The sequence below is a fragment of the Frigoribacterium salinisoli genome (assembly GCF_054781095.1).
Genome location: NZ_BAAGVB010000001.1, coordinates 280,085 through 336,724, shown reverse-complemented (window position 1 = coordinate 336,724; position 56,640 = coordinate 280,085). Strand labels below are relative to the sequence as shown.

Below are 56,640 nucleotides of genomic sequence, written 5' to 3'. Positions count from 1 at the left end.
CCCGCGGCGCCAGCACCGCTCCCCCGTGGCCGGCACCGACGGGGCGCACGGCGCTCGAGGAGCGCGCCCGGGGCGCCGGCCTCGAGGACGTCTGGGGGCAGGACCTCGCGATGCACGACCACGCGCACGTCACGGTCACGGTCGACGGCGAGCCCGTGACGGTCCCCGGCGACATCGGCCACGACGAGGCGGCCCGGTTCGCCGCCGAGATCCACACGCACGACACCTCGGGCATCGTCCACGTCGAGTCGCCCACGGCCGAGGAGTTCACGCTCGGCCAGTTCTTCAGCGAGTGGGGCGTCGCCCTCGACGAGGAGCACGTGGGCTCCCTGGGCGGTGCGCCGGAGCAGCGGCTCACCGTCTGGGTCGGCGGCAAGGTGCACCGCGGCGACCCCGCCCAGATCGTGCTCGAGGACCTCGTCGACGTCGACCTCGTGCTCACCCCCGAGGGCGGCCTCGCGACGCCGCCCGAGCCGTTCGACTGGCCGGCGAACTACCGCTGAGCCCCGGTGCCGTGACGGCGCCGGCAGCGTCGAGGGCGGCACCGGCGCCGGCCGGGGCGGACGGCGTCAGCCGACGATCGTGAGCCGCTGGGTGGGCCGCGTCTCGGCGACGTAGAGCGACGCGGCACCGCGCGCGGTGCTGCTCCTGATGCGCCCCGGCGCGACGACCACCACGGCGTCGAACTCGAGCCCCTTCGAGGTCGCGGGACTGAGCACGGCGACCGGCGTGGTCAACGAGGTCGACCCCGCGGCCACGAGGGAGCCGAACCGAGCGGTCAGCCCCTCGACCAGGGCGCCGACGAGCTCCTCGGGCGCGATCACCGCGAGGGTCCCCGTCGCGTCGATCGCCCGGTCGTCGGCGACGGCCCCGACCGTGGCGGCCACGAGCGCCCGGTCGGAGCCCTCCGCGGCGACCTCGCGCACGGGCCACTCGCTCGACCGCACCGAACGGCTCGGCGTCACCTGCAGGCCGGCGGCCCGCGCCTCGGCCTCGGCGTGCTCGACGATCTGCGTCGGCGTGCGGTAGTTGACGGTGAGCTCCTCGAGGCGCCACGCGCGGTCCGGGGCGGGGGCGGGCGCGCCTCCTGCCCGTGACGCGGCCGACGGACGGCCCGGGCGGCGACGCGGGCGACGGCGGTCCGCGAACAACGCGCGGAGGGCGTCGTCCCAGGACGAGGCCGAGGCGGGCGAGGAGGCCTGGGCGATGTCGCCCACGACCGTGAACGAGCGCAGCGGGCAGCGCCGGGCGAGCAGGCGCCACTGCATGGGCGAGAGCTCTTGCGCCTCGTCGACGACGACGTGGCCGTAGGCCCAGGTGCGGTCGTCGGCGGCACGCTCGGCGGTGGTCATGCCGGCGGCGCGCTCGGCGAAGCCGCCGGCGATCTGCTCGGCCGAGACCATGCCCTCGACGCCCATGTTCTCGATGGCGCGCTCGGCGTTCTCGACGTCGCGGGCCGCCTGCGCCTCGCGCGCCATGCGCTCCGGGTCGACGCCTGCCTGGAACTCGCCGAGCAGCTCGGCCGCCTCGTCGAGCAGCGGGACGTCGCTGACGGTGCGCGCCGACCCCCGGGGACGGCGCAGCAGGGCACGCTGCTCCGGGGACCAGTCGGGCGTGAGGCTCGCGAGCCAGTTCGGCCGCGCGTAGAGGTCGTCGACGAGCTTCTCGGCGCTCAGCGGCATCCACGCCGTGTTGAGCAGCACGCGCACGTCGTACGACTGGCGGATGTCCTCTCGCAGCACCTGCTCGTCGTTCTCGTCGACGGTCGTGCCGCGCTCGCGCAGCTGGGCCACGAGCAGCTTCGTAAGCGCCGCGAGGGCCGCCTTGTTGAAGGTCACGCGACCCTCGTTGTGCGGCTTGCCCCGCTCCTGCGCGCGGCGCAGCGCGTCGGTCACGAGCGAGGCGGGCACGACCAGGCGCTCCCCGTCGACGTCGACGGTGCTCGGCCCGGTCGGCTCGATCTGGCGCGAGCGGACCGCCCGGCGCAACAGGGCCGCCATCTCGGCCCGGCCCTTGAGGGCGGCGACCTCGGGAGCGTCGTCGACCTGGGCGTCGACGCCCGGGTAGAGCCCGCCGAGGCTCGACAGCACGACGCCGCTCTCGCCGAGCGACGGCAGCACCTGCTCGATGTACCGCAGGAACGAGGGCGACGGGCCCACCACGAGCACGCCCGAGCCGCGCAGGCGCTCGCGGTGCGAGTACAGGAGGTACGCGGCCCGGTGCAGCGCCACGGCGGTCTTGCCGGTGCCCGGCCCGCCCTGCACGACGAGCACGCCGTCGAGGCCCGAGCGGATGATGCGGTCCTGCTCGCCCTGGATCGTCGCGACAATGTCGGTCATGCGACCGGTGCGCTGGGCCGTGAGGGCGGCCATGAGCGCGCCCTCGCCCTGCAGCTGGACCTCGTCGCCGTCGAGGAGGTCGGGGTCGAAGACCTCGTCCTCGAGGCGCACCACCTCGCGGCCCTGCAGGGTGAGGTGCCGACGGGCACGGATGCCCATCGGGGTCGCCGCGGTGGCCTGGTAGAAGGCGCTCGCCCCGGGGACGCGCCAGTCGAGCAGCACGGGGTGGTGCTGCTCGTCGCGCAGGCCCACCCGTCCGATGTAGCGGTGCCGGGACGACCCGCCGCCGTCGCTCTCGTCGGGGCTCTCGAGCTCGAGGCGACCGAAGGCGAGGCGCTCGTCGACCGCGCCGAGCTGCACGATGGTGTCCTCGTAGAGCCGGGCGAACGCGTCGCGCTCGGAGCGGCTCTGGTGGTTGCCGCCCACCGACTCGCCGCGCACGCGCTCGAGGCGGACGCGGGCGTCGGCCTTGAGCTCGTCGAGGCGTCGGTAGAGCGACGCGACGTAGGCGCGTTCGCGCTCCATCTCGGACTGCACGGTGGTCACAGCTGCACGCCCCCTCGGGAAAAGTCGGCACGCCAGTCTAGCCGGTCGCCCCTGCACGCCACGACGCGCACCCCACCGGGAGGCGGGGTGCGCGTCGGTCCGACCGGGAGGTCGGCGGGGGTCAGAACTCCTCGTGCGTCTCGGGGTCGCCGTCCCAGAGCCGGCCGCGCTCGAGGCCGCTCAGGGCGGCGACCTCGTCGGGCGTCAGCTCGAAGTCGAAGACGCCGAGGTTCTCGCGCTGGCGACCGGCGTCGGCCGACTTCGGCACGGGCACCGCGCCGAGCTCGACGTGCCAGCGCAGGACGACCTGCGTCGGGGTCCGGTCGTGCGCCCGGGCGATGTCGACGACGACCTGCTCGGTGAGCAGCTCGCTCTGCTTCGCCAACGGGCTCCAGCTCTCCGTGACGACGCCCATCCGCTCGTGCACGGCACGGAGCGCCGCCTGCGGGAAGTACGGGTGCAGCTCGACCTGGTTCACCGCGGGCACGACGCCCGTGGCGTCGGCCACGCGCTCCAGGTGCTCCTCGGTGAAGTTCGAGACGCCGATCGAGCCGACGAGCCCGTCCTCCTGCAGCTTCACGAACGCGCGCCACGAGTCGACGAACTTGTCGACGCGGGGCAGGGGCCAGTGGACGAGGTAGAGGTCGATGCGGTCGAGGCCCAGGTTGCGCCGCGACTCCTCGAAGCTCGCGAGGGTCTCGTCGTAGCCGTGGTGGCGGCCGGGCAGCTTCGACGTGACGACGAGCTCGTCGCGGGGCACGTCGACGCGGCGCACGGCCTCGCCGACCGCTCCCTCGTTGCCGTAGTTCAGCGCCGTGTCGAGCAGGCGGTAGCCCGACTCGATCGCCGTCGCCACCTGAGCGGCACCCTCGTCGCCGTCCATCGAGTACGTGCCGAGTCCGAGCGACGGGATCGTCCGCCCGTCGTTCAGGCCGATCGAGGGGACGGAGGTCATCAGCTGACGCCCAGCAGGTCGATCACGAAGATGAGGGTCTTGCCCGACAGCGGGTGCCCGCCACCGGCGGGGCCGTACGCGAGGTGCGGGGGCACGACGAGCTGGCGGCGACCGCCGACCTTCATGCCGGGGATCCCCTCCTGCCAGCCGCGCACGAGCGCCGCGAGCGGGAAGTTCACGGGCTCGCCGCGGCTCCACGAGGAGTCGAACTCCTCGCCGCTGTCGTACTCGACGCCGAGGTAGTGCACGTTCACGGTCGAGCCGGGCTGGGCCTCCGCGCCGTCGCCGACGGTGACGTCGGTGCTCTCGAGCTCGGCGGGGGCAGGACCGACGGGGGCGTCGATCTCGGGCTTGGTCTGCGGGTCGTGGGTCATGCTCCCAGTCTGCACCGCGAGCGCGGGTGCGGGTCCGCCCCGCCGCCAGGAGGCGCGCGGAGCGTGCGCACCGTGCAGGCGCGCCCCGGGGAGGCGGCAGGATGGACCGCACACCATGACCGATCCCCGCCCGGCCCCCGCGCCTCCTGCCCGCCGCCCCGTGTTCGTCGACCTCGCTCCGCTGCGCGTCAGCCCCGCCTTCGCCCGCCTCTTCGCCGGCAGCGCCGTCTCGGGCATCGGCACGCAGCTCACGCTCGTCGCCGTCGGCCTCGAGGTCTTCACCATCACCGGGTCGACCTTCGCCGTCGCGCTCGTCGGCGTCGTCTCGCTCGTGCCGATGGTCCTCGCCGGCCTCTACGGCGGCATGCTGGCCGACGCGTTCGACCGCCGCACGGTGGCGCTCGCCTCGGCCGTCGCCGCCTGGCTGTCGACCGCGGCCATCGCCCTGCACGCTTGGCTGGGCCTCGAGGAGGTCGTGCTGCTCTACGTGCTCACCACGCTCAACGCCGTGGCCGGCACGCTCATCGCGACCTCGCGCGCCGCCATCGTGCCGCGCCTCCTGCCCCGGGAGCTGCTGCCCGCGGCCTCCGCGCTCGGCGGGATCAGCACCGGCGTCATGCTCACGGTCGGCCCCGCCTTGGCGGGCGTGCTCGTGGCCGGCGTGGGGTTCCCGCTGACCTACACGGTCGACGTGGTGCTCTTCTCGGCGGCGTTCCTCGGCATCGCGACGCTGCCGCCGATCCGGCCCGAGGGCGCCGTCCAGCGGCCGGGGCTGGCCTCGCTCGTCGAGGGCGCGCGCTTCTTGCGGCACTCGCCGAACGTGCGCACGACGTTCGTCGTGGACATCGTCGCGATGACCTTCGGCCAGCCGCGCGTGCTCTACCCCGTGGTCGGCGCCGTCGTGATCGGCGGCGGAGCCGTCACCGTCGGGGTGCTCACCGCCTCGTTCGCCGTCGGGGCCCTGCTCTGCGGCGTCTTCTCGGGACGGCTCGGCCACGTCCGGGCGCAGGGTCGTGCCGTCACCACGTCGATCGCCGTCTACGGGGCGTGCGTCGCCGCGTTCGGCGTCGTGCTGGTGCTCACGCCCGCCCGCGGGGTCGGCAGCCTCACCGAGGGGCTCGGCGAGGCCGACCTCGTCGCGCTCGGCGCCGCCGCGGTCGCCCTGGCCGGCGCGGGAGCCGCCGACGCCGTCAGCTCGATCTTCCGCTCGACGATCCTGCAGGCCGCCTCCCCCGACGCGATGCGCGGACGGCTGCAAGGCATCTTCGTCGTCGTCGTGACCGGCGGTCCGCGCCTGGGCGACCTCTGGACCGGGCTCGTCGTCGCGGCCGGCATCGCCTGGCCTCCCCTGCTCGGCGGCGCGCTCGTCGTCGTGCTCGTGCTCGTCGTCGCGCGGCTCACGCCGTCGTTCCGGAGCTACGACGCGGAGGCGCCGACGCCCTGAGGCGGCCACGACCTCCACGCGGGGGCACCTCCGGGCTCAGAACCGGTGCTGGCCCCAGCCCTCCCGCGGCAGGCCCGGGTGCTGCGCGTACCCGGGGAACGCCGTCGCGGGAGCCTGCAGCGCGGCCCTCACCTGCGTGAGCTCGGCGAGCAGCTCGGACTCGTCACGGCGGGCCTCCTGCCGGACGCCCACGACCCTCCTGCCCTTGAGCAGGCGCTGACGCGTGAAGGCGAGGCGCGTCGCGATCGAGACGAAGCGCTTCATCTCGGCGCGCTTGTGCTGCGCCCCCGCCCACGCCTTCACGCGGCGGCGGCCGGCGGAGGTCGACAGGAGCGCCACCTCGTCGCGGCTGAACCAGCCCGCGGCCGCGTACTCGGCGAGGCGGTCGTGCGTGACGTGCCGCTCGTTGCGGCGCAGGAACACCACGAGCAGCACCATCGCGACGAAGATCGGCACCTGCACGAGCAGGTACCAGAGGAAGAACCCGTCGCCGACGACGTAGAGCGAGCCGTTCCACAGCGCGTGCAGCAGGACCGCCGGCACGAGGCCGAGCAGGAACCACCAGATCGCGCCGAGCCGGCCGGTGCGCCGGGCCGCCCAGCCGAGCGCGATGCCCGTGCAGGCCGTGTACATGACGTGCGCGAACGGCGACATGAGGGCCCGCACGACGAACACGTAGAGCACGCCCGCACCGCCGCTGGCGAGGTCGTCCGTGACCTGCACCGCGAAGTACTGGATGTTCTCGACGAAGGCGAAGCCCGCCGCGACCGTGGCGGCGTAGACGATGCCGTCGACGGGGCCGTCGAAGGAGCGGCGGAAGATCCAGAGCACGAACAGCACGCCCGCGCCCTTGGCGACCTCCTCGACGACCGGGGCCTGCACCACGGCGCCGAGGACGTCGGCCGTGTCGGAGTAGCCCCCGGTCACGACCTGCGTCGCGGCGCTCACGACGAGGTCGACGATCAGGGCCGTCGCCACGGCGACGCCCGCGCCCCACGCGAAGGCGAAGAGCAGGGCCGCGCGAGGCTCGGGCTCCCACCGGTCGACGAGCCAGATGCCGGTGAGCACGATGGCGAGCGGCACGAACGCGAGCACGCTCGCGGCGAGGATCACCCCCGGCTGCAGGAACAGCAGGAAGTAGAGCCCGACGGCCAGGAGGGCGACGCCGAGCACCGTGAAGCCCACGGCGAGGGCCACGCCGCTCGCGACCGGACGACGGCGGACGGGCTGCACGAAGACCGGCTGCACGGGGTACCACACCGGCTCCGTCGCGCGGGCGACGGGAGCGGCGGTGCGCGCCACGGGCTGGCGCCCCCGTGCGTCGACGAGGGGGCGGCCCCACGCGTCGACCACCGGTCGGCCGGTGGCGTCGAGCTGGGGAGGCAGGCCGGTCATGGCACGAGCGTAGTGGTCGGCCGGTGCCGCGCCCCGGCGTTACCCTACGAGGATGCCCGCGACGAAGTCCCTGCCCGAGGACCCGTCGCTGCTCACCTACGTGCTGTTGCGCGTGTGGCACGGGATCCTGCGGCACCGCACCATCGACGCGGCCGCCTCCCTCACCTTCTGGTCGACGCTCGCGGTCTTCCCGGTGGCGCTCGCCGTCGTGTCGGGCGTCGCCGTGTTCCAGGGAGGCGACGAGGCCGTCGAGGAGATCCTCGCGGTGGCGCGGCCCGTGGTGCGCCCGACGACGGTCGAGACCCTGCGCGGACCGCTCGAGCAGCTGCTCAGCATCTCGAACCCCGGCGTGGCCTTCGGCATCGGCCTGGCGCTCACCCTCTGGTCGTTGTCCGCCTACGCGACCGCGTTCGGCCGGGCGATGAACACCGTCTACGACGTCGAGGAGGGCCGACGCATCTGGACGTTCCGCGGCACGATGATGCTCGTCACGCTCGTGCTCATGGTCGCCTTCGCGATCATGGCCGTGATCCTGCTCGTCACGCCCACCCTCGCCGCGAGCATCGCCGACGGCTTCGGGTTCGGGGCGCCCTGGACCACGCTCTGGAACGTCCTCAAGTGGCCCCTGCTCGCGGCCCTGGCCGTGCTCGTCGTCGCGCTGCTCTACTACTTCACCCCCAACGTCCGGCCGCCCCGCCTGCGCTGGGCGTCGTACGGTGCCGGCCTCGCCCTGGTCGTCTGGGCGCTCTGCACCCTCCTCTTCGCGATCTACGTGGCGACGTTCTCCAACTACGACCGCTTCTACGGCTGGCTCGGCGGTGCCCTGGCCGTGCTGCTCTACTCGTACATCAGCAACTTCGTGCTCGTCGTCGGCGGCGAGCTCGACAGCGAGGTCCTGCGGGCCCGGCAGCTGCGCCGCGGCGTCGAGGCCGAGGAGGTCATCCCCCTGCCGGTGCGCAGCCTCGAGCGCGACCACATCCTGGCCCGCAACTCGGCCTGGGACGTCCGCACCGGTCGGCGCCTCCGCGAGCGGGCCGTGCGCGAGCGGGGCGGCCGGGAGGCCCCGGACGAGCTCGAGCGCCTGCACCTCGTGCGCGAGCACCTGGCGCACCGGTCGCGCGTCGCGCGCCCGACGGTGCCGCGCCGACGCTGACGGCCCGGCGCTGACGGCCCGGCAGGAGGCCCGCCCTCAGCCCGCGGTCTCGTCGCCCGGGTCGCGGGCGCCGTCCGGCGTCGAGGCCCCTGCCACGACCGACGACGGGTCGTCGGGCGTGATGACCGGGATCGCGCTCGTGACGACCTCGAGACCGGACAGCCGTGCGGGCGAGAGGACCTTGCGGACCTGCTCCTCGCTCATGAGGCCCGCCGCGACGACGAGCGCGGAGATGGACGCGTTCGTCGTGAGCGCGGTGTGCGCGATGGCCGCCGCCGCCGAGTAGCCGATGTACGGCGTGAGGGCCGTGACGCTGCCGACGTTCGTCTCGACCTGCGCCGTGAGCCGCACGTGGTTGGCCGCGATGCCGTCGACGCAGTTCTCGCGGAGGGTCTGGCAGGCGTGGGCCATCCACTGCAGGCTCTGCAGCACCGAGTGCGCGATGACCGGCTCGAAGGCGTTGAGCTGCAGCTGGCCGGCCTCGGCCGCCATCGTCACCGTGACGTCGGCGCCCGCCACCGAGAAGGCGACCTGGTTGACGACCTCGGGGATCACCGGGTTGACCTTGCCCGGCATGATCGAGGAGCCGGCCTGCCGTGGGGGCAGCGTGATCTCGCCGAGGCCCGCCTGCGGGCCGCTCGAGAGCAGGCGCAGGTCGTTGCAGATCTTGGACAGCTTGATGGCGCTGCGCTTGAGCGCACCGCTGAGGGTCATGAACACGCCCGCGTCGCTCGTCGCCTCGACGAGGTCGGGCGCGGTGACGAGCTGGAGCCCGGTGAGCTCGGACAGGTGCCGACGGACGGCACCCGCGTAGGCGGGGTCGGCGGTGATGCCGGTGCCGATGGCCGTCGCGCCGAGGTTGATCTCGCCGAGCAGCGGGACGACGTCGCGCAGGCGCTGCGCGTCCTCCTGCAGGGTGTGCGAGAAGCCCGTGAACTCCTGGCCCAGGGTCATGGGCACGGCGTCCTGCAACTGGGTGCGCCCCACCTTGAGGACGTCGCGGAACTCGTCGCCCTTCGCCGCGAACGACGCGTGCAGCAGGTCGAGCTGCTCGAGCAGCCCCTGCAGCGTGAGGACCATGGCGATCTTGATCGCGGTCGGGTAGGTGTCGTTGGTGGACTGGCTGCGGTTGACGTCGTCGATCGGGTGCAGGTGCTGGTACTCGCCCTTCGCGTGCCCGAGCAGCTCCAGCGCCCGGTTCGCGATGACCTCGTTGGCGTTCATGTTCGTCGAGGTGCCCGCGCCGCCCTGGATCACGCCGACCCGGAACTCGTCGTGCAGCGCCCCGTCGAGGATCTCCGTGCAGGCCCGCTCGATGACGTCGGCCTTGGCACGGTCGAGCACGCCGAGCTCGGCGTTGGCGCGCGCGGCGGCCTGCTTGACGACGACGAGGGCCCGCACGAGGTCCGGGTAGACCGAGATCGGCCGGTTCGCGATCGGGAAGTTCTCGAGCGCCCTGGCCGTGTGGACGCCCCAGTACGCGTCGGCCGGGACCTCCTTCGGCCCCAGGGAGTCGGTCTCGGTGCGGGTGGCCTGCTCGTCGTGGGTCACGGGTGGTGCGCCTCCGTCGTGGTCGTGGCACCCGGCGCCGCTGCCGGGCGCGTGCTCCCCCGAGACTACGGCAGGGGTGCCCCGCGACGGACGAGCAGGGTGAGCACCTCGAGGTGCGCCGTCTGCGGGAACATGTCGAACACGCGCACCCGTCGGACCTCGTAGGCCGGCATCGCCGCGAGGTCGGCCGCGAGCGAGACGGGGTCGCAGCTGGAGTAGAGCACCACCGCCGGGCCGGAGGCGTCGAGCCAGCCCGCCAGGACCGTGCCGACCCCGCGCCGGGGCGGGTTGACCACGACCAGGTCGGGTGCGGCCTCCTGCGCGGTCGCCCACGCCGTGGCGTCGCCGACCTCGAACGAGACGCCGTCGTGACCGGCCTCGGCGGCGCTGGTCCGCGCGCTCGCGATCGCCTCGGCGCTGAGCTCGACGCCCACGACCCGTCGCCCCGGCCCGGCCAGGTGCAGGGCGAAGCCGCCGACGCCGCAGTAGAGGTCCCAGGCGCTCGCGGGGGCGAGCTCGTCGACCCAGGCGCGCGCCTCGGCGTAGAGCGCCGTCGCGATGGCCGTGTTCGTCTGGAAGAAGCTCTGCGGCCGCAGGTGCAGGGCGACGTCGCCCAGGTCCATCGTCAGGGTCGACCGCTCGGTGAGGGCGACCTCGGTGCTGCCCTCGAGCACGGCGCGGCGCTCGGGCAGGAGGTTCGCGGTCGCCACCGCGAGCGCCGGCAGCTCCGCCCGCAGGCCGGGCAGGGCCTTGCGCAGCCGCGGCACGGCCTCGGTGCTGCGCAGCACGAAGCGGACCATGAGCGCACCGGACGGCGACTCCGTGACCAGCACGTGCTTGAGCTCGCCGCGGTCGGTCGCGAGGTCCCACGGCGGCACCCGCGCGGCCGTGACGAACGCCGCGAGGACCGGCAGCGCGGCCCGGATGCCCGGCGTGTGCAGGCCGCAGGCGCGGAGGTCGGTGACGCCGCCGCTCCCGTCGACGATGCCGAGCAGCGGGGCCTCCACGGTGCCGCCGACGACCATCTTCGCCTTGTTGCGGAACCCCGCCTCGGGGCTCGTCACGGTCGGCCGCCACGCTCCCTCGGGGGCCTGCGGCAGCAGGGCGCGCACGCGCTGCTCCTTCGCCGACACCTGGCGCAGGTAGGGCTGGTCGAGCAGGGTGCACGAACGGCACTCCCCCGCGTCGAAGTAGTCGCACTGCACCGGACGATCGTACGCGGCGGGCGGCGGTGCCCGGGGCGGGCAGGGCCGACCCGGGGTCAGCCGTGCAGTGCGGGGACGATGAGCCAGATGCCGGCGAGCACGCCGACGGCGCAGAGGCCGAAGCAGGCCCGGGCGCCCACCGTGGCGAGCGTCGTCCGGGGCTCGGCGGCCAGGAGGCGCAGGCCCAGCGAGTAGACGCTCACGAGGGCGCACGCGGCGACGAGCGCCACGACCGCGACGAGCAGGAAGGCGGACCAGTCGATCATCGCGAGGGCTCCTCGTCGTCGGTGGAGGGCGAGGGCACGGTCGCCGCCGGGCGGTCGTCCAGGTGCAGGAGGGGGGCCTCGACGCCGCCGGGCGGCGTCTCGAGGCGGCCCCGACGCTCCAGCCGACGCACGCGGCGGCGCGACAGCACGCTCGTCGCGGCCAGGTCGACCTCCATGGCGGACTGCTGCTCGGAGGGACGGCGGCGCGACAGCACGAAGATGCCGCCCACGACCGCGAAGCCGACGACCGCGTCGACGACGAGGCCGACGGTGCCCAGCGACGCGACCAGGGCCGCCGCCGCGCCCACGGCCGCCGACGCGGGCAGGGTCACGAACCAGGCGACGACGATCTTGCCGGCCGTGCCCCACTGGATCTTGGCGCCCCGCCGCCCGAGGCCGGCACCGATGATCGAGCCGCTCGACACCTGCGTGGTCGAGAGCGCGAAGCCCAGGTGGCTCGACGCCAGGATCGTCGCCGTCGTCGACGCCTCCGCCGAGAAGCCCTGGGTGGGCTTCACCTCGGTGAGACCGCCGCCGAGGGTCTTGATGATCCGCCAACCGCCCGTGTACGTGCCGAGCGCGATGGCCAGGGCGCAGACCGTGATGACCCAGAAGGGCGGTTCGGCCCCCGCCGTGAGGAAGCCCCCGGCGATGAGCGTGAGCGTGATGACGCCCATGGTCTTCTGCGCGTCGTTGGTGCCGTGCGCGAGCGAGACCAGCGACGACGTGAAGACCTGGCCGTACCGGAAGCCACCGCGCTCGCTGCGCTCGCCGGACCTCCTGGTGATCGCGTACGCCAGCCGCGTCGCCGTGTACGCGACCACCGCGGCCGTGAGCGGGGCCAGCAGCGCCGGCAGCACGACCTTCGACAGCACGACCCCGAAGTCGACGCTCGCGAGGCCGGCACCGACGACGGCCGCGCCGATGAGACCGCCGAAGAGGGCGTGCGACGAGCTCGAGGGCAGGCCGCGGAGCCAGGTGACCATGTTCCAGACGACCGCGCCGATGAGGCCCGCGAAGATCATCGCGGGGCTGATCTGCACGCCCCCGTCGCCCTCGCGGATGATCCCGCCCGAGACCGTCTTGGCGACCTCGGTGCTGAGGAACGCGCCGACGAGGTTGAGGACGGCGGCGACCGTGACGGCGACGCGGGGCGTCATGGCCCCCGTGGCGATCGGGGTGGCCATCGCGTTGGCGGTGTCGTGGAACCCGTTCGTGAAGTCGAAGAAGAGGGCCACCACGATGACCAGGACGACGAGCAGCGCGATCTCCACCGGCGGGAGTCTTGCACCGGGGTGAACGGCGGTCAACTCGGGGGCGTCCGGCAGGTGTCCGCGCGGTGGACGGCAGGTGCTCCGCCGGGGGCCGACGTCAGACGTGGGGCACGAAGTCCTGCCACACCCTCCGGCGAGCGCCGCGCGGGTCGTCCTCGACCCGGTCGTGCCGGTCCAGGACCAGCGTGCGGCGGGTCTCCTGGTCGTAGAGCGGCCAGTCGGCGACGGCGTGCGTGCGCACGAACTCGAGCCAGCGGTCCTGCATGCGGCGCGCGGTGCGCACGAAGGCGCGACGCCCGCCGAGCAGGCCGAGCGCCAGGCCGAAGGGCGTGCGCACCCGGTCGTAGAGCGCCGTCAGCTCGAGCCCGTGGAAGGCGCCGTAGCCGACGAGGCGCAGGATGCGCGTGGTCGCGTCGAACCGGTAGAAGCGCGTCGGCTGGTGCCGGGCGTGCCGCTCGGCGACCTTCACGGTGGGGAACCAGAAGGCGTAGTCGCCCCCGAAGTCGAGCGCCGCCGGACGGGACGGCAGGCCCGGGTACTGCTCCGCGATCGCGCGGCGGGCGGTCTTGTCGGTCGCCGCGAAGATGGCGCGGATGCGCGGCGCCGTCGTCGCGAGGATGTCGCGACGCCCCGTAAAGACGCTGCCCTCGCGGTCGTTGGTGCCGATGATCAGCGGGACCGGGTGCGCCCTGCCCGCCTTGAAGGCGTCGAGCGGCCGCTCGGGCAGGAACTCGCCGTCGATCACGGGGCAGAGGCTGATCGTGCCCGGGAACTCGTCAGGGGTCCGCAGCTGCAGCGCCGCCGTGGCGCGCACCACGGCGGCCGTCGGCGCCGAGGCCAGCAGGGCGCCCGCGTCCTCGAGCGAGGTCGACTCGAGGTCGTCGCCGTCGACCTGCTCGCTGAGCAGCTCGAGGAACTCCCCCGCCCACCGGGCCGTGACCGCCGGCGGGTACACGGCGTTCGTCGGCGAGCTCTGCGCGATGGCCGCCGAGAACAGCCCACGGGCGGCGGGCACCGTCATCAGGGTCGTCACCGCGTTGCCGCCCGAACTCTCGCCCGACAGCGTCACGCGCTCCGGGTCGCCGCCGAACGCGGCCACGTTGTCGCGCACCCACTCGAGCGCCGCGACCTGGTCGCGCAGGCCCAGGTTCGACTCGAACGGGCGCTCGGGCGTGGACCACCCGCTGAGGTCGAGCCAGCCGAAGCCGCCGAGCCGGTAGTTGAGGCTGACGTAGACGATGCCGCCCCGACGCACGAGGGCCTCGCCCTGCCGGGGGTGCTCGCGCGAGGAGCCCACGCTGTAGGCGCCGCCGTGCACGTAGACGAGCACCGGCAGGCCGTCGCCGGGGCTGCTGCCGGCGGGCGCCACCACGTTGAGGGTGAGGCAGTCCTCCGACTGGGGCGTCGTCGCGTCGACGCCGACGAACTGGCCGCGGTCCTGCGGCGCGGCGGCCCCGAACTGCGCCGCGTCGCGCACGCCCTCCCAGGGCTCGGGCGGGAGCGGCGCCCGGAAGCGCAGGTCGCCGACCGGAGGCGCCGCGAACGGGATCCCCCGCCAGGCGCGGACGCCCCGCTCGGCCACGCCGCGCACGGCACCCGCGGTGGTCGTCCGCACGAGGGGGGCGGGGGCGGCGTCTCGCATCCGCCCACCCTACGAGCGGCTCGTGCACGGGCCCCGCCCGTTCACCGGGAGTTCGGCGGCCCGCCCTCCGGAGCATGATGGGGAGTCCTGCCACGAGGGGAACGAGGCCGCACGTCCATGGAGCTCGCCGAACTGCTCATCATCCTCCTGGGATCGCTCGCCGTCACCGCCTTCGCGCGCTGGCGGGGACTGCCCGCACCCCTGCTCGTCGTCGGCGTCGCCCTCGCGGTGTCGTTCGTGCCCGGGCTGCCCGAGATCGAGATCGACGGCGAGCTCATCCTCACCGTCGTGCTCCCTCCCCTCCTCTACTCGGCCTCGCTCGACGTGTCCCTGCAGAGCTTCCGGGCCAGCCGCGGGTCCATCGTGCGGCTCGGCATCGGCGCCGTGCTGGTCACGGCCTTCGTCGTCGGCGGCGTCGCCTACCTGCTGGTGCCTGACCTGTCGCTGCCCGCCGCGATCCTCCTCGGTGCCGTCGTCGCGCCTCCTGACGCCGTCTCCGCCGCCGCCATCGGTCGGCGCCTCGGCCTGCCGCGCAAGGTGATGACCGTGCTCTCGGGCGAGAGCCTCATCAACGACGCCGCGTCGCTGACCCTCGTCAAGGTGTTCCTCGCCGTCGTGGGCGGGGCGTCGCTGACCGTCTGGGACGACCTCGGCGTCTTCGGGCTCGCCATCGGCGTCGGCGTCGGCGTCGGCCTCCTGCTCGGCGTCGTCGTGCACCAGGTCCGCCTGCGCGTCGACGACCCCGTCGTCGAGACCGTGGTCGGCCTCCTGCTGCCCTTCGTCGCCTACGTGCTCGGCGAGGAGCTCCACGGCTCCGGCGTGCTCGCCGTCGTCTCCGCGGGCCTCTACGTGGGCTTCCGCTCGCCGCGCACCGGCTACGCGACCCGCCTCCAGGAGCGCCCCTTCTGGACCGCCGCCGACGTGCTGCTCGAGGGCTTCGTCTTCGCGCTCATCGGCCTCCAGCTGCGCACCGTCGTCGAGGACGTCGCGGCCAGCGGGCGCGACCTCGGCCAGAGCATCGGGACCGCCTTCGTCGTGCTCGCGGTCGTCGTGCTCGTCCGCCCCGTGTTCGTCTACGCCAGCTACGGCGGCGCCCGCGTGCTGAGGTACCTGCTGCTGTCGCCCGTGCTGCGCCGGCACCGCGGAGCCCGCTGGCTCCGTCGCGTCCGGTACCACCCCCAGGCCCGGCTCGACGTGCGGCAGCTCGCCGTCATCTCGTGGACGGGGATGCGCGGCGTCGTCACCCTCGCCGCGGTCGTCACGATCCCCACCGTGACCGAGAGCGGTGCAGCCGTGCCGGCCCGCGACGTCATGTTCCTCATCGCCTTCGTCGTCACGGTGGGCACCCTCCTGCTGCAGGGGCTCACCCTGCCGCTCGTCATCCGCTGGCTCGGCGTGCAGGACACCGGGCAGAAGGAGCGCGACCTCGCCGCGCAGCTGCGGGTGTTCTCGCTCAGCACGGAGGAGACCGTGCGCTTCGTCGACGAGCGGCGCCCCGCCTGGGAGAAGGCCTTCGGCCGCGACGTCACCGAGCGGGCCGTCGCCACCACCGTCGCCCGGCTGCGTCGCCAGGAGGAGGTGCTGAAGCAGGGCGCGCTCGACGCCGAGGAGGGGGCGGACGACCCCGACCGGCGCGACGACCCGCGGCCCGACTGGGACCCGGCAGGAGGCCCGGGCGCGGGACCGGCCGCGGGTCCCGCCGAGCGCGGCGACGCGGGCGAGGCCGGGACGCCGGCCGAGCGGGCCCGCCGTCGGCGCAGGGCCGAGCCGCGGGCGCACCAGCAGATCCGGCGCGAGCTGCTCGCCCGCCGGCGCGAGGTCGTGCTGCGCGAGCGCGACGCCGGAGCGGTCGACGAGGAGGTCATGCGGCAGGTGCTGCTCGGGCTCGACGCCGAGGAGCTCGCGATGGACACCAACGCGCTCTCGGGCTTCCGGTCGTGACGGTGCCGCGGCGTATCGTCGGAGCGTGAAGCCCGAGCAGACCGCCTTCCGCCGCTGGTACGGCACCCTGCACCCGTCCCTGCAGCTCATCGGCCTGCAGCTGTGGCTGCCGCTGTTCTTCATCGTCGGCTTCTGCCTCTGCTACGTCGCCGCCTTCCACGCACCGCAGCCGCACGACGTGCCCGTGGCCGTGGTCGGCGCCCCGGGGCCGCAGCTCGACCGCCTGCAGGCCGCGCTCGACGACGAGCGGCCCGGGGCGATCCGGCTCGAGGCCGTCGACGACGCCGACGACGCCGCGCGCGACGTGCTCGAGGGGCGCACCGCCGTCGCGGTCGACCTCGACGACGACCGCCTCGTCGTCGCGAGCGCGCACCAGTACCAGGTGGCGGCGCTCGTGCCCGCGCTGCTGCAGCCCGCGCTCGACGCCGAGGGCCTGACGCTCGACCGCGACGACCTCGCCCCCCTGCCCCCGCACGACGAGTACGGCATGGTCTCGATGTACCTCATGCTCTCGTGGTGCATCGGCGGCTACATGGTCGCCATGTTCATCGGGCTCATGGGCGCTCCCCTGCGCCACCGCACCCGGGTCGCCGTGATCGTCGTCGGCGGTGCCGTCATCTCGCTCGTCACGAACGTGCTCGCCGGCCCCGTCATCGGAGCCGTCGAGGGCCACTTCTGGACGCTCTCCGGCATCGCGTGGGCCTGGATCGTCGCCATCGGGCTCACCGTCAACGGCATCAGCTACGTCGCCGGCCGCTTCGTCGCCCTGCCCGCCATGGTCGTCTTCGTCTTCCTGTCCATGCCCGCCTCGGGCGCGGCCTACCCGGCGTGGTTCATGCCGCAGCCGTTCGCCTGGCTGAACCACGTCGTCGTCGGCAGCGGCATCACGGAGATGCTCAAGCGCGCCCTCTACGGCGTCGGCCCCGGCTACGGGCGCGGCGTCGCCATGCTCCTCGCCTACGCGGCCGCGGGCACGGTGCTCATGCTCGTGGGCAAGCGGTGGTGGGAGCACCGCCGGGTGCGCCGCATCGTCACCGGGCGCACCACCATGTTCGCCGACGCCAACGCCGCCAACCGCGACTTCCTCGCCGCGGAGCGCGACGAGGTGCTCGCCCGGCACGGGCTCGTCTCCACCGAGACCGGCAGCATCAGCACCCTGCCGCTCGACGAGCGCGACCCCGACCTCGACGATCCGACGACGGGCAGCCTCCTCCTCGGCCCGCTCGGTGGCCTCGAGGACGACGCCGCCTCGACGCGCACCACGGCAGCCCGGCCCCGCGACGTCGACGGCGCCCGGCCCGCGGACGACCGCCCCGCCGGTGGCGCCCCGGGCCGGGGTGGTGCGGGCCGAGACGACAGCGGGCCCGGAGGCGGCAGCGGGCCCGGAGGCGGTGCCGGGCTCGGAGGCGGTGCCGGGCTCGGAGGCGGTGCCGGCCGGGACTAGCCTGGGCTCTCGTGAAGCGCACCACCTGGCACCGCCTGCTCGTCGCCGCCGTGATCCTCCTGCTCGTCGCCGCCGCCGTCGCCTACGTCTTCTCCGTCGTGCTCGCCCCCGAGGGCCGTGACGTCGCCGGCCGTTTCGTCGGCTACGCCTGGACCGCCTTCGTCCTCGCCGTGCTGGTCGGCACCGTCGACTTCTTCGTGCGCTCCCGCCCCCGCGGCCCGGCGGCGTAGCCGCCCCGCGACGCCGCTCCCCCCTGGCCCGCCCGCCCCTCCGCGCTGGCCTGCCTGCCCTGCTGCCTCCCCCTGGCGGAAAAGGCGACCGCGAGGGCCCTGAGGCCTGGCCGCTCGTGCTGATGGACGGCGTGTCCCCAGCGGCTGGTCGCGTCCGGCGCCGAACGCGACCGTCAGGCGCCGGTGGAGTGCGCCTCCTGATGCCCGAGCCGATCTCGGCGCCCGGCCGCGTCAGGCACCGGACGCGACATCGCGACCTCGACACGCCGCCCCCGAGGGCCCCCAGTCAGCTGTGCCGTCGCTCGTGGTCGCCTTTTCCGACCGGGGGGTTCGGGACGGAGGGCGAGAGGCGGGGGGCGGGGGCAGGGGCAGAGAGCAGGAGGCAGGAGGCACGGGGGCGGGGGCGGGGGCAGGAGGCTCGGGGCGGGCTCGTCGGGGGGCTCGCGTAGGCTCGTGGGCATGCCCTCCCCCGGACGATTCCGCGGCGCGGGTCGGAGCCTCGAGGTGCTGCGCGCAGAGGCCTCCGACGAGCTCGCCGCACTGGTCGAACTGCGCTGCCGGGCCGGTGAGGACCCGTGGGAGGTGATCCCCGGCCTGCCCACGGTCGACGAGCAGGTCGTCATCTCGCTGCGGGCCGACGCACTGGGCCACGACGGCGTCGTCACGCCCACGGGACTGGGCCTGCGCGACGAGCTGGGGTTCCTCCGCGAGATCGCCCTGTGGCACCCGGAGCTCTCCCGGGCGGTCTGGTCGCTCATGGGCCGGCTCGACGAGCACCGACGCGCCTCCTGAGCCCGAGCGACGGCGGGCGGCCAGCACGAGGCGCCCCGGGACGCGGCGCCGCACCGCGGGTACCCTCGCCCGCATGACCGACCAGCACGATCCCACCCCCGCCGCCCCGCACGCCGAGCACGCCGAGCACGCCGACGGTGCCCCCACCACCGGGCAGGAGGCGGCGGGCCACGATCCGGACGGCCTCCTGACCCTGCGCGGCCGGTCGTCCGGCAACGGCGCGGAGAAGGCCGGCACCCCGGAGGCGGCGGACGACGCCGAGCGCGAGGCCGCGGCGCCCGGCCCGGCCGACGTGCACGTGGCGAGCGACGAGTACCTCGAGACGCCGCGGCTCGGCGGGGTGACCGCGAGCGACACCCAGGTCTGAGCGCGCCGGCGGTCGATACGCTCGACCGCATGTCCCAGGCACCGCGCGCCCCGCGCCGACCCGTCACCCGCTCGCACCACGGCCACGACTTCGTGGACGACTACGAGTGGCTCCGCGACAAGGAGTCCCCCGAGGTGCTCGCCCACCTCGAGGCGGAGAACGCCCACACCGACGCCGAGACGGCCCACCTCGCCGGTCTCCGGCAGACGATCTTCGAGGAGATCAAGGGGCGCGTGCGTGAGACCGACCTCGGCGTGCCGGTGCGCGAGGGCGACTGGTGGTACTGGTCGCGCACGGCGGAGGGGTCGCAGTACGGCATCCACTGCCGCGCCCCGATCAGCGGTCCGGACGACTGGACGCCGCCGACCTACCCCGTCGACGAGCCCGCTCCCGGCGAGCAGGTGCTGCTCGACGCGAACGTCGAGGCGGAGGGCGCCGACTTCTTCTCGCTCGGCAGCTTCGACGTCTCGGCCGACGGCCGCCTGCTGGTCTGGAGCGTCGACACGACCGGTGACGAGCGCTACCTGATCCGGGTCCGCGACCTCGAGACCGGCCAGGACCTGCCCGACGAGATCGCCGACACGGCCCCCGGAGCGGTCTTCGACCCCTCGGGCCGGTACGTCTTCTACCCCACCGTCGACGACGCCTGGCGCCCGGACACCATCTGGCGGCACGAGGTGGGCTCGGCCGAGCCCGACGTCGCGATCTTCACGGAGCCGGACGAGCGCTACTGGACCGGCGTGGGCGTGACCCGCAGCCGCCGCTACGTCGTCGTCGAGGTGGCGTCCAAGGTCACGAGCGAGACGATGCTGCTCGACGCCGCCGACCCGACGGGCGAGCTGCGCGTCGTCTGGCCGCGCCGCGAGGGCGTCGAGTACGACGTCGAGCACGCCGTGGTCGCGGGCGAGGACCGCCTCCTGGTCGTGCACAACGACGGCGCCGAGAACTTCGAGCTCGTCGACGTGCCCGCGACCGACCCCCTGTCGACGACCGACCGCCGGGTGCTCGTCGCCCACCGCGACGACGTGCGCCTCGAGGGCGTCGACGCCTACGCCGGCCACCTCGTCGTGGAGTACCGGCGCGAGGCCCTGCCGCGCTTCGCCGTGCTGCCCCTGGGCCCCGACGGCCCTGGCGAGCTCGAGGAGGTCGCGTTCGACGAGCCGCTCTTCGCCGCGGGCGCGAGCGGGGGCGCCGAGTTCGAGCAGCCCACGGTGCGCTTCGGCTACACCTCGTTCGTCACCCCGTCGACGGTCGTCGAGCTCGACGTGCGGACCGGCGAACGCCGTGAGCTCAAGCGCCAGACGGTGCTCGGCGGCTACGACCCCGCCGACTACGGGCAGGCCAGGGAGTGGGCGACCGCGGCCGACGGCACGCGCGTGCCCGTCTCGCTCGTCTGGCGCCGCGACGCGGTGCCCGCCGAGGGCCCGGCCCCGTTGCACCTCTACGGCTACGGCTCCTACGAGCACAGCATCGACCCCGCGTTCAGCGTGGCCCGGCTCTCGCTCCTCGACCGGGGCGTCGTCTTCGCCGTGGCGCACGTGCGCGGCGGCGGCGAGCTCGGCCGGCGCTGGTACGAGGAGGGCAAGACGCTCGCCAAGCGCACCACGTTCACCGACTTCGTCGACGTCGCGCGGCACCTCGTCGCCGAGGGACGCACCACCCCCGACCGCCTCGTCGCCGAGGGCGGGAGCGCCGGTGGCCTGCTCATGGGCGCCGTGGCGAACCTTGCCCCCGAGCTCTTCGCGGGCATCGTCGCGGCCGTGCCCTTCGTGGACGCGCTGACGAGCATCCTCGACCCCGACCTGCCGCTCACGGTGATCGAGTGGGACGAGTGGGGCGACCCCCTCCACGACCCCGCGGTCTACGAGTACATGCGCTCGTACTCCCCCTACGAGAACGTGCGCGAGGGCGTCCTGTACCCGCGGATCCTCGCGGTGACGTCGCTCAACGACACGCGCGTGCTCTACGTCGAGCCGGCGAAGTGGGTCGCGCGGCTCCGCGACGTCGACGCCCCGGTGCTGCTCAAGACCGAGATGAGCGCTGGGCACGGCGGCGTCAGCGGACGCTACGAGTCGTGGCACGAGCGCGCCTTCGAGCTCGCGTGGATCCTCGACGTGCTGGGCCTGGCCGACGAGCAGGAGGCCCGCGACGACGAGCAGGAGGCCCGCGCCGACGAGCGGGACGGCGAGCGGGCCTAGCGCCGGGCGGGGGCCGGGGGCGCGTCGGGGGACGCGCCTCCTGCCCGCCCGTCGACCGCGGCGAGGCCACGGGCGAGCTTGCTGTGCGAGCGGGAGGGTCGTGCCCCGGCGGCCAGCAGCACGGGCTCGACGGCCTCGAAGAGCCGGGTGCCGTCGGCGGGGTCGAGGTCCGTCGCCAGTTCGAGCTCCCACTCGTGCCAGGAGTGCCGGGCGTCCGTGCCGGGGCGCGAGGCCGTGACCGCGTCGTCGGCGAGCTCCGCCAGCTCGGTGCCGTCGGCGGCGCACAGGCGGGTCGGCGTCCGCGCGGTCTCGAGCACGAGCACCGGTGCCGTCGCCCGACCCTCCAGGAGGTCCGTGACGAGCGCCACCAGCGCCTCCGGCACGGCCTCGTCGGCGGCGCCGAGCGGGTGGTGGACCTCCCGACGGCCGCGGTCGCCGGGGAGCTTGAGGTGCCAGCCCTCGTCGCCGCCCCCGGTGCGCCGGCGCAGGGTCACGCGCGCCCCGAGAAGCGCCCGGTCCGCCGTGTCGTGGTAGACGGCGCGGAGGGCCGCCGTCGGCTCCGTCGTCGCCGTCGCGACCGGCCCCACGTCCGTCAGCGACGGCACGACCGCCCCGTCGGCCACGTCGTACTTGCGCTCGATCTCGGTCTGCTCGGTCGTCGTCACCGGCCCAGTCTGCCCGCCCGGTGCCACGGCGTCCCCGAGGGGCGGCGACGGCGTACGCTCCGAGACATGAGCGACGTCGCCCCGAGCCTTGCCGGATGGATGGCGCGTCAGCGCTGGTACGCCACGAAGGGCAGCACCCCCGACATCCGCGTGATCGGCTCCTACGAGTGGGAGGCCGACGACGCCGTCGTCGTGACCCTCTTCGTCATCGACGAGTCGGGCCCGGCGCCCGTCCTGTACCAGGTGCCCGTGGTGGCGCGCCACGCCCCGCTGCCCGGCGGCGACCGCGCCTTCATCGGCTCGCACGACGGCGTCTACCTCTACGACGGGCCGCACGACCCCGCCTACGCCGAGGGCCTGCTCGCGACGATGCGCGACGCCCGTCACGTGCCCGGGTCGGACGTCGACGTCGTGGGCCACTCCCTCGTCGACCCGGGTCGCGTCGTCGGGTCGCGCGTGCTCTCGGGCGAGCAGTCGAACACCTCGATCATCTACGACGTGACCGGCGGCGACGCCGGGCAGGTCATCGCCAAGGTCTTCCGGGTGCTGCACCACGGCGACAACCCCGACGTGACCTCGCAGGCCGCGCTCTCGCGGGGCGGCTCGACGCGCGTCCCCACCTCGTTCGGCTTCGTCACGGGCACCTGGCCCGACGCGGGCCGCGAGGAGGGCACCGCGGGCGGGCACCTGGCCTTCGCGCAGGAGTTCCTGGCCGGGTCCGACGACGCCTGGCGCGTCGCCCTCGAGGCCGCCACGGCCGGCGAGGACTTCACGGACCGGGCCCGCGAGCTCGGCGCCGCGACGGCGGAGGTGCACGCGACCCTCGCCGCCGAGCTCGGCACCGTCGACGCCGGCCCCGACGAGATCGAGGCGGCCCTCGTGAGCATGCGCCGTCGCATCGCCATCGCCGCGCAGGAGGTCCCCGAGATCGCCGCCCACGAGGAGGCCGTCCGACGCGTCTACGACGTCGTCGCCGAGCGCCCGTGGCCGGCGTTGCAGCGCGTCCACGGCGACCTCCACCTGGGGCAGGCGCTCCTCGCCCCGGGTCGAGGCTGGGTCCTGCTCGACTTCGAGGGCGAACCGCTGCGCCCCATGCCCGAGCGGTCGCGGCCCGACGTCACCCTCCGCGACGTCGCGGGCATGCTGCGCTCCTTCGACTACGTCGCGGGCTCGCTCGAGCACCAGACGCCGAGCGTCGACGCCCGCGCCTGGGCCTCGGCCGCGCGGCGGGCCTTCGTCGACGGCTACGTCGCCAGCTCGGGCGTCGACGTGCGGGCCGAGCGTGCCCTGCTCGACGCGTTCGAGATCGACAAGGCCGTGTACGAGGCCATCTACGAGAGCCGCAACCGCCCCGACTGGATCGGGATCCCCGTCGCCGCCGTCGAGCGCCTCGTGGCCCGATCGGCTCCGCAGGGCTGAGCGCGCGCGGCGGACGCCGCCCCGCGGCACGACGCAGGAGGCCCGGACCAGCTGGTCCGGGCCTCCTGCGCTCGTCGTCAGGGGCGCGGCACGTTCCGCAGGTTCGAGCGGGCCATCGCCACGGCCTCGCCCGCGCCGCCGTTCATGACGATCTTCGACATGGCCAGGGCGAAGCCCTTGACCTGCTCGCCGGAGATCGTCGGCGGCAGCGACAGGGCCAGCGGGTCCGTGACGACCTCGACGAGCGCGGGGCCGCGGTGCGCGAAGGCCTGCTCGTAGGCACGGCGCAGCCGCTTCGGGTCCTCGACGCGCACGGAGTGGATGCCGAGGGCCGCCGCGACGGCCGCGTAGTCGACCATGGGCACGTCGACGCCGAAGTCGGGCAGCCCGTCGACGAGCATCTCGAGCTTGACGAGGCCGAGCGTCGAGTTGTTGAAGACGACGATCTTCACCGGCACCTGGTACGCCGCGACGGTGACGAGCTCGCCCATCAGCATCGCGAGGCCGCCGTCGCCCGCCATCGCGACCACCTGACGGTCGGGCTGGGCGTAGTGCGCACCGACCGCGTGCGGGAGGGCGTTGGCCATCGAGCCGTGCAGGTACGACCCGAAGATGCGGCGCTTCCCGTTGGGCGTGAGGTAGCGCGCCGACCAGACGTTCTGCATGCCGGTGTCAGCCGTGAAGATCGCGTCGTCGGCGGCGAGCTCGTCGAGCACGCTCGCGGCGTACTCGGGGTGGATCGGCGTCAGCTTGTCGGCCCGCTTCGTGTAGGCACCGACGGTGCCGCGCATGAGCTCGTCGTGCTTCTTGAGCGTCTTCTTCAAGAACTTGTCGGCCTTCTTGGGCCTCACGAGCTCGAGCAGCCGACGGACGGTCGGCCCGACCTCGCCGTGCACCGCCAGCGAGACCTGAGCGCGGCGGCCGATGACGGACGCGTCGGCGTCGACCTGCGCGATGAGCACGTCGTCGCCGTCGGGCAGGAACTGCGGGTACGGGAAGTCCGTGCCGAGCAGCACGAGCACGTCGGCGTCGTGGATGCCCGCGTGCGCGGCGCCATAGCCCAGGAGGCCCGTCATGCCCACGTCGTACGGGTTGTCGTACTGGATCGCGTCCTTGCCGCGCAGGCTGTGCCCGATCGGCGCCTTCAGCCGCCCCGCGAGCTCGACGATGTCGTCGTGCGCCCCGCGGCCGCCCTCACCCACGAAGAAGGCGACCGTGCCGGCCCGGTCGAGGGCGTCGGCGAGGGCGCGCACGTCGGCCTCGGCGGGCACGAGCTCGGGACGCCCGGTGCGCGTGATCACCGGGGGCGTGCCCTCGGCCTCGAGCTCGGCGATGTCGCCGGAGAGCGTCACGACGCTGACGCCCTCGCCGGCGAGCGAGGAGCGAATGGCCGAGCCGATCACGCCGCTGGCCTGCGCCGCGGTCGAGATGAGCTCGCAGTAGCCCGAGCACTCGACGAAGAGGCGGTCGGGGTGGGTCTCCTGGAAGTAGCCGCTGCCGACCATCGAGCTCGGGATGTGCGCCGCGATGGCCAGCACCTTCGCGCGGCTGCGGTGCGCGTCGTAGAGCCCGTTGATCAGGTGCAGGTTGCCCGGGCCGCACGAGCCCGCGCAGACCGCGAGCTCGCCGCTCATCTGCGCGTCGGCGGAGGCCATGAACGCGGCGGCCTCCTCGTTGCGCACGTGGATCCAGTCGATGCCGCCCTTCGCGGAACCGCCGGTGCGTCGGACGGCGTCCGAGATCGGGTTGAGGCTGTCGCCGACGATGCCGTAGATGCGCCTCACCCCCACCGCGACGAGCTGGGCGATGAGCTGGTCGGCGACCGTGCGTGCCATGGGCGATCCTCCTGGGTGGTGGTCGGTGGTCCTGGGTCCCGGCCCGGGGACTGGCCACCGGACGCAGGATCCCCATCGAACTCCCCCGCAGGTCCACGTTCGCCCGGTGGCCGCCCGTTCCCTGGCGACCGTCGGGGGCGGGGCCTACCCTGTCGGCATGAGCGACACCGCCACCTACGTCCCCGAAGCCGGCTCCGTGACCATGTTCAGCACCACCTGGTGCGGCTACTGCGCCCGGCTCAAGCAGCAGCTCACCAAGCAGGGCATCGCCTTCACCGAGGTGAACATCGAGGAGGTCCCCGGCACGGCCGACCTCGTCGCCAGCGTCAACGGCGGCAACCAGACCGTGCCTACGCTGATCTTCCCCGACGGCTCGACGGCGACCAACCCCTCGCTCGCCGAGGTGCAGACGCGCCTGGCATGAGCCCCTCGCGTCCGTCGAGGGTGCTCGTGCTGGGCGGCACCGCGTGGCTGGGGCGGCTCGTCGCCGAGGGAGCCCGGGACGCCGGGCACGACGTCACCGTGCTCGCCCGCGGCGAGGCCGGTGCACCGCCCGACGGCGTGCGCTCGGTCGTCGCGGACCGTGACGAGGTCGGCTGCTACGCCGAGGTGGCCCTGTCCGACTGGGATGCCGTCGTCGAGCTCACGAGCACGCCCTCGCGGACGCTCGGCGCGCTGAGCGCGCTGGGACCTCGTACCGCTCGATGGGTCGTCATCTCGACCACGAGCGTCTACTCCGACACCGCGACGACCGGAGCGGACGAGACCGCAGCCGTCGTCGACCCCGGCACCACGGACGACGCGCCCTACGCCGCGGCGAAGGTCGCGATCGAGCAGCTCGTCCGCGAGGGTGCTGGCGAGTCCCGCACCCTCGTGCTGCGGGCCGGGTTGCTGGGCGGAGCCGGCGACCTCTCCGGCCGCTCCGGCTGGTGGCCCTGGCGGGCGAGCCGCCCGGGGCCGCTCGTCGTCCCCGACGAGCCCGACCTGCCGACGCAGCTGCTCGACGCGCGCGACCTCGCGGCCTTCGTGGTCGCCCAGCTCGTGGGCGGCGCCGTCGGCGTGCTCGACGTGGTGGGTCCCGTCGTGCCCTTCGGCGACCTCGTCGCCACGGCGCTGGAGGTCGCGGGTCGGTCGTCCGACGACGTGCTCGTGGTCCCGCCCGCCCTGCTCGAGGCGCTGGGCGTGCAGTACTGGGCGGGGCCGTCGTCCCTGCCGCTGTGGTTGCCGCGACCCGGCCACGACGGGTCCGTGAGCCGGTCCGGCGCCGCGGCCCGCGCCTCCGGCCTGACGACGCGACCCCTCGCCCGGACCCTTCGCGACGTCCTCGCGTGGGAGGCGACCAGGGACGACCAGCCCCGCCGCGCCGGCCTCACGCCCGACGACGAGCGACGCGTCCTCGACGGCACGGCCTGATCCCTGCGGAGGGCCGTGCCCGGACTCGCTCCGGGTGGAGCCCGGACCGAGGGGATCGGGGTCGGCGGCTCAGCTCGGGGTCGGGCCGGCGAAGAACTCGATCTGGTTGCCGTCGGGGTCCTTGACCATGAGGGCGGTGCCGAAGTCGACGTCCTGCAGGTCGGAGTCGATGCCGGCGTCCCGGGCGTGCCGCTGCCAGGCGACGACCTCGTCGCGGTCGGTGCAGCGCAGGCCGATGTGGTCCAGGCCGGGCAGGGTCGGGTCGAACGGCGCCGCACCGCCCTCCGCGTACGCCGTCACGCCGAGGATCTGCCCTCCGCCGACCGCGAAGAGCCGCCGGTCGAGGCCGTCGAGCTCGATGCGCCCCACAGGATCGGCGCCGAGCAGGCGGGAGTAGAAGGCGACGCCGCGGTCGAGGTCGGAGACGGTGATGGCCACGTGGGCGTAGCCGTGGAGGTCGGGCATGGTGCTCCTCTGGTCGGGAGGTCCACGGTGCTCTCGGCGGCTGGGCGGCGGGTGCGCGATGTCCGCGGGGCGAGGCAGCGCTCCTCCCCAGCCCGGCCCCTCGCGGAGTCCTCCACGAGGACTCGCACGGTCCGCACGGTCGCCCAGGACGTTCAGCACGCTGGTCGGGTGTCCGATCGCCTGACCGATCTCGCTGCCCTCGTGCTCCGGGAGCGCCGGACGCCCCCTAGGTGCCCGCGTCTCCCGTCGGACCCGATCCGCGGCACCCGCCGCGCGTCCGCGGCACCCCGCGCGTGCAGCGCACCCCCGTGCGACGGGGTGCCGTGCACGACGCGGGGTGCGGTGCAGGACACGGGGTGCGTGCACGACAGGGGGGGCGCGGTGCGAGGACGGCCCCGGCCCGGGGCCGGAGGGCCGACGCCGGAGCGGGTCAGCCCCCGAGCGCCTCGGTGAGCAGGGCGACGAGCGCCTCCAGCTGCACGTCGGTGGACGCGACCAGCTCGCTGTCGTCGCCGTCGAGGGCACGGGCGGCGAGGCCGGCCTTGCTGTCGATCAGCTCGGCGATCTTCGTGTCGATCGTGTGGGCCGCGATGACGCGCCACGCGGTGACGGGCTCCTCCTGCCCGATGCGGTGCACGCGGTCGATGGCCTGCGTCTGCTCGGCGTCGGTCCACGAGAGCTCGGCGAGCACGACGTTGGACGCGACCTGCAGGTTGAGGCCGACCCCGGCCGCGGTGAGCGAGCAGACGACGACCGAGACGTCGGGATCGTCCACGAACGCGTCGATCTGACGCTGCCGCACCGCAGGAGTCTGGTCGCCGCGGATCGACGAGTAGCGGAGCCCACGCTTCGCGAACGTCTGCTCCGCGATGTCCATGACGTCGACGTGCTTGGCGAAGAAGACCACCTTGCCGACGTTGCGCGCGAGCTGCGCGGTGTAGTCGGCCGCGAGGCCGGCCTTCGCCTGACCGATGCGACGGACCATGCTGAACACGTTCTCGCCCGAGCTGGCCTGGGCGTCCTCGAGCTCCCACCGCGCGACCTGCCGGACGAGGTCGTGGTCGATGCCCTCGACGCGCTTGCCGGAGGCCCGGGTCGTCAGGGCGGTCCGGTACTTGGCCACGAGGCGTCGGGCGAGCTCGCGCTCGGCCTCTCGGATCGAGCGTCCGGCCTCGTCGTCGAGCTCGACGGGCAGGTCCGCCACGCGGCGGGCCGGGATGTCGGCCGCGACGTCGACCTTGCGACGCCGCACGATGCCGAGGTCGATGACGATCTCCCGCGCCGAGGCGAAGAACCCGGGGTCACCGGGGGTGAGCCCGGCCTCCTCGAGCCGCTCCATGAGCTCGGCCGCCGGCTTCTTCTCGTCGATCCAGCCGAGGAACTCCCAGATGGCCCGGAAGTCCTCGATGTCGTTGATGAGCGGCGTGCCCGTGAGGGCCATGAGAAGGGGGTGCGCGGTGCGCGCCCGGATGCGCTGCGAGAGCTGCAGGACGTGCCGTGACCGCTGCGACTCCTTGTTCTTGATGAAGTGGGCCTCGTCGACGATCATGCCCTTGAAGCCGAGGTCGCCCAGCCAGCCGACGTGCCGGTCGAGCACCTCGTAGTTGACGATGACGACGTCGGCGAACGCGTCGAGTTCGGCGCCGTCGCCGTGGATCACGGTCGCCGAACGGTTCGGGGTCCAGAGCGAGACCTCCCGGGCCCAGTTCGTCTTGACCACGTTGGGCACGACGACCAGCAGCGGGTACGCGTCGGCGGCCTGCGCGGCGAGCAGCGACTGCGCGGTCTTGCCGAGGCCGGGCTCGTCGGCGAGCAGGTAGGTGCGGTGGCCCTCCCTGGCGGACTCGACGAGCTGGGCCTGGTGGCGCATGAGCACGGCGCCCGAGGCCGCCGCGACGCTCGTCGGCTCGGGGAGCGGCATGCACGCGGGTCCGCCGCCGGCACCGTGCTCGAAGGACTTGAACAGCGGGCCGAACAGCTCCCAGTTCGCCAGGCGCACCGGGTGCACCTGGCGCGCGGCCTCGGCGAGCGAGAAGTCCGGCGGCAGGAACGGGTTCGCGAGCTGGCGCGACACGACGGACCGCGGCACGACCTGGCGCTCGGTGCGCTCGGGCACGGGCGCGGCCTCGGTGACGACGACCTGCTCCTCGGGCGCGAGCTCGATGCCCGCCGCGAGCTGCAGGTCGCGCTTGAGCGCCCGTGCGGTCTCGGACACGGTGGCGTCCTCGGCGAGCAGCGCGATGAGCGACGTGTCACGGGCGGCGGTCTTCGCGAGGATCTGCGCCACGCCGTCGAGCCGCTTCAGCTGCTCGGCGCGTTCGGCGTCGGTCACCTCGCGGTCGGCCTTGACCCGGGCGCGCTCCTCGCGCATGAGGAGCGCGACGACCTGGAACTTGGTGCGTGCGGAGGGCTTCACCGCTCCGCGCTGGGCCGACGCCTCGACCTCGCGGACCACGCGGGCCAGGACCGGGATCAGCCCCTCGTCGTCGCCGCCGCGACGGCGGTGCGGTCGCGCCTGGGAGCGACCGCCGCCCGTGCGGGCGCCGCCGGCGCGGGTCTGTCCGGAACGGGTCTGGCCTGGTCGAGCCAAGGCTCCTCCTCGTGGCCGCGTCGGGCGGCCGGTGCTTTGCGTCGCGCCGCAGGGTCGACGACCCGGAGCACGGAACGGGCGGACCGGCTCGTGACGAGCGGACCGTGGAGCGCGGGACCGGCCGAGGACGACTCGGACCCGGGCCAGCCGGCACAGGGGTCGAGGGTGATCGAACCAGGAGGCCGGACGGCGGCGAGCGCACCCACGAGAGGGGGACGCGGCGCTGGTCTGATCCTACGCCGGGGCCGCGCCCGCCCGCCACTCGGCGGACAGCGTGTCGCGGGTCGACCGGGGACGGGCCTCCTGCGCGTCGAGCGGGGCGGCCGGCGGGGAGCCTCGAGCGCGCTCAGGCGAGGGCGAGCGCACCCGCGGCGGCGTCGACGAGCTGGGACGCCTTGCGGTGGCCGGAGTCGGTGCCGAGCGTCGCCTGCCCGCCCGCGTGGGCGAGCAGCTGCGAGGCGACGCCGGGGGCGAGCCGGTCGGCGAGGTGCGGGTGCCGGGTGGCCCAGGCACGCCCGCAGCGGTCGGCGAGGTGCTCGCAGGCCCGGGCCTCGGCCTCGTCGCCGTTGCCGCGGTGCCACTGCGCCGTGACGACGAGGTGCGCGACGAGGCCGGCGGCGTCACGGGCGGGGTGCCCCCAGCCGGCGGTGTCGACGTCGAGCAGCCCCGTGACGCGCCACGGCTCGTCGGGGTCGACGAAGAGCTGCTCGAGGTGCAGGTCGCCGTGGACGACGACGAGGGCGTCCCCGGCCCAGGTGGCCCGCCGGGCGTCGATCGCGTCGTAGAGCGCGGCGATGTCCCCGGCCCGCTCGGGGAGCGCGCCGACGAGGGTGGCCCGGTGCCAGGCGGCGTGGTCGAGCGCGTCGCCCTGGGCCGCGCGCACGGCCTGGACCGTCGCGGTGCGCGTGCCGAGGTCGGCGACGGCCTCGGCGAAGCGGTCGTCCTCGGCCAGGGCGAGCACGCGCGTCCCGGCGGCCACGCCCGGCGCGCGCTCGAGCACCAGGAGGCCGTCCGCACGGGTCGCGAGGACCCGCGGCACGGGCAGTCCCGCGGCCAGGAAGGCCTGGTGCAACGCGGAGATCGGTTCGGCGCGGTCCGGCCGGACGACCTTGAGGAAGAGCGTCGTGCCCTCGGCGTCGAGCCGGATGACGGCGCGCTTGCCCGGTCGGTAGGCGGCCACGCTGAGGACGGGGCGTTCGACGTGCACGCCGAGCTCGCCCAGCGACCGCTGCACCCGGTCGGGGTAGGTCACCCCGGCGAGCGCAGGGAGGACGGGGTCGTGGGGGTAGGCCCAGACCGAGACGGGGCGCCCGGTCGACGGGTCGGTGGTGACGACGGACCCGGAGGCGGGGCGCACGACGTCGGTGTCGACGAACGTCAGGACGGTGGCCTGGGTGCCCGTGGCGTCGACGGTGTCGACCTCGTAGCCGTAGAGGAACCCGCTGCCGGAGGGTTCGACGGAGTGGGGCCGGAACGAGACGACGGTCACGCCCGTGCCCGCGAACGCCTGCGGGAGCACCGCCGCCGAGTCTGGCCACACGTGTCGAGTCAAGCAGGTCCCAGCTGGAGATCGACGACGGTCGTGGCCGATCGGGCGCGTGTCGTCACCGTTCCGTGACCGGCGCCCCCGGCCCGGCCCGGGCGCGGCCCCCGCCGGGCCAGGCCTAGCCTGGTGGCGTGAAGCTCGTCGCGCCCCTCCGTCAGCCGACGCGCACGCCCCTGCTGCAGGTGGCGAAGACGAGCGTCGCGGTCGTCGTGGCGTGGTTCCTGTCGCTGGCCCTGCTCGGCGAGGCGCTGCCGATCTTCGCGGCCATCGCCGCCCTGCTCGTCGTGCTGCCGAGCGTCAACCAGTCCCTGGTGCGCGGCCTCGAGCGCAGCGTGGGCGTCGTCGTCGGCGTGGCCATCGCCTACGGTGCGGGCCTCGCCTTCGGCGACGCGACCTGGCTCGTCCTGGCCGTGGTCGTGCTGAGCCTCGTCGTGGCCTGGCTGGCGCGGCTGACGCCGAGCTCGGCGAACCAGGTGCCGATCTCGGCGATGCTCGTGCTGACGATCGGGGCGACGACGCCCGCGTACGCGATCGACCGCGTGCTCGAGACGATCATCGGCGCCTCCGTCGCGCTCGTCGTCAACGCCCTCGTCGTGCCGCCCGTGCTGCTCGGGCCGGCGCACCTCGCCGTGGGCCGGTTGGCGCGCGACCTGGCGGCCGTGCTCGACGAGCTGGCGGCGGCCCTCGAGGCGCCGGCCCCGCCCGGGGCGCTCGAGGCGACGCTCGAGAAGGCCCGGGGGCTGCGCGAGCTCCAGCCGAAGGCCGTGGCCGCGATCGCGACGGCGGACGAGAGCCTGCGTCTCAACCCGCGCCGCTCGCGGAACCGGGCCGTGCTCGACGCGGACCGGCAGCTGCTCGCGACGCTCACGATGGTCCTCCGCCGCGTCGTGCCGATGACCCGCTCGCTGCACGACCACTACTCCCCCGACCTGCCGGACGACGCGGTCGTCGAGCGGCTCGCCGAGGAGCTCCGCCGCGCCGCCCACGACGTGCGCCTGCTCGCCCGCGACCCCGCGCAGCGACCGTCAGGAGGCACGGACGGCCCCGACGACTCCCCCGCCCTCACGGCGCCCCTCGCGGTGCCCGAGCCCGACCCCGTGCACTGGGTGCTGATCGGCTCGCTGCTGGAGGACCTCCGCCGCGTCCGTGAGGAGCTGGTCGGCGGGTACGATCCCGAGGGTGCCGAGCTGCCCGACGACCCCGACGGGCTACGCCCCCTGGGGCCTCGACCTCGACCCTGAGCCGCTCGGGCTGGTCCCGCTGGTCGTGACGACCGCGGTCGGCCCCGTGCTCGTGCACCACGACCCGCGCCCCTCGGGCCGGAGCGGCCGCCGGGCCACGGTGCTGCTGCACGGCGCAGCCGGCTCGTGGACGACCTGGACGCCCCTGCTGCGCGCCGCCCGCGAGAGCGGCGCGCCCCTCGCGCGCCCGGTGCTCGTCGACCTGCCCGGCTGGGGCGGTTCCCCCGCGCCCGTCGCGCCCCTCGCCCTCGACGACGCGGTCGACGTGGTCGTCCGCGTGGCGGAGGAGCTCGGCGCGACCGAGCTGGAGGTCGTCGGCCACAGCCTCGGCGGCTCGGTCGCGCTGCAGCTCGCCGCGACCCGCCCAGACCTCGTCACCGGAGCAGGCGTCGTCTCGGGCACGACCTTCGCGGCCCTCGACGCCGTGAGGCACCCCTGGCGGGGGCTGCGCCGCCTGCCTGCGTTCACCCTGCTGCGCGCGGCGTTCGCCGTCGTGCCCGACGCGGCCCCGGTCCTGCTGGGCGCCGCGACGCGCGTCGGCCTGCTCCGAGCACTGTCGGCACCCGTCTTCCGGCACGTGCGGTCCGTCGACCGCAGCGTCCTCGAGGCCTTCGTCGCCGAGATCCGGCCCCGGGCGTTCCTCGACGCCGCACGGTCCGGACGCGACCTCGACACCCACGGCTGGGGGCGCACCGAGGCACCGGTCGTCGCCGTGTCGGGCGCCGACGACGCGTTCGCCCGGCACGACGACCTCGACCGGCTCGTCGCCACGGTGCCGCGAGCCCACGCCGTGCTGCTGCCCGACTGCGGGCACTTCGCGCACGTCGAACGGCCGGAGGAGACCCTCGCGGCGCTCCGGGCGGGCGGGGTGGCGGGGGCGACCCGCGCCTCCTGACGCTCAGCAGGCGCGGAGCCGCGGAGGCGGAAGCGGAAGCGGAAGCGCGGACGGTCGCCTCCGGAGCCGAACGCGACACTGCGGCTGCGACGCCCCGCACGACGATGGTTCCGAGCCGTCGAGGAGAACGCCCTCGTCGCCTTGTCCGAGCCGGACCGGCAGGGCGATCCCCCGCCGCGAATCCTGAGGCGCAGGAGGCACGGACGGTCGCGTCCGGCGCCGGACGCGACTCCTCGAGAGCGACACGCCGTCGGGCACCGGGTCAGGACGGTCGCCAGCGCACCCGTCGTCGCCTTTTCGGAGCAGGGCAGGGCCGGGCGGGGCCGGGCAGGGCGGGACGGAGCAGGGCGGGACGGAGCAGGGCAGGGCAGAGCGGAGCGGGGGCGGAGCCGGGCGGGGGGCGGGACGCGCGGGAGCGCGGGGCGGGTCAGCGGGGGTCGAGGCGGCGGAGGGCGGCCTCGGCGGGGTCGTCGGTCGCGGCGGCGTCGTCGACGACCGCGTCGGGAGCGGAGACGAGGCGCACGCCCGGGGCCGACCCGGCCGCCGCGGGGCCCTCCTCGACGGCGAGCACGGCGAGGTCCTGGCTGGCACGGTGACCCAGCGGTCGGAAGTGCCCGTCGACCGCGAGCTCGACGTTCGTCGCGCCGGGCAGCACGCTGCCCTCAGGGACATGCAGGTCGAAGCCCGAGAAGAGGCTGGTCACGCGCGCGTTGACCTCGAGGTTCTCGGCGAGGTGCAGGAGGTCGGCGTCGCGCGGCGAGAAGACGCGCAGCTGCGGCGCCGGCAGCAGCAGCGCCCACCGGCTGCCCGAGTACGGGCTGTTGACGGAGACCATCCGGTCGATCCGGTCGTCGGAGTCGGTCTGCACCATCATCGTCTTGCCGATGAGGCCGCCCTTGCTGTGGGCGAGGACGACGACGCCACGGAGGTCGTGCGCGTCGAGCACCGCCTGGGCGCGCTCGGCGGTCTCCTGGATGGGCCGGCTGTTGTGCGCGAGGCCGGGCACGACGACGATCGGGTGCCCCGCCGCGGCGAGCCGCTCGGCCACGGGGCGGAGGAACCGCCACGTCTCGAAGACCCCGGGCAGCAGCAGCACCGGCGCGCGGTCGCCGCTCTTCCACGTGCGGGGCACGGTGCGCGCACCCCGGCCGACGAGGTGGATCCGGACCACGAAGACGTAGTCGAGGGCGAGCGTGCGGAGCACGCGCAGCGGCCCGATCCGGCGGCGGGGAGAGCGGTCGGCCATGTCCCGACCCTAGCCCGGGGGCGCAGGTCGGTCGCTGGGCGTCGTCCCCCGGTCCGTCCCCTCCGCCGGCAGCACGCCCCAGGGCTCGTCGTCCGGCCAGGCGACCGCGTCGACGGCCTCGAGCGCCGTGGCCACGAGCTGCTGCCACGCGGCGCTCGAGGCGGGTCCGACCGGGACGGCGAGCGCGTGGGCGAGCAGGCGTCGCGCCTCCTGCGCCCTGCCCCCGCGTGCGGCGCGGCTCGCCGCGTCGGCGACGTCACCGAGCACGACCTCGAGCTCGACCCGCTGGGAGCGGCGCGCGCCGCCCGGCGCCCCGATCGCGGTCCACGCGGCTTCCAGCTCGGCGCCGAGCCGCAGCACGACGTCGGTAGTCCGCCCCTGCACGGGCAGCGGCCCGGTGAGGACCGATCCCGTCCGTGCTCCGGTCGCGCGTCGTGCGTCCTCCGCCGCCATGGTCGCCCCCCTCAGAGCCGTGGCGACGACCTGCCGGGCTCGGGTGCGCGGCGGTCGTCCGTCGGCTCGGGGCCGATCCCGGCACCGTAGCAGGAGGGCCGCCCCGTTCACAGGACGCGTTCGGGGTCCCGGGGTCTACCGTCCACGACGCACCGGTCGCTCCGGTGCCCACCGACACCGTCCCCGACCGAAGGAGCATCCGTGTTCAAGGGATCCGAAGCACTCCGCGAGAACCTCCAGAAGGTCCTCGTCGACCTCATCGAGCTGCACGTCCAGGGCAAGCAGGCCCACTGGAACCTGCTCGGCTCGAACTTCCGCGACCTGCACCTGCAGCTCGACGAGATCGTGGAGGCCGCCCGTGGCTTCTCCGACGAGGTCGCCGAGCGCATGCGCGCCGTCTACCTCGTGCCCGACGGCCGGACGAGCACCGTCTCGGCCGGCACGAGCCTGCCCGAGTTCCCGGAGGGCCCCGTCGAGACGACCAAGGTCGTCGACCTCATGGTCGAGCGCATGTACGCGGCGACGTCGACGATGCGCACCGTGCACGACGACGTCGACGAGGAGGACCCGACCACGGCGGACGTCCTGCACTCCGTCCTGGAGCGCCTCGAGCAGCTCGCGTGGATGACGGGCGCGGAGAACCGCCACCCCGACGCCGACCAGCAGGACGAGTCGACGCTGGACCGCGTCCCCGCGAACTGACCCGACCCCTCCCGACGCGGGCCGTGCCTCCTGGGCCCGGCCCGCGTCGTGCGTCCACCCCGCACCGCACCCGACCGAGAGGCACCCCCGTGACCCAGCCCACCGCTCGCTACGACCACGTCCTCGTCGGCGGAGGCATGACCGCCGACGCCGCCGCGAAGGCCCTCGCCGAGGCGACGCCCGACGCGTCGGTGCTCGTCGTCAGCCCCGACGTCGACCCGCCCTACACGCGCCCCGCGCTGTCGAAGAAGCTCTGGACCGACCCCGACTACACCCAGGCCGACAACGACCTCGGCACGGTCGGGGCGACGGGCGCCGAGCTGCGCCTGCGCACCCGCGTCGAGTCGATCGACCGCGAGGCCCGCACCGTCGCCCTGTCCGACGGCAGCACGGTCGGCTACGGCCGGCTCCTGCTCGCGACCGGCGGCACGCCGAGCGACCTCGGCCTGCCCCAGGACGACCGCGTCGTGGCGTTCCGCACCGCCGAGGACTACAGGAGGCTCCGGGCCCTGTCCGGCGAGGGTCGCCACGTCGCGGTGGTCGGCGGCAGCTACATCGGCACCGAGCTCGCCGCGGCCCTCGTGCAGCAGGGCACGCGCGTCAGCCTGGTGTTCCCCGACGCGGTGCTCGGCGGGAGCGTGTTCCCGCCCGAGCTCGCGGAGTCGTTCGCCCGCCGCTACGAGGAGGCCGGCGTCGAGCTCGTCGGCGGCCACCGCGTCGCCGGGGGCACCGTCGACGACGCCGGCGTGCACCTGGCGCTCGAGCCCGCCGGCGACGGCGCGGACGCGGGCGACGAGACCCTCGACGTCGACGCGGTCGTGCTCGGGCTGGGCATCACGCCCGCCACCGAGCTCGCCGAGGCGGCCGGGCTCACCGTCGACGACGGCATCGTCGTCGACGCGACCCTGCGCACCGACGACCCCCTGGTCTTCGCCGCGGGCGACGTCGCCTCGTACCCGGACCCGATCCTGGGCCGCCGCCGCGTCGAGCACGTCGACAACGCCAAGGAGCAGGGCGCCACGGTCGGCCGCATCATGGCCGGCAGCGACGAGCGCCACGAGCACACGCCGTACTACTACTCGAAGGTCTTCGACCTGTCGTACGAGGCCGTCGGCACGCTCGACGCGTCGCTCGAGACGGTCGTCGACCGCACGGGCGACGACCAGGCCGTCGCGTACTACCTCGACGAGGGCACCGTCCGCGGCGTCCTGCTCTGGAACGTCGAGGGCGCGCGCGACGCGGCACGGCAGGTGCTCGCCGAGGCGGGAGCGCTCACGCGGGACGACCTGCCGGGCCGCGTCCGAGCCTCCTGACCACCGGCCGGGGCCCGCTCCGCGGCGGTCCCGCCCGGGTCAGCCGCCGATCCGCGCGAAGCGGTACGGCGGCAGGCCCGGGCGGTCGAGCTCGAGGGCGAAGAGCCCGCCGCTGAGCGGGTGCTCGGCCAGCTGCGCCTCGTCCATGCCCTCGCGGGACGAGCCGACGAAGAGCGTGCGGAGGTCGTCGCCGCCGAAGGCGACGCCCGTGAGCTGCGGCACCGGGAACGCGATCTTCTCGAGGAGGTCGCCCTCCGCGTCGAGGTGCACCACGACCCCCTCCCCGAACACGGCGCCCCAGAACTCCCCGCGGGAGTCCCGGGCGAGGCCGTCGTGCGCGCTGCCGCTCGTGAAGGGCTCGAGGTCGCCGGTCACGCCGTCGGGGCCGTACGGCGCACGGTAGATGGTCTCGTCGCCCGTGTCGGTGACGTAGAGCACGCTGCCGTCGTCGTTCCACTCGAGGCCGTTCGTCGTGCCGAAGCCGTCCGCGAGGACCGTGACGTGGCCCGCGGCCGTCACGCGGTAGAGCACGCCGTCCTCCGCGCCGTCCTCCTCGTCCATCGACCCGACGACGAAGGCGCCGAACGGGTCGCACTTGCCCTCGTTGAAGCGCATGCCCTCGTGGGCGTGCTGCACGGTGGCGAGCGTGGCGACCTCGTCGCCGTCGCGCTCGAGCACGACGACCCGGTCCTCGAGGGCCGCCACGAGACCGCCCCCCTCGCAGAGCTGGAAGGACGGCAGCGGCGGGTCCACCTTCCTCTGCTCGTCGCGGCCGTCCGGGGTCGTGCGGTGCAGGACGCCGGCCGTGATGTCGGCCCACCAGAGCACGCCGGCGTCGACGTCCCAGACGGGGCTCTCGACCAGGGTGGCCTTCGCGTCGAGGAACAGGCGGGGTTCGGGCATGGAGCGTCCTTCCGTAGCGGTCCCCCAGGCCTACCCGCCGACGGCGACGGAGGGCCGGAGGCGCGCCCGGGCTTGACCCCGGTCGCGCACCGGTGCAGGGTGACCTCCCGCGCCTCCTGGTCGTCCGTCCCGGGGTGGTCGGCTGCTCGCTGTGAATCGCACCGCGCGCGCGGGCACGACGCGCCCGCGCGGTGCACGGTGGACGGGTGAGCACCGACATCGAGATCGATCCCGCCGACACCGACGCCAGCTTCGGGGACGACGCCCTCGGCGACCGCGACGCCAGCGAGCGCGAGGACGCGCCGGAGGCCCGCGTCGACGGCTACGTCGACCTCCGCTCCTACGCCGCCATCGGCGACGGCCGCACGGTCGCCCTCGTCGCCCGCGACGGCCAGATCGACTGGCTGCCCGTGCCGGCGCTGCACTCCCCTCCCGTCTTCGCCGGGCTCCTCGACGCCGGCCACGGCGGACGGGTCGAGCTCCGGCCCGACGGCCCCTTCACGAGCACCCGGGAGTACGTGCCGGGCACGAACGTGCTCGTCACCCGCTTCGCGACCGCGACGGGCGTCGTCGAGGTCACCGACGCCCTCGTCGTCGGCATCGCCGGCCGGCTGCCCTGGACCGAGCTCGCCCGCCGCATCGAGGGCGTCGAGGGCACCGTCGACATGCGCTGGGCCGTCGTGCCGGGCAACACCTTCGGCACCGAGCCGGTCGAGCGCGTCGACACGCAGCACGGGCCGATCCTCCGCGCCGGGAGCATCGACCTCGCGCTCGTCGGCTTCGAGCACGGCCGCACCGACCCCCACGGGCCGGACGACGGCCACCCCGACGGTCCGCTGGAGTTCCGCGGTGCCTTCACGACCGGCCCCGGCTCGCGGCACCTGATCTGCGTCTGCGGCGTCGACGACGAGCCGGTGCACCTGCCCGACCCGCGCATCGTCGACCAGGGCATCGACCGCACCGTCGACAGCTGGGCCTTCTGGAGCGAGGAGTTCCACTGGGAGGGACGCTGGCAGGAGGCCGTGCACCGGAGCGCCCTCGCCCTCAAGCTGCTCATCTTCTCGCCCACGGGCGCCATCGCCGCGGCCGCGACCACGGGCCTGCCGGAGAGCCCCAGCGGCGAGAAGAACTACGACTACCGGTTCGCCTGGGTGCGCGACCTCGCGTACACCGTCGAGGCGCTGCTGCGGTTCGGCCTGCGCGAGGAGCCGCACGCGGCCGTGTCGTGGATCCTCAAGGCCCTCAAGGCGCAGGACGGCGAGATGAAGATCTTCTTCGAGCTCGACGGCAGCCTGCCCGACGGGATGCACGAGACCGGCTCGGAGGGCTGGCGCGGCATCGGCCCCGTCCTCTCGGGCAACAGCGCGGCCGACCAGCTGCAGCTCGGCGTCTTCGCCGACATCCTGGGGATCATGCGCGCCTACGTGGAGGGTGGGAACATCCTCGACGCCGCGACGAGCACGCTGCTCGCGGACTTCGCCGACCAGGCGTGCCGCCGCTGGCAGGAGCAGGACAGCGGCATGTGGGAGCTCGACGAGCTCGAGCACTACACGTCGAGCAAGATGGGCTGCTGGCAGGCGATCGACGCGGCGATCGCGCTCGCGGAGGCCGGCGAGATCCACCCCGATCCCGAGGACCTCGAACACTGGCGCGAGAACCAGCAGCTCATCGTCGAGTGGATCGACGAGCACGGGTGGGACGAGGAGCTCGGCAGCTACGTCATGCACCCCGGGACGACGAAGGTCGACGCGTCGGTCCTGCTGCACGCCGCCAGCGGCTTCGACCGCGGCGAGCGGATGTCGCGCACCCTGGACCACCTGCGGCGGGAGCTCGGCGCAGGTCCCCTGATGTACCGCTACACGGGCATGGACGAGGTCGAGGGGACCTTCACGGCCTGCGGGTTCTGGTTCGCCGGCGCGCTCGCCTGCGTGGGTCGTCAGGACGAGGCCGAACGGCTCATGGACGAGCTCGTGGAGCAGGTCAACGACGTGGGCCTGCTCAGCGAGATGATCGAGCCCTCCGACGGCTCGTTCGTGGGCAACCTGCCGCAGGGCCTCAGCCACCTGGCGCTCGTCAACGCCGCCGTGACCATCGACGAGATGTCGCGCCAGCGTGCCGACGGACCGAGCACCGGGAAGGACGACCGATGACCGAGCGTCGCACGACGCCGGCGCCCGCCACCGCCGACGAGCTGGAGCTCGTCGACGCCTGGTGGCGCGCCGCGAACTACCTCACGGTGGGGCAGATCTACCTGCGCGAGGACCCGATCCCCCAGCGCGCCCTGGAGCGCGACGACATCAAGCCGCGCCTGCTCGGGCACTGGGGCACGAGTCCCGCGCTGAGCCTCGTCTACGCGCACCTGAACCGCATCATCACGCGGGACGACCGCGACCTGCTCTACGTCTGCGGCCCCGGCCACGGTGGGCCGGCCATGGTCGCCAACACCTGGCTCGAGGGCACGTACTCCGAGCTCATGCCGCACGTGTCGCAGGACGCCGCCGGTCGGCGCGTGCTGTTCCGTCAGTTCTCGGCACCCGGCGGCATCCCGTCGCACGCCGCCCCCGAGACGCCCGGCTCGATCAACGAGGGCGGCGAGCTCGGCTACTCGCTGAGCCACGCCTACGGCGCCGTGCTCGACGACCCCGACCTCGTGGCGGTGTGCGTCGTCGGGGACGGCGAGGCCGAGACGGGGCCGCTGGCCACGAGCTGGCACGCGTCGAAGCTGCTCGACGCGAAGGCCGACGGCGCGGTGCTGCCGATCCTCAACCTCAACGGCTGGAAGATCGCGAACCCCACCCTTCTGGCCAGGATCCCCGAGTCCGAGCTGCTCGAGCTGTTCCGCGGCTACGGGTACGAGCCGATCGTCGTCGCGGGCGGCTCGGACGGCGAGCCCGCCACGGTCGTGCACGAGCAGATGGCCGCGGCCCTCGACACGGCCTTCGCGCGCATCGACGAGCTGCAGCACGCCGCCCGGGTCGAGGGCTCCGACGAGCGACCGCACTGGCCGATGATCGTGCTGCGCACCCCCAAGGGCTGGACCGGCCCGAGGGAGGTCGACGGCGAGCGCGTCGAGGGCACCTGGCGCGCCCACCAGGTGCCGCTGAGCGGCGTCCGCGACGACGACGCGCACCGCGCGCAGCTCGAGGAGTGGCTGCGCTCGTACCGCCCCGAGGAGCTCTTCGACGACGAGGGCCGCCCCGCCGCGTTCCTCGACGCGCTGCGCCCGCGCGGCGACAAGCGCATGAGCGCGATCCCCGCCTCGAACGGCGGACGGGTCCGGCGAGACCTCGAGCTCAGCGACTTCCGGGAGCACGCGGTCGAGACCGGCGACGACCGGCGCACCCTGGCCGAGGCCACGCGCGTGCTCGGCCGCTGGCTCGCCGAGGTCGTGCGCGACAACCCGTCGACGTTCCGCGTCTTCGGCCCCGACGAGACGGTCTCGAACCGGCTGGACGCCCTCTTCGACGTCACCGACCGCGTCTGGGCCGCCGAGCTCGGCCCCGACGACCAGCACCTCGCCCGGTCGGGCCGCGTGATGGAGGTCCTCAGCGAGCACCTCCTGCAGGGCCTCATGGAGGGCTACGTGCTCACCGGTCGGCACGGCCTGCTCAACACGTACGAGGCCTTCGTGCACATCGTCGACTCGATGTTCAACCAGCACGCCAAGTGGCTCGAGGCGAGCGTCGGCATCGAGTGGCGCGAACCGGTGCCGTCGTTCACCTACCTGCTGTCGTCGCACGTCTGGCGGCAGGACCACAACGGCTTCTCGCACCAGGACCCGGGGTTCCTCGACGTCGTCGTCAACAAGCAGGCGCACCTCGTGCGGATCTACCTCGCCCCCGACGTGAACACCCTCCTCGCGGTCCTCGACCACGCGCTGCGGACGACCGACGTCGTCAACGTCGTCGTCGCCGGCAAGCAGGAGGCCCCGGCCTGGCTCTCCCTGCAGGAGGCCGAGGAGCACGTCCGGCGCGGAGCCGGCGTCTGGGAGTGGGCCGGCACCGAGGGCACGCCCGAGCCCGGGCGCGACCCCGACGTGGTGCTCGCCTGCGCGGGCGACGTGCCCACGCTCGAGACCGTCGCGGCCGCCGACCTGCTGCGGCAGGAGCTGCCCGAGCTGCGGACCCGCGTCGTGAACGTCGTCGACCTCATGCGGCTGCAGGACGTCCGCGAGCACTCGCACGGCTTCACCGACGAGGACTTCGACGCGCTCTTCACGACGAGCCGCCCCGTCGTCTTCGACTTCCACGGCTACCCGTCGCTCGTGCACCGCCTGACCTACCGGCGCACGAACCACGAGAACCTGCACGTGCGCGGGTTCCAGGAGAAGGGCACGACGACCACGCCGTTCGACATGGCGATGCTCAACGACATCGACCGGTACCGGCTCGTGCTCGACGTGCTGCAGCGCGTGCCCGGCCTCGCCGACGAGCACCCCGACCTGGTGGAGAAGTACGAGGGCCTCCGCGAGGGAGCCAGGGCGTACGCGTACGAGCACGGCGAGGACCACCCCGACGTCGTCGCCTGGGAGTTCGGCCGCTGACGACGGCGGCCGGGTGCCCACGGGCACCCGGCCACCGGGTCAGGCCGACTCCTTCGCCGGGGCCTTCTTCGTGGCGGCCTTCTTCGCCGGCGCCTTCTTCGCGGGCGCCTTCTTCCCAGGCGCCTTCTTCGCCGGGGCCTCCTTCGCGGCGGACTCCTTCGCCGGGGCCTCCTTCGCCGGGGCCTCCTTCGCTGAGGCCCCCTTCCTCGGCGCCTTCTCGGCAGCAGCCTTCTTCGCACCGGCCCCCTTCGCGGCCGGTGCCTCCTCGCCGTCGTCGGCCGTGCCTCCTGAACGGCTGGGGTGGCCCTTCTTCGCCGGCCGGGTCGCCGTCCGGCTGCGCTCGACGCTCTGCCGCAGGGCCTCCATGAGGTCGATCACCTCACCACCGTCGGCGTCGTCCTCGTCGTCGTCGTCGCGACCGAAGGTGGCGTCGGTGTCGAGGGAGTCGCCCTGCTCGAGCTTGGCGTCGATGAGCTGGCGCAGCTCCTCCTGGTAGTCGTCGCTGAAGTCCGCGGGCTCGAAGTCGTCGCTCAGCGACTCGACGAGCGACGCCGACATCTGCAGCTCCTTCTTCGAGATCCTGACGGGCTCGTCGAGGGACGGGAACCGCGCCTCGCGCACCTCGTCGTCCCAGAGCAGCGTCTGCAGCATGAGCACGTCGCCCCGCACGCGCAGGGCCGCGAGCCGGGTCTTCTGGCGGAGCGAGAAGTGCACGATCGCCGTGCGGTCCGTCTCCTCCAGGGTGCGCCGCAACAGCACGTAGGCCTTGGGCGACGAGCCGTCGGGCTCGAGGAAGTAGCTGCGGTCGAAGGTGACCGGGTCGACCTGCTCGCTCGGCACGAACTCGAGCACGTCGATCTCGCGGGAGTGCTCCTCGGGCAGCGACGAGAGGTCGTCGTCGGTGAGCACGACCGTGCGGTCGCCGTCGTCGTAGGCCTTGTCGATGTGCTCGTAGTCGACGACCTTGCCGCAGATCTCGCACCGCCGCTGGTAGCGGATGCGGCCGCCGTCGGCGTCGTGCACCTGGTGCAGCGACACGTCGTGGTCCTGCGTGGCGCTGTAGAGCTTGACGGGCACGTTGACGAGGCCGAAGGTGACGGCGCCCTTCCAGATCGATCGCATGCGCCCAGCTTCCTCCGCGTCTGCTCCCGGTGCTCCTCGGCGGGGTACACCGGCCGGGCAGCGTGCGCCTCCGGCGGGCATCGTGGGTGCATGAGCCAGTACGACAAGAAGAACCCCGTCGACCTCTACCCCGCGCCGCCGTACCCGGAGCAGGAGCAGTCCCTCCCGGGCGAGGCGTGGAAGATGGACCCGAAGCCCGACCACGGCGAGACCAGCTACGTCGGCAAGGAGCGCCTCACGGGCTTCCGCGGCATCGTCACCGGCGGCGACTCGGGCATCGGCCGCGCCGCCGCCATCGCGCTCAGCCGCGAGGGCGCCGACCTCGTGCTCAGCTACCTGCCGAGCGAGCAGGCGGACGCCGAGGAGGTCCGCGACCTGCTCGAGGGCGAGGGCCGCAAGGCCGTGCTCGTGCCCGGCGACATCTCGGACGAGCAGTACTGCCGCGACCTCGTCGCGACGGCCGTCGAGGAGCTCGGCGGCCTCGACACGCTCGTCATGGTGGCCGGCCGCATGAAGAGCAACGACGACATCCTCACGCTCACCACCGAGGACATCGACTCGACCATCAAGACCAACGTCTACTCGCTGTTCTGGCTGAGCCAGGCCGCGATCCCCCACCTCGAGCCCGGCTCGTCGATCGTCACCACGGGGTCGGTCCAGGGCACGCAGCCCAGCCCCGACAAGATCGACTACGCCCTCACCAAGGGTGCGATCGGCGTCTTCACGGGTGCGCTCGCGCAGCAGCTGGCGCCCAAGGGCATCCGCGTGAACCAGGTCTCCCCCGGTCCCGTGTGGACCCCGCTGCAGCCCGGCTCGGACGACGCGGAGACCGTGTCGCAGTTCGGCGGCCAGGCTCCCTACGGTCGTCCCGGCCAGCCCGCGGAGCTCGCGGCGGCCTACGTGCACCTGGTGAGCCCCGAGTCGAGCTACACGAGCGGCGCGACCATCACGATCGCCGGGGCGATGCCGGCCGTCTGACCCGCCCCTCCTGCACCGCCCCTCTCTGCCCGCGCCTCCTGCCGCAGCGTCGGCGCACCGCTCCACGTGCGCACCGCAGCTGGCACTCTTGGGCGAAAAAGGCGACCCGCGGCACCCGACACGCCGCCCCGACCCCGGTCCGGGCGGCGTGTCGCGTCCTACCTGTCGCGTCCGGCGCCGGACGCGACCACCGCGAGCGCAGGAGGCGCAGTCCCGCTCCGCAGGACCCCGCACCTGACGCGCGACCCGTGCCGCGCCGCACCTGACGTGCGACCCGTGCCGCCCGCCCGCCGGGGCCGCGCCGCCGCCGGGCCTGGTACGACTGGACCACGAGCGCAGGAGGCACGCCATGGCCGGCAAGGGACGCACCGAGCGGGTGCAGGTCGGCGGGCACGCCCTGCAGCTGTCGAACCTGGACAAGGTGCTCTACCCCGAGACCGGCACGACGAAGGCCGACGTGCTCGCGTACTACGCCGCCGTCGCGGAGTGGATGCTGCCGCACGTCGAGGGCCGACCCGCGACCCGCAAGCGCTGGGTCCACGGGGTCGACGGGCCCGTCTTCTTCGAGAAGAACCTGCCCGACTCGGCACCGGACTGGGTGCCGCGCCAGCAGCTGCAGCACAGCGACCACGTGAACACGTACCCGCTCGTCGACGACCTGGCGACGCTGACCTGGCTCGCCCAGGTGGCAGCGCTCGAGGTGCACGTGCCCCAGTGGCGGTTCGGCCCTCGCGGCGCGCGGCGGGACCCTGACCGCCTCGTGCTCGACCTCGACCCGGGCGAGGGCGTGGGCCTGCCCGAGTGCGTCGCGGTCGCGCAGCTGCTGCGGCCGATCCTGGCCGGCACGGGCCTCGAGCTCGTGCCCGTCACCAGCGGCAGCAAGGGCGTGCACCTCTACGCCGCCCTCGACGGCCGGCAGACGAGCGAGCAGGTGGGTGCGGTCGCCCACGAGCTCGCGCGGGCCATGGAGGCGGACCACCCCGACCTCGTGCTGAGCACGATGGGCAGAGCGGACCGTCGCGGCAAGGTGCTGCTCGACTGGTCGCAGAACAACGGCAACAAGACGACGGTGGCGCCGTACTCGCTGCGCGGCCGGTCGAGGCCGACCGTCGCGGCCCCGCGCACGTGGAGGGAGCTGGCCTCCCCGCACCTCCGGCAGCTGGAGCACGGCGAGGTGCTCGAGCGGCTCCGTCGTCGCGGCGACCCCCTCGCCCGGCTGTCGGCGGGGACGCCGCCGGTCGCCCCGGACGCCGAGGGCGCGCCTCCTGCTCGCGAGAGCGTGACGGCAGGAGGCCCGGCCCGCGCCGCGACGGACGCCCCGGCCGACGCGGACCGCCCCGACCGCCTCGCCACCTACCGCTCGATGCGCGACCCGGCCAGGACGCGCGAGCCCGTCCCCGCGGACGCGCCGCCGCCCACGGACGGGCGCACCTTCGTGATCCAGGAGCACCACGCGCGACGCCTGCACTGGGACTTCCGGCTCGAGCACGACGGCGTGCTCGTGAGCTGGGCGCTGCCGAAGGGCGAGCCCGACGACCCGGGCACGAACCACCTGGCGGTGCAGACGGAGGACCACCCGCTCGAGTACGCGACCTTCGAGGGCACGATTGCGGCGGGCGAGTACGGCGCGGGCGAGGTGACCGTCTGGGACTCCGGCACCTACGAGCTCTCGACGTGGCGCGACGGCGAGGAGGTCGTCGTCGTGCTGCACGGCGAGCAACGCGGCACGCGGCGGGTGGCACTGATCCACACGGGGCACGGCGGGCGCTCCGCCGCCCGCAACTGGATCGTGCACCGCATGCACGACGCCGACGCGGGCGGGTCAGGAGCCACGAGGTCGTCCCGCGGGCGACGCGCCCCCGCTCCGCACGGCTCCCCCGCGCCCGCCACCGCTCGGGGCGAGGCCGCACCCGCGACGCACGACGCGCCTCCTGCGGGCGGGACCACCCCGACCACCGCCGTGGCGGCGATGCTCGCGACGGCGGGCGGCCCCGCCGACCTCGGCGACGACTGGGTGCACGAGATGAAGTGGGACGGGATCCGGGCGATCGCCGTCGTGCGGGACGGTGCGGTGACCCTCACGAGCCGCAACGGGAACGACCTCACGCCCTCGTTCCCGGAGCTCGCCGTCCTCGCCGACCAGGTGGCGGGCGACGCCGTGCTCGACGGCGAGATCGTGGCGGTGGACGGGAGCGGACGGCCCGACTTCGGGCTGCTGCAGACCCGGACGGGCCTCACGCGGGAGCGCGACGTGCGACGGGCGCAGCGCCAGGTGCCCGTGCGCTACCTGCTGTTCGACGTGCCGGCGGCCGAGGGCCGGTCGCTCGTGCACGAGCCCTGGACGGAGCGTCGCGCGGCCCTGGAGCGGGTCGTCCGCCCGGAGGGCCCGATCGACGTGCCGCCGGTCTTCGAGGGCGACCTCGACGCCGCCCTGCGCACCTCGCGCCGGCTGCGACTCGAGGGCGTCGTCGCCAAGCGCCCCGACTCGACCTACGTCGCGGGTCGACGGTCGCGCGCCTGGATCAAGCTCAAGCACCACCGCGCGCAGGAGGTCGTGGTCGCCGGATGGAGGCCCGGCACCGGCCGACGCGCGGGCGGCGTGGGCTCGCTGCTGCTGGGCGTGCCCGACGAGGGCGGCCTCCGCTACGTCGGGCGCGTGGGCACGGGCTTCACGGACCGTCAGCTCGACGACCTGCTCACCGAGCTCCGCCGGCACGAACGGTCGACCTCCCCGCTGGTCGACGTGCCGGCCGTCGACGCGCGCGGCGCCCACTGGGTGACGCCGTCACGGGTGGGCGAGGTCCAGTTCGCGGAGTGGACGGCGTCGGGGCACCTGCGCCACGCCACCTGGCGGGGCTGGCGGCCTGACAAGGCGCCGGAGGACGTCGTCGTCGAGCCGTGAGCGCCCGCCGACAGGTGTCGCCCTCGCGCGGCCGTGGTCGCACGCCGTAGCATCGGCAGCACCAGACCCTGAGGAGTCCTCGTGCCACGTCCCGGTCCCGAGCGCACGACCCACGAGCACGACGGCGAGCTCGTCGTGTTCCTCATCGGCATGACGGTGCGCCAGTGGTGGCGACCCGACCAGTGGCTGCCCGTGTTCCGCGCCATGGGGCCGATGCTCGCCGAGCTGAGCCGCGACCGCAGCTCGGGGCTGGCGGGCTTCCGCGTGACCCTCGGTGCGGGCGGTCCGATGGTCGTGCAGTACTGGACGAGCCTCGAGGCGCTCTACGCCTACGCGAGCGACCCGTCGGCCACGCACCGTCCCGCCTGGTCCGCCTTCAACGCCCGCGCCCGACGGGCACCGCGGGCCGTGGGCATCTGGCACGAGACGTTCGTCGTCGACCGCGCCGAGAGCATGTACGTCGGCACGGGCGTGACCGGGCTCGCCAGGGCGACGCGCTCGGTGCCCGTCGGCAGCCGGAGCGAGACCGCCCGGCAGCGCGCCGAGGCGGGTCGCACGCGACCCTCCTGACCCGGGTCGGGTATGCCCCGGCACCGGTAGCGTGGCGGGGTGCACGAGCGACGCGACGACCTGCCCGGCCCTGTCCTCACGACGACGCGCCTGCTGCTCCGACGCTGGCGCGACGCCGACCGCGGACCGTTCGCCGCCCTGAACGCCGACCCGGTCGTCATGGAGCACTTCCCGGCGACGCTCACCCAGGAGCGCAGCGACGCGGCCGTCGAGCACATCGAGGCCGCCTTCGAGCGGGACGGCTGGGGCCTCTGGGCGGTCGAGCGCCGCGACGACGGCGTTCTCCTGGGCTTCACGGGGCTCTCCCGTCCCGGCCAGCTGCCGCACCTGGAGGGCCAGGTCGAGATCGGCTGGCGGCTCGCCGCGCACGCCTGGGGGCAGGGGTACGCGACGGAGGCCGCCCGAGAGGTGCTCCGTTTCGCCTTCGCACCCGACGGCGCCGACCTCGACGCCGTCGTGAGCTTCACGGCCGCCACGAACGAGCGCTCCCAAGCCCTCATGCGACGCCTCGGCATGACGCGCGACCCGGCCGACGACTTCGTGCACCCGGCCCTGCCGATCGGATCGCCCCTGCGCCCGCACGTGCTCTACCGCCTGTACCGGCGCGCGGCCCCGGACGGCCCCTGACCCCGGCCACCACGCACGACGGCGCCCACCGGGCCCGACGCCCACGAGGGGCATCGCGCCGGTGGGCGCCAGGTGGCGACGGTCAGCGCCGCCGCACAACGGACGGTCAGCGCGTGCTGCGCCCCGCCGCGAGCACCTGGTGCGCCTGCGCGGCGAGCTCGCCGCGCACGAGGACCTCGTACCGCCCGGCCTCCATGGTGCGGACGGACGCGAAGTCCCGCTGGCCGCGCTGGGCCGCGTGCCCGACGAAGCCGAACAGGGCGCCCCAGAGGGCACCGAGGCCCACGGCCAGGAGGAGGATCCCCAACCAGGCCTCGCCCGGGGAGAACAGGCCGAAGAGCACGCCGAGCAGCAGGCCGAACCAGGCCCCGCCTCCCATCGCGCGGAGCGCGGCCTTGCCCTTGGTGAGCCGACCGGTGACGTTCTCCACCGTGCGGATGTCGTGGCCGACGATGGACACGGCCTCGACGGGGAACCCCTCGTCGCTGAGCAGGTCGACCGCGGACTGGGCCTGCTCGTACTTCTCGTAGGTGGCGAGGGTCTGCGGCCAGGACCCCCCGGCCCAGGCTCCGGCGCCGGGGGCGACGGTCGGTCCGCCGCCCTGCTGCTGGCCGCCGCCGTACGGCTGGCCGCGGTAGGGCTCGCCCTGGACGGGCTGCCCGGGTCCGGCGGGCGGTGCCGCGACCGGCGGCACGGTGCCCTCGGGGGCGTACTCGCCGTACGCAGGGGCCGGGCGCGGCTCGGGAGCAGGGGTCGCGCCCTGCCCGGCGAGGTCGCCGTCGCCTCCCCCCGTGGTGGGCCGGTCGGTGCGGGGTCGGTCGGTGTCGTGCGTGTCGCTCATGGTGTCTCCTCCAGCGGGTCCCCACCATGCTGCCCCGTGCACGCCCTCGTGGAGCGGACGTTCAGCGCTCGCACAGGTGATATATCGAGCACTCCGAGAACGTGCACACCCGTGCCGGCCTGCAGCGCCGGCGCTGCAGCGCCGGCCTGCAGCGCCGGCCTGCGTGCTCCGACGAGTGCCCGAACACGACGAAGGCCCTCCCGTCGGGGAGGGCCTTCATCGTGTTCGGGTGGATCTGAGGGGACTCGAACCCCTGACCCCCTGCATGCCATGCAGGTGCGCTACCAGCTGCGCCACAGACCCAGATCGTGCTCCTCGGGTTCTTCACCCTGCCGAAGCAACTCCTCAACTGTACACCATCTCGGACGGCCCGATGACCACCGCGACCGGTACCGGGCGATCAGGCCTCGGCGTCCGCGTCGGCCGGGGCGTCGGCGTCGGCACTGACGACGTCGAGCGGCAGCACGGGGCAGTCGCTCCAGAGGCGCTCGAGCGAGTAGTACTGACGGTCCTCGTCGTGGAAGACGTGCACCACGAGGTCGCCGAAGTCGAGCAGGACCCAGCGCCCCTCGGAGCGGCCCTCACGGCGCAGCGGCTTGGCCCCCGCCTGGACGAGGGCGTCCTCGACCTCGCCGGCGATGGCGAGGACGTTGCGCTCGTTGCGGCCCGAGGCCAACAGGAAGACGTCGGTGAGGGGCAGCGGGCCGGAGACGTCGAGGGCGACGAGGTCGTCGGCCTGCTTCGCGTCGGCGGCGCGGGCCGCGATCTGGAGGAGCTCGAGGGCACGAGGGGTGGCGGTCACGGATTCCTTCTGGGGTGGGTGGTGCGGGAGGGGGAGGACGGTCGATCAGCCGAGGAGGCCGGTGGCGAAGCCGACGACGACGCCGACCACCAGGAGGACGCCGACGGCGCCGCCGCCGACGCCGAGGACGAGCGGGAGCTTGCTCGACGGCTGCTGCGCGGCCGAGAGGACCACGGAGCGCGTCGAGGTGTGCGTGCTGATCGCCCGGCTCGCACGGACGGGCTGAGCGTCGGTCTCGGCCTGCTCGGCGTCGCCCTGCTCCATGAGCCGGTCGATGTCGGACGTGTCGATCTTCGCCTGCGACCCCGTGGCCGCGAGGCTGCGGGGCAGGTCGATCGAGCCGGTGATGATGATCTCCCCCGTGGCGTTGAGCGCCCCGGTGACGTCGGCGACCTGCTGGTCGGTGAGGATCAACGCGTTGGTCTGACCGGTGTCGGGGCCGACCGTGCGCCCCGGGGCGGTGTCGGCCTCGGGCTCGTCGTCGATGACGCCCTGGTCGGACCAGTGCGCGACCGGCGGGGTGAAGGCGGGCGGCGCCGGGGCCTCCTGCGCGGGGACGGGACCCTCGTCGACCGGGCGCGCGGGCTCGACGAGCGGCTGCGCGGGCTCGACGGGCGTCGGCTGCTGGCCACCGAGGGCGAACGGGAACACCGACGGCGTGGACGTCGGCGGTGGCACGGCCGGACCGCTCCGCTCGGCGCGGGGCGCGGAGGCGGGAGCGGGCTCGGGCGTCGGCGCCGACGAGACCGCGGTGCGGCGCGGCCCCGGGGCCTCGTCACCCCCGTCGTCGACGCCCTCGTCGTCGACGTCCGCACCGGCCGGGCGCTCGTCGACGCGGGGCAGGATCGAGTCGAAGCCGGACGGAGCGGTGGCGCGCGGGGCGGAGGTCGCGCCGTCGTGCGTGGACACGATCGCGTCGACGCCCTGGAGCGCCTCGGACAGGTCGCGGCGCGGCTCGGGCGCGGGCTCCTGCAGCGGCGCGGGCGCACCCTGGCCGGCCTCCTGGGCATCGCGGAGCGCACGGAGCTGACGACGGCTCAGCGTCTGGCCCGGCTCGGCGACGGACGCCGGGCCGTAGGCCGAGGCCGGCGCGTGCGAGGAGGACGGGACCGCCGTGGACGCGGGCGGACGCGTCGACGACGGGCCCTGGGCGCTGCGGGGCTCGGACGTGGGCGTCGGCACGACCGGGTGGGCCCCCGTCAGGGCCGCGCCGGCCTCACGGGCCCGCTCGAGCTCGCGCGCCTGGCGTCGGGTGAGCGGCGGCTGGCCGTCGGACGAACTCATGCGTGGCTCCGATACAGGTGGTGCTTGGAGATGTACTGGACGACACCGTCGGGGACCAGGTACCACACGGGGAAGTCGCGACCGACCCGCCTGCGGCAGTCGGTGGACGAGATCGCCAGGGCGGGGACCTCGAGCAAGCTTACGTCGCTCTCGGGGAGGCCGCTCACGGACAGGTCGTGACCCGGGCGGGAGACGGCCACGAAGTGCGCGAGCTGCCACAGCTCGGGGGCGTCCTTCCAGTCGAGGATCTGCGCGACCGCGTCGGCCCCCGTGATGAAGAAGAGCTCCGCCTCCGGGTGCAACGCCCGCAGGTCGCGGAGGGTGTCGATCGTGTAGGTCGGTCCCGCGCGGTCGATGTCGACCCGGCTCACGGTGAACATCGGGTTCGACGCGGTCGCGATGACCGTCATCAGGTACCGGTGCTCCGCGTCGGTGACGGCGGGCTTCTGGTACGGCTGCCCCGTCGGCACGAACACGACCTCGTCGAGGCCGAACGACTGGGCGACCTCGCTGGCCGCCACGAGGTGGCCGTGGTGCACCGGGTCGAAGGTGCCGCCCATCACGCCCACGCGGCGCCGGCCGGGTGCGGCCTGCGAGGTCATCTCGGCCACGGGTCAGTGCTGCTCGGGGTGACCGTACTCGTCGATGGCGCCGGCGGAGTGCTGCTGCGTCGAGGGCTTGCGCACCGACCGGTTCGACACGTCGCGGAAGCTGAAGACCACGTAGCCGAGGAACACGAACGCCACGGCGAAGATCGCGGGGAAGACGAAGACGGGCAGCCCGCCCTCGGCGTGCTCCGCTGCCTCGGCGAGGGCGGGTGCCGCGAGCACCGTGGTGACGAGGGCGTCGAACATGCGTGTCTCCTGTTCCGAGCGTGACGATCCGCCCCAGTCTAGACGGACGGGCGTCGCCTAGCGGCGCACCTGCCCCTGGCCGCGCACGATCCACTTCGTGCTGGTGAGCTCGGGCAGCCCCATGGGGCCCCTCGCGTGCAGCTTCTGCGTCGAGATGCCCACCTCGGCCCCGAAGCCGAACTCGCCGCCGTCGGTGAAGCGCGTCGAGGCGTTGACCATGACCACGGCGCTGTCCACCCGGGCGAGGAACCGCTCCGCCGTCGCGAGGTCGGCCGTGACGATCGACTCGGTGTGCTGCGTGGACCACCGGGCGATGTGCGCGATGGCCGCGTCGGCGTCGGGCACGACGCGCACGGCCAGGTCGAGCGAGAGGTACTCGGCGGCCCAGTCGGCCTCGGTCGCGGGGACCACGGCGGCGTCGAGCGCCTGCACGCGCTCGTCGCCGTGGACCGTCACGCCCTCGGCGGCCAGGGCGGCGAGCACCGCGGGCAGCACGCGGTCGACGGCGCCCTCGTGCACGAGCAGGGTCTCGAGCGCGTTGCAGACGCTCGGCCGCTGCACCTTGGAGTTCACGACGACGTCGACCGCCATCTGCACGTCCGCGGTCGCGTCGAGGAACACGTGGACCACGCCGGCGCCCGTCTCGACCACGGGCACCGTCGACTCCTCGACCACGGTGCGGATGAGCTCGGCGCTCCCCCGCGGCACGAGCACGTCGACGAGGCCTCGCGCGCGCATGAGCCAGCGCGCGCCGTCGCGACCGTGCTCGTCGACCGTGACGACGGACGCGGCGGGAAGGCCCGACGCGACCAGGGCCTCCTGCAGGACCTCGACGAGCACGGCGTTGCCGTGCCGGGCGGCGCTGCCCCCGCGCAGCACCGCCGCGTTGCCGCTCTTGAGCGCGAGCGCGGCGATGTCGACCGTCACGTTCGGCCGCGCCTCGTAGATGGCGCCGACGACGCCCAGCGGCACGCGCACCTGGTCCAGCCGGAGCCCGTTGGGCAGCACCCGGCCCCGCACGCTGCCCCCGACCGGGTCGTCGAGCCCCGCCACGAGCCGGGTGGCCGCGGCGAGCTGCTCGAGCCGGGGCAGGTCGAGCCGGAGGCGGTCCTGGACGCCCGCGGGCACGCCCTGCTCGCGCGCGGCGACGAGGTCGAGCTCGTTGGCGGCGACGATGCGGTCCGCCGCGGCGACGATCGCGTCGGCGACCGCCAGAAGCGCGGCGTCCTTCTGCGCGGTCGTCGCGACGGCGAGCTCCGTGGCGGCCTCCTTCGCGGCCGTGAGCTTCTCGAGGAAGGCGGGGGCGACGGCGTCCGTGGGCGACATGCCGAGAGTCTAGGTCAGGCCGCCCCGCCGACGGTCCCCGCCGCCCGCGACCGGTCCGCCTCGAAGAAGGTGCCGACCTCGTGGCCCGAGAGCGCCTCGGCCACCAGGCCCGCCGCCGTCACGAGCACCGGCGTGCCGGCCGCGGCCGCGTGCCGGGCGGCCGCGGCCTTCGTGCCCGCTCCCCCCGTGCCGACTCCCGCCGCGTCGGCACTGCCGAAGGTGACGCCCGCGAGGTCGTCCCCGAAGGGGACCTCGGCGATGCGCTCCGCGCCGGGCTCGGAGGGCGGCCGCGTGTAGAGGGCGTCGACGTCGCTGAGCAGGACCAGCGCGTCCGCGCCGACCAGCTCGGCGACGAGCGCCGCGAGGCGGTCGTTGTCGCCGAAGCGGATCTCGTGCGTGGCCACGGTGTCGTTCTCGTTGACGATCGGCAGGATGCGCAGGTCGAGCAGGCGCTCCATGGCGTGCTGGGCGTTGCGCCGGTGCGTCGGGTCGGCCATGTCCCCCGCGCTGAGGAGCACCTGGCCGGCCACGATGCCCGACCGTCGCAGGCTCTGCTGGTAGCGGTAGATGAGCAGGTTCTGCCCCACCGCCGCGGCGGCCTGCTGCGTGGGCAGGTCGACCGGTCGGGAGTCGAGCCCGAGGTGCGGCATGCCCGTCGCGATCGCGCCCGACGACACGAGCACGACCTGGGTGCCCCGGGCGTGCGCGGCCGCGAGGGCGTCGACCAGGGGGTCGATGCGGTCGGCGTTCGGTCCGGAGATGGACGACGAGCCCACCTTGACGACGAGGCGCCCTGCCCCGGCCAGGTCGCCCCGGCCGAGGACGGGCGTGCTCCGCCGCCCGGTCACGACTGCTCGTCGCCCTCGCGCACGACGAAGCCCTCGTCGTCGGTCCAGAGCCCCGCGGCGCGCTCGCGCTGCAGCTCGGCCCGGGCCTCGGCCTTGGCGTCCATGCGCTCGAAGTACTCCTCGCGGCGCTGGCCACGGGTCGGGCGGTCCGTTCCGCCGACGCGCGGGTCCGTGCCGCGCGCGCTCGTCATGAGCTCGGCCGTCGACGAGAGCGTGGGCTCCCAGTCGAAGACGATGCCGCCCTCGGGGCCGATGACGACCGTCGATCCCGCGACGGCCCCGGCCTTGAAGAGGGCGTCCTCGACGCCGAGCGCGTTGAGGCGGTCGGCCAGGTAGCCCACGGCCTCCTCGTTGTTGAAGTCGGTCTGCACGACCCAGCGCTCCGGCTTCTGGCCCAGCACGCGGTAGACGGCGCCGTAGCTGCCGCCCTCGACCTTGACGACGAAGGGCTTCTGGTCGACCGCGCGCGGGCGCACGACCAGGCGGGGCGGCGCCGGGCGCGCCGCGATCTCGGCGCGGCTCTGCTCGACCACCTCGGCCAGCGCGAAGGACAGCTCGCGCAGGCCCTGGCGGCTGACCGCGGAGATCTCGAAGACCCGGTAGCCGCGGCCCTCGAGCTCGGCGGTCACGAAGTCGGCCAGCTCACGGCCCTCGGGCACGTCGACCTTGTTGAGCGCGACCATCTGGGGACGCTCGAGGAGGGGCACCTGACCATCGGGCACGGGGTACGCCTCGAGCTCGCGCAGGATCACGTCGAGGTCCGAGATCGGGTCGCGACCCGGCTCGAGCGTGGCGCAGTCGAGCACGTGCAGGAGCGCGGAGCAGCGCTCCACGTGGCGCAGGAACTCCAGGCCGAGGCCCTTGCCCTCGCTGGCGCCCTCGATGAGGCCGGGCACGTCGGCGATCGTGTAGCGGGTCTCGCCGGACTCGACGACGCCCAGGTTCGGGTGCAACGTGGTGAAGGGGTAGTCCGCGATCTTCGGCTTCGCCGCCGACATCGCGGCGACCAGGCTCGACTTGCCGGCGGACGGGTAGCCGACGAGGGCCACGTCGGCGACGACCTTGAGCTCGAGCAGCACGTCGCCGGTCCAGCCGGGGGTGCCGAGGAGGGCGAAGCCGGGTGCCTTGCGCTTCGTGGAGGACAGGGCCGCGTTGCCGAGGCCGCCGAGGCCGCCCTGCGCGGCGACGTAGCGCAGGCCGGGCTCGGTCATGTCCATGAGCTCGGTGCCGTCGGCGGACTTCACGACGGTGCCCACGGGGACGACGAGCTCGAGCGTCTCGCCGTTCGTGCCGGACCGGTGGTCGCCCATGCCGAACCCGCCGTTGCCGCTCGAGCGGTGCGGCGCGCGGTGGAAGCCGAGCAGCGTCGTCACGCCCGTGTCGCTGACGATGACGATGTCGCCGCCGTGGCCGCCGTTGCCGCCGTCGGGGCCCGCGAGCGGCTTGAACTTCTCGCGCTTCACCGACACGCAGCCGTTGCCGCCGTTGCCGGCGCGGAGGTGGAGCGTCACGTGGTCGACGAAGGTGGCCATGGTGTGTCCCTACTGAGGTTCTCGGAGGCCGTGCCGGTGACGGCACGAGGCTGGACGCACGAATGGACGAGCCGGAGGCTCGTCCACTCGTGGCGTGGGCGGTCGCTGCGGGCAGCGGACCACCGGGGTGCTGGGGCCGTCAGGCTCCGGCGACGATGTTGACGACCTTGCGGCCGCCCTTGCTGCCGAACTCGACCGAGCCCGGCGCGAGGGCGAACAGGGTGTCGTCGCCGCCGCGGCCGACGTTGACGCCGGGGTGGAAGTGGGTGCCGCGCTGGCGGACGAGGATCTCGCCGGCGAGGACGACCTGACCGCCGAAGCGCTTCACGCCGAGGCGCTGCGCGTTGGAGTCACGGCCGTTGCGGGTGGACGATGCGCCCTTCTTGTGTGCCATGTCTGCGTGCTCCTCAGGCGATCGACGTGATCTGGACGCGGGTCAGGTCGGCACGGAAGCCCATGCGACGCTTGTAACCGGTCTTGTTCTTGTAGTTCTGGATGACGACCTTGGGGCCACGGAGGTCGCCCAGGACCTCGGCGGTGACCGTGATGCCCGCGAGGGCCTGCGCGTCGGCGGTGATGGTGTCGCCGTCGACGTGGAGGACGGGGGCG

The 56,640-nt window shown here is 74.4% G+C and carries 50 protein-coding genes and 1 tRNA gene (2 of these 51 only partly in view); 22 read left to right on the top strand and 29 right to left on the bottom strand.

Features of this window, described 5'->3' with window-relative positions; genetic code table 11:
- A protein-coding gene (locus ACYVHQ_RS01620; protein ID WP_460510304.1) for a hypothetical protein crosses the window boundary here: on the top strand, positions 1 to 503 show its 3' portion. 178 nt of this gene lie to the left of the window's left edge; only the last 503 of its 681 coding nucleotides appear in the window; its start codon lies beyond the left edge, outside the window; the stop codon is at positions 501 to 503.
- A 66-nt stretch (positions 504 to 569) separates the two neighbouring features.
- On the opposite strand, the gene ACYVHQ_RS01615 is transcribed toward ACYVHQ_RS01620, so the two are convergent.
- The 3 genes from ACYVHQ_RS01615 to ACYVHQ_RS01605 form a co-directional block, all read right to left on the bottom strand.
- Positions 570 to 2,864: a HelD family protein gene (locus tag ACYVHQ_RS01615; protein WP_460511208.1), complete on the bottom strand. Its 2,295-nt coding sequence runs from the start codon at positions 2,862 to 2,864 to the stop codon at positions 570 to 572.
- Between the two features lie 142 nt (positions 2,865 to 3,006).
- Positions 3,007 to 3,840 carry an aldo/keto reductase gene (locus ACYVHQ_RS01610; protein WP_460510302.1) on the bottom strand — a complete coding sequence of 278 codons (834 nt, stop codon included), beginning with the start codon at positions 3,838 to 3,840 and terminating at the stop codon, positions 3,007 to 3,009.
- The gene (locus tag ACYVHQ_RS01605; protein ID WP_460510300.1) at positions 3,840 to 4,214 is read right to left on the bottom strand and encodes an FKBP-type peptidyl-prolyl cis-trans isomerase; all 375 of its coding nucleotides are present in this window, start codon (positions 4,212 to 4,214) and stop codon (positions 3,840 to 3,842) included. Before ACYVHQ_RS01605 ends, ACYVHQ_RS01610 begins: the two co-directional genes overlap by 1 nt.
- Before the next feature lie 115 nt (positions 4,215 to 4,329).
- Between ACYVHQ_RS01605 and ACYVHQ_RS01600 the strand changes: the two genes are divergently transcribed.
- Positions 4,330 to 5,658: an MFS transporter gene (locus ACYVHQ_RS01600; protein ID WP_460510298.1), complete on the top strand. Its 1,329-nt coding sequence runs from the start codon at positions 4,330 to 4,332 to the stop codon at positions 5,656 to 5,658.
- A 36-nt stretch (positions 5,659 to 5,694) separates the two neighbouring features.
- On the opposite strand, the gene ACYVHQ_RS01595 is transcribed toward ACYVHQ_RS01600, so the two are convergent.
- Entirely contained in the window at positions 5,695 to 7,053 is a 1,359-nt protein-coding gene (locus tag ACYVHQ_RS01595; RefSeq protein ID WP_460510296.1) for a PrsW family intramembrane metalloprotease, read from the bottom strand.
- A 52-nt stretch (positions 7,054 to 7,105) separates the two neighbouring features.
- Here ACYVHQ_RS01595 and ACYVHQ_RS01590 point away from each other — a divergent pair, with 52 nt between their 5' ends.
- Positions 7,106 to 8,206, top strand: coding sequence for a YihY/virulence factor BrkB family protein (locus ACYVHQ_RS01590; RefSeq protein WP_460510294.1), 1,101 nt, complete (start codon positions 7,106 to 7,108; stop codon positions 8,204 to 8,206).
- Between the two features lie 36 nt (positions 8,207 to 8,242).
- On the opposite strand, the gene ACYVHQ_RS01585 is transcribed toward ACYVHQ_RS01590, so the two are convergent.
- The 5 genes from ACYVHQ_RS01585 to ACYVHQ_RS01565 all read right to left on the bottom strand — a co-directional run bounded on the left by ACYVHQ_RS01585 (position 8,243) and on the right by ACYVHQ_RS01565 (position 14,144).
- Complete coding sequence (locus ACYVHQ_RS01585) at positions 8,243 to 9,757, bottom strand: aspartate ammonia-lyase (RefSeq protein WP_460510292.1); 1,515 nt, start codon at positions 9,755 to 9,757, stop codon at positions 8,243 to 8,245.
- A 65-nt stretch (positions 9,758 to 9,822) separates the two neighbouring features.
- Complete coding sequence (gene rlmC, locus ACYVHQ_RS01580; protein ID WP_460510290.1) at positions 9,823 to 10,962, bottom strand: 23S rRNA (uracil(747)-C(5))-methyltransferase RlmC; 1,140 nt, start codon at positions 10,960 to 10,962, stop codon at positions 9,823 to 9,825.
- 56 nt (positions 10,963 to 11,018) lie between these two features.
- Positions 11,019 to 11,228, bottom strand: a complete 210-nt coding sequence (locus ACYVHQ_RS01575; protein ID WP_460510288.1) for a hypothetical protein — start codon at positions 11,226 to 11,228, stop codon at positions 11,019 to 11,021.
- Entirely contained in the window at positions 11,225 to 12,502 is a 1,278-nt protein-coding gene (locus ACYVHQ_RS01570; RefSeq protein WP_460510286.1) for an inorganic phosphate transporter, read from the bottom strand. Before ACYVHQ_RS01570 ends, ACYVHQ_RS01575 begins: the two co-directional genes overlap by 4 nt.
- A gap of 97 nt (positions 12,503 to 12,599) precedes the next feature.
- On the bottom strand, positions 12,600 to 14,144 hold the full coding sequence (locus ACYVHQ_RS01565; protein ID WP_460510284.1) for a carboxylesterase/lipase family protein: 1,545 nt from the start codon (positions 14,142 to 14,144) through the stop codon (positions 12,600 to 12,602).
- 117 nt (positions 14,145 to 14,261) lie between these two features.
- On the opposite strand from ACYVHQ_RS01565, the gene ACYVHQ_RS01560 reads away from it, so the two are divergent.
- From ACYVHQ_RS01560 to ACYVHQ_RS01535, 6 genes are all read left to right on the top strand, one after another.
- Positions 14,262 to 16,085, top strand: a complete 1,824-nt coding sequence (locus ACYVHQ_RS01560; protein WP_460510282.1) for a cation:proton antiporter — start codon at positions 14,262 to 14,264, stop codon at positions 16,083 to 16,085.
- Between the two features lie 25 nt (positions 16,086 to 16,110).
- Entirely contained in the window at positions 16,111 to 17,529 is a 1,419-nt protein-coding gene (locus ACYVHQ_RS01555) for an ABC transporter permease (RefSeq protein ID WP_460510280.1), read from the top strand.
- An 11-nt stretch (positions 17,530 to 17,540) separates the two neighbouring features.
- A complete protein-coding gene (locus ACYVHQ_RS01550) occupies positions 17,541 to 17,759 on the top strand; it encodes a hypothetical protein (RefSeq protein WP_460510278.1) in 219 nt (72 codons plus the stop codon).
- A gap of 459 nt (positions 17,760 to 18,218) precedes the next feature.
- On the top strand, positions 18,219 to 18,551 hold the full coding sequence (locus ACYVHQ_RS01545; RefSeq protein WP_460510276.1) for a hypothetical protein: 333 nt from the start codon (positions 18,219 to 18,221) through the stop codon (positions 18,549 to 18,551).
- Between the two features lie 73 nt (positions 18,552 to 18,624).
- On the top strand, positions 18,625 to 18,918 hold the full coding sequence (locus ACYVHQ_RS01540) for a hypothetical protein (RefSeq protein WP_460510274.1): 294 nt from the start codon (positions 18,625 to 18,627) through the stop codon (positions 18,916 to 18,918).
- Positions 18,919 to 18,947: 29 nt separating this feature from the next.
- Entirely contained in the window at positions 18,948 to 21,116 is a 2,169-nt protein-coding gene (locus ACYVHQ_RS01535) for a S9 family peptidase (RefSeq protein ID WP_460510272.1), read from the top strand.
- On the opposite strand, the gene ACYVHQ_RS01530 is transcribed toward ACYVHQ_RS01535, so the two are convergent.
- Positions 21,113 to 21,781: a CYTH domain-containing protein gene (locus ACYVHQ_RS01530; RefSeq protein WP_460510270.1), complete on the bottom strand. Its 669-nt coding sequence runs from the start codon at positions 21,779 to 21,781 to the stop codon at positions 21,113 to 21,115. The two genes, ACYVHQ_RS01535 and ACYVHQ_RS01530, sit on opposite strands and share 4 nt — an antisense overlap.
- A gap of 66 nt (positions 21,782 to 21,847) precedes the next feature.
- Between ACYVHQ_RS01530 and ACYVHQ_RS01525 the strand changes: the two genes are divergently transcribed.
- Entirely contained in the window at positions 21,848 to 23,200 is a 1,353-nt protein-coding gene (locus tag ACYVHQ_RS01525) for a maltokinase N-terminal cap-like domain-containing protein (RefSeq protein ID WP_460510268.1), read from the top strand.
- Between the two features lie 77 nt (positions 23,201 to 23,277).
- On the opposite strand, the gene ACYVHQ_RS01520 is transcribed toward ACYVHQ_RS01525, so the two are convergent.
- Entirely contained in the window at positions 23,278 to 25,035 is a 1,758-nt protein-coding gene (locus ACYVHQ_RS01520; RefSeq protein WP_460510266.1) for a pyruvate dehydrogenase, read from the bottom strand.
- Positions 25,036 to 25,192: 157 nt separating this feature from the next.
- On the opposite strand from ACYVHQ_RS01520, the gene ACYVHQ_RS01515 reads away from it, so the two are divergent.
- Entirely contained in the window at positions 25,193 to 25,459 is a 267-nt protein-coding gene (locus tag ACYVHQ_RS01515) for a mycoredoxin (RefSeq protein WP_460510264.1), read from the top strand.
- A complete protein-coding gene (locus tag ACYVHQ_RS01510) occupies positions 25,456 to 26,448 on the top strand; it encodes an NAD-dependent epimerase/dehydratase family protein (RefSeq protein ID WP_460510262.1) in 993 nt (330 codons plus the stop codon). The genes ACYVHQ_RS01515 and ACYVHQ_RS01510 overlap by 4 nt, the downstream gene beginning before the upstream one ends.
- A gap of 69 nt (positions 26,449 to 26,517) precedes the next feature.
- On the opposite strand, the gene ACYVHQ_RS01505 is transcribed toward ACYVHQ_RS01510, so the two are convergent.
- The 3 genes from ACYVHQ_RS01505 to ACYVHQ_RS01495 form a co-directional block, all read right to left on the bottom strand.
- Positions 26,518 to 26,913 carry a VOC family protein gene (locus ACYVHQ_RS01505; protein ID WP_460510260.1) on the bottom strand — a complete coding sequence of 132 codons (396 nt, stop codon included), beginning with the start codon at positions 26,911 to 26,913 and terminating at the stop codon, positions 26,518 to 26,520.
- A 430-nt stretch (positions 26,914 to 27,343) separates the two neighbouring features.
- A complete protein-coding gene (locus ACYVHQ_RS01500) occupies positions 27,344 to 29,503 on the bottom strand; it encodes a DEAD/DEAH box helicase (RefSeq protein WP_460510258.1) in 2,160 nt (719 codons plus the stop codon).
- Positions 29,504 to 29,849: 346 nt separating this feature from the next.
- Positions 29,850 to 31,043, bottom strand: coding sequence for a phosphotransferase family protein (locus ACYVHQ_RS01495; RefSeq protein WP_460510256.1), 1,194 nt, complete (start codon positions 31,041 to 31,043; stop codon positions 29,850 to 29,852).
- 137 nt (positions 31,044 to 31,180) lie between these two features.
- On the opposite strand from ACYVHQ_RS01495, the gene ACYVHQ_RS01490 reads away from it, so the two are divergent.
- Together ACYVHQ_RS01490 and ACYVHQ_RS01485 are read left to right on the top strand one after the other, a co-directional pair.
- A complete protein-coding gene (locus ACYVHQ_RS01490) occupies positions 31,181 to 32,290 on the top strand; it encodes an FUSC family protein (RefSeq protein WP_460510254.1) in 1,110 nt (369 codons plus the stop codon).
- Entirely contained in the window at positions 32,229 to 33,185 is a 957-nt protein-coding gene (locus ACYVHQ_RS01485; protein WP_460510252.1) for an alpha/beta fold hydrolase, read from the top strand. The genes ACYVHQ_RS01490 and ACYVHQ_RS01485 overlap by 62 nt, the downstream gene beginning before the upstream one ends.
- A 427-nt stretch (positions 33,186 to 33,612) precedes the next feature.
- Here ACYVHQ_RS01485 and ACYVHQ_RS01480 read toward each other — a convergent pair whose 3' ends face one another.
- Together ACYVHQ_RS01480 and ACYVHQ_RS01475 are read right to left on the bottom strand one after the other, a co-directional pair.
- A complete protein-coding gene (locus ACYVHQ_RS01480) occupies positions 33,613 to 34,431 on the bottom strand; it encodes an esterase/lipase family protein (RefSeq protein WP_460510250.1) in 819 nt (272 codons plus the stop codon).
- A gap of 9 nt (positions 34,432 to 34,440) precedes the next feature.
- On the bottom strand, positions 34,441 to 34,884 hold the full coding sequence (locus ACYVHQ_RS01475) for a hypothetical protein (RefSeq protein WP_460510248.1): 444 nt from the start codon (positions 34,882 to 34,884) through the stop codon (positions 34,441 to 34,443).
- A gap of 201 nt (positions 34,885 to 35,085) precedes the next feature.
- Here ACYVHQ_RS01475 and ACYVHQ_RS01470 point away from each other — a divergent pair, with 201 nt between their 5' ends.
- Both ACYVHQ_RS01470 and ACYVHQ_RS01465 read left to right on the top strand, forming a co-directional pair.
- Positions 35,086 to 35,586: a Dps family protein gene (locus ACYVHQ_RS01470; protein WP_460510246.1), complete on the top strand. Its 501-nt coding sequence runs from the start codon at positions 35,086 to 35,088 to the stop codon at positions 35,584 to 35,586.
- Between the two features lie 89 nt (positions 35,587 to 35,675).
- Positions 35,676 to 36,899, top strand: a complete 1,224-nt coding sequence (locus ACYVHQ_RS01465) for an NAD(P)/FAD-dependent oxidoreductase (protein WP_460510244.1) — start codon at positions 35,676 to 35,678, stop codon at positions 36,897 to 36,899.
- Positions 36,900 to 36,938: 39 nt separating this feature from the next.
- Here ACYVHQ_RS01465 and ACYVHQ_RS01460 read toward each other — a convergent pair whose 3' ends face one another.
- Positions 36,939 to 37,802, bottom strand: coding sequence for an SMP-30/gluconolactonase/LRE family protein (locus tag ACYVHQ_RS01460; RefSeq protein ID WP_460510242.1), 864 nt, complete (start codon positions 37,800 to 37,802; stop codon positions 36,939 to 36,941).
- Positions 37,803 to 38,008: 206 nt separating this feature from the next.
- Here ACYVHQ_RS01460 and ACYVHQ_RS01455 point away from each other — a divergent pair, with 206 nt between their 5' ends.
- Together ACYVHQ_RS01455 and ACYVHQ_RS01450 are read left to right on the top strand one after the other, a co-directional pair.
- Positions 38,009 to 39,952, top strand: coding sequence for a glycoside hydrolase family 15 protein (locus ACYVHQ_RS01455; protein WP_460510239.1), 1,944 nt, complete (start codon positions 38,009 to 38,011; stop codon positions 39,950 to 39,952).
- Positions 39,949 to 42,345, top strand: a complete 2,397-nt coding sequence (locus ACYVHQ_RS01450; protein WP_460510237.1) for a phosphoketolase family protein — start codon at positions 39,949 to 39,951, stop codon at positions 42,343 to 42,345. The genes ACYVHQ_RS01455 and ACYVHQ_RS01450 overlap by 4 nt, the downstream gene beginning before the upstream one ends.
- 39 nt (positions 42,346 to 42,384) lie before the next feature.
- On the opposite strand, the gene ku is transcribed toward ACYVHQ_RS01450, so the two are convergent.
- The gene (gene ku, locus ACYVHQ_RS01445) at positions 42,385 to 43,467 is read right to left on the bottom strand and encodes a non-homologous end joining protein Ku (RefSeq protein ID WP_460510235.1); all 1,083 of its coding nucleotides are present in this window, start codon (positions 43,465 to 43,467) and stop codon (positions 42,385 to 42,387) included.
- 90 nt (positions 43,468 to 43,557) lie between these two features.
- Between ku and ACYVHQ_RS01440 the strand changes: the two genes are divergently transcribed.
- From ACYVHQ_RS01440 to ACYVHQ_RS01425, 4 genes are all read left to right on the top strand, one after another.
- Positions 43,558 to 44,445, top strand: coding sequence for an SDR family oxidoreductase (locus tag ACYVHQ_RS01440; protein ID WP_460510233.1), 888 nt, complete (start codon positions 43,558 to 43,560; stop codon positions 44,443 to 44,445).
- 349 nt (positions 44,446 to 44,794) lie between these two features.
- Positions 44,795 to 47,347, top strand: coding sequence for an ATP-dependent DNA ligase (locus ACYVHQ_RS01435; RefSeq protein WP_460510231.1), 2,553 nt, complete (start codon positions 44,795 to 44,797; stop codon positions 47,345 to 47,347).
- Positions 47,348 to 47,428: 81 nt separating this feature from the next.
- Complete coding sequence (locus tag ACYVHQ_RS01430; protein WP_460510229.1) at positions 47,429 to 47,917, top strand: DUF4188 domain-containing protein; 489 nt, start codon at positions 47,429 to 47,431, stop codon at positions 47,915 to 47,917.
- A gap of 39 nt (positions 47,918 to 47,956) precedes the next feature.
- Positions 47,957 to 48,544 carry a GNAT family N-acetyltransferase gene (locus tag ACYVHQ_RS01425; RefSeq protein ID WP_460510227.1) on the top strand — a complete coding sequence of 196 codons (588 nt, stop codon included), beginning with the start codon at positions 47,957 to 47,959 and terminating at the stop codon, positions 48,542 to 48,544.
- A 106-nt stretch (positions 48,545 to 48,650) separates the two neighbouring features.
- Here ACYVHQ_RS01425 and ACYVHQ_RS01420 read toward each other — a convergent pair whose 3' ends face one another.
- The 11 genes from ACYVHQ_RS01420 to rplU all read right to left on the bottom strand — a co-directional run.
- Positions 48,651 to 49,385: a YflT domain-containing protein gene (locus ACYVHQ_RS01420; RefSeq protein WP_460510225.1), complete on the bottom strand. Its 735-nt coding sequence runs from the start codon at positions 49,383 to 49,385 to the stop codon at positions 48,651 to 48,653.
- 230 nt (positions 49,386 to 49,615) lie between these two features.
- Positions 49,616 to 49,688, bottom strand: a tRNA-Ala gene (locus ACYVHQ_RS01415).
- 97 nt (positions 49,689 to 49,785) lie between these two features.
- Entirely contained in the window at positions 49,786 to 50,187 is a 402-nt protein-coding gene (gene rsfS, locus ACYVHQ_RS01410) for a ribosome silencing factor (protein ID WP_460510223.1), read from the bottom strand.
- Positions 50,188 to 50,232: 45 nt separating this feature from the next.
- A complete protein-coding gene (locus ACYVHQ_RS01405; protein ID WP_460510221.1) occupies positions 50,233 to 51,471 on the bottom strand; it encodes a hypothetical protein in 1,239 nt (412 codons plus the stop codon).
- The gene (gene nadD / locus ACYVHQ_RS01400; RefSeq protein ID WP_460511206.1) at positions 51,468 to 52,073 is read right to left on the bottom strand and encodes a nicotinate-nucleotide adenylyltransferase; all 606 of its coding nucleotides are present in this window, start codon (positions 52,071 to 52,073) and stop codon (positions 51,468 to 51,470) included. Before nadD ends, ACYVHQ_RS01405 begins: the two co-directional genes overlap by 4 nt.
- A 12-nt stretch (positions 52,074 to 52,085) precedes the next feature.
- Positions 52,086 to 52,325 carry a hypothetical protein gene (locus tag ACYVHQ_RS01395; RefSeq protein ID WP_460510220.1) on the bottom strand — a complete coding sequence of 80 codons (240 nt, stop codon included), beginning with the start codon at positions 52,323 to 52,325 and terminating at the stop codon, positions 52,086 to 52,088.
- A 57-nt stretch (positions 52,326 to 52,382) separates the two neighbouring features.
- A complete protein-coding gene (locus ACYVHQ_RS01390) occupies positions 52,383 to 53,651 on the bottom strand; it encodes a glutamate-5-semialdehyde dehydrogenase (RefSeq protein ID WP_460510218.1) in 1,269 nt (422 codons plus the stop codon).
- A 14-nt stretch (positions 53,652 to 53,665) separates the two neighbouring features.
- Complete coding sequence (gene proB / locus ACYVHQ_RS01385) at positions 53,666 to 54,499, bottom strand: glutamate 5-kinase (protein WP_460510216.1); 834 nt, start codon at positions 54,497 to 54,499, stop codon at positions 53,666 to 53,668.
- Positions 54,496 to 56,031, bottom strand: coding sequence for a GTPase ObgE (gene obgE / locus ACYVHQ_RS01380; RefSeq protein WP_460510214.1), 1,536 nt, complete (start codon positions 56,029 to 56,031; stop codon positions 54,496 to 54,498). Before obgE ends, proB begins: the two co-directional genes overlap by 4 nt.
- Before the next feature lie 139 nt (positions 56,032 to 56,170).
- Positions 56,171 to 56,425: a 50S ribosomal protein L27 gene (gene rpmA / locus ACYVHQ_RS01375; RefSeq protein ID WP_460510212.1), complete on the bottom strand. Its 255-nt coding sequence runs from the start codon at positions 56,423 to 56,425 to the stop codon at positions 56,171 to 56,173.
- Between the two features lie 13 nt (positions 56,426 to 56,438).
- Positions 56,439 to 56,640, bottom strand: the 3' portion of a protein-coding gene (rplU, locus tag ACYVHQ_RS01370) for a 50S ribosomal protein L21 (protein ID WP_460510210.1). The gene runs 107 nt beyond the window's last position; the window shows 202 of its 309 coding nt (coding positions 108-309); its start codon lies beyond the right edge, outside the window — the gene reads right to left on this strand; it ends in the stop codon at positions 56,439 to 56,441.

Coding starts and splice junctions, on each gene's coding strand:
- ACYVHQ_RS01615 (WP_460511208.1), bottom strand. CDS start 2,864: ATGGAGCGCGAACGCGCCTACGTCGCGTCGCTCTACCGACGCCTCGAC.
- ACYVHQ_RS01610 (WP_460510302.1), bottom strand. CDS start 3,840: ATGACCTCCGTCCCCTCGATCGGCCTGAACGACGGGCGGACGATCCCG.
- ACYVHQ_RS01605 (WP_460510300.1), bottom strand. CDS start 4,214: ATGACCCACGACCCGCAGACCAAGCCCGAGATCGACGCCCCCGTCGGT.
- ACYVHQ_RS01600 (WP_460510298.1), top strand. CDS start 4,330: ATGACCGATCCCCGCCCGGCCCCCGCGCCTCCTGCCCGCCGCCCCGTG.
- ACYVHQ_RS01595 (WP_460510296.1), bottom strand. CDS start 7,053: ATGACCGGCCTGCCTCCCCAGCTCGACGCCACCGGCCGACCGGTGGTC.
- ACYVHQ_RS01590 (WP_460510294.1), top strand. CDS start 7,106: ATGCCCGCGACGAAGTCCCTGCCCGAGGACCCGTCGCTGCTCACCTAC.
- ACYVHQ_RS01575 (WP_460510288.1), bottom strand. CDS start 11,228: ATGATCGACTGGTCCGCCTTCCTGCTCGTCGCGGTCGTGGCGCTCGTC.
- ACYVHQ_RS01565 (WP_460510284.1), bottom strand. CDS start 14,144: ATGCGAGACGCCGCCCCCGCCCCCCTCGTGCGGACGACCACCGCGGGT.
- ACYVHQ_RS01560 (WP_460510282.1), top strand. CDS start 14,262: ATGGAGCTCGCCGAACTGCTCATCATCCTCCTGGGATCGCTCGCCGTC.
- ACYVHQ_RS01545 (WP_460510276.1), top strand. CDS start 18,219: ATGCCCTCCCCCGGACGATTCCGCGGCGCGGGTCGGAGCCTCGAGGTG.
- ACYVHQ_RS01540 (WP_460510274.1), top strand. CDS start 18,625: ATGACCGACCAGCACGATCCCACCCCCGCCGCCCCGCACGCCGAGCAC.
- ACYVHQ_RS01535 (WP_460510272.1), top strand. CDS start 18,948: ATGTCCCAGGCACCGCGCGCCCCGCGCCGACCCGTCACCCGCTCGCAC.
- ACYVHQ_RS01525 (WP_460510268.1), top strand. CDS start 21,848: ATGAGCGACGTCGCCCCGAGCCTTGCCGGATGGATGGCGCGTCAGCGC.
- ACYVHQ_RS01520 (WP_460510266.1), bottom strand. CDS start 25,035: ATGGCACGCACGGTCGCCGACCAGCTCATCGCCCAGCTCGTCGCGGTG.
- ACYVHQ_RS01515 (WP_460510264.1), top strand. CDS start 25,193: ATGAGCGACACCGCCACCTACGTCCCCGAAGCCGGCTCCGTGACCATG.
- ACYVHQ_RS01510 (WP_460510262.1), top strand. CDS start 25,456: ATGAGCCCCTCGCGTCCGTCGAGGGTGCTCGTGCTGGGCGGCACCGCG.
- ACYVHQ_RS01505 (WP_460510260.1), bottom strand. CDS start 26,913: ATGCCCGACCTCCACGGCTACGCCCACGTGGCCATCACCGTCTCCGAC.
- ACYVHQ_RS01480 (WP_460510250.1), bottom strand. CDS start 34,431: ATGGCCGACCGCTCTCCCCGCCGCCGGATCGGGCCGCTGCGCGTGCTC.
- ACYVHQ_RS01475 (WP_460510248.1), bottom strand. CDS start 34,884: ATGGCGGCGGAGGACGCACGACGCGCGACCGGAGCACGGACGGGATCG.
- ACYVHQ_RS01460 (WP_460510242.1), bottom strand. CDS start 37,802: ATGCCCGAACCCCGCCTGTTCCTCGACGCGAAGGCCACCCTGGTCGAG.
- ACYVHQ_RS01450 (WP_460510237.1), top strand. CDS start 39,949: ATGACCGAGCGTCGCACGACGCCGGCGCCCGCCACCGCCGACGAGCTG.
- ku (WP_460510235.1), bottom strand. CDS start 43,467: ATGCGATCGATCTGGAAGGGCGCCGTCACCTTCGGCCTCGTCAACGTG.
- ACYVHQ_RS01440 (WP_460510233.1), top strand. CDS start 43,558: ATGAGCCAGTACGACAAGAAGAACCCCGTCGACCTCTACCCCGCGCCG.
- ACYVHQ_RS01435 (WP_460510231.1), top strand. CDS start 44,795: ATGGCCGGCAAGGGACGCACCGAGCGGGTGCAGGTCGGCGGGCACGCC.
- ACYVHQ_RS01420 (WP_460510225.1), bottom strand. CDS start 49,385: ATGAGCGACACGCACGACACCGACCGACCCCGCACCGACCGGCCCACC.
- ACYVHQ_RS01405 (WP_460510221.1), bottom strand. CDS start 51,471: ATGAGTTCGTCCGACGGCCAGCCGCCGCTCACCCGACGCCAGGCGCGC.
- nadD (WP_460511206.1), bottom strand. CDS start 52,073: ATGACCTCGCAGGCCGCACCCGGCCGGCGCCGCGTGGGCGTGATGGGC.
- ACYVHQ_RS01395 (WP_460510220.1), bottom strand. CDS start 52,325: ATGTTCGACGCCCTCGTCACCACGGTGCTCGCGGCACCCGCCCTCGCC.
- ACYVHQ_RS01390 (WP_460510218.1), bottom strand. CDS start 53,651: ATGTCGCCCACGGACGCCGTCGCCCCCGCCTTCCTCGAGAAGCTCACG.
- obgE (WP_460510214.1), bottom strand. CDS start 56,031: ATGGCCACCTTCGTCGACCACGTGACGCTCCACCTCCGCGCCGGCAAC.
- rpmA (WP_460510212.1), bottom strand. CDS start 56,425: ATGGCACACAAGAAGGGCGCATCGTCCACCCGCAACGGCCGTGACTCC.